At 64.5% G+C, this 42,091-nt stretch carries 36 protein-coding genes and 1 pseudogene (1 of these 37 running past the window's edge); 22 read left to right on the top strand and 15 right to left on the bottom strand.

The window, feature by feature from the left end; genetic code table 11:
* Nucleotides 1–376: 376 nt before the first annotated feature.
* Together TZ03_RS09765 and TZ03_RS09760 are read right to left on the bottom strand one after the other, a co-directional pair.
* A complete protein-coding gene (locus tag TZ03_RS09765; protein WP_023662877.1) occupies nt 377–1,870 on the bottom strand; it encodes a CoA-acylating methylmalonate-semialdehyde dehydrogenase in 1,494 nt (497 codons plus the stop codon).
* A gap of 73 nt (nt 1,871–1,943) precedes the next feature.
* The gene (locus tag TZ03_RS09760) at nt 1,944–3,290 is read right to left on the bottom strand and encodes an aspartate aminotransferase family protein (RefSeq protein ID WP_051097367.1); all 1,347 of its coding nucleotides are present in this window, start codon (nt 3,288–3,290) and stop codon (nt 1,944–1,946) included.
* 118 nt (nt 3,291–3,408) lie between these two features.
* Between TZ03_RS09760 and TZ03_RS09755 the strand changes: the two genes are divergently transcribed.
* The 5 genes from TZ03_RS09755 to TZ03_RS09735 all read left to right on the top strand — a co-directional run bounded on the left by TZ03_RS09755 (nt 3,409) and on the right by TZ03_RS09735 (nt 7,588).
* Nucleotides 3,409–4,326, top strand: a complete 918-nt coding sequence (locus TZ03_RS09755; RefSeq protein ID WP_051097365.1) for a LysR family transcriptional regulator — start codon at nt 3,409–3,411, stop codon at nt 4,324–4,326.
* Nucleotides 4,327–4,416: 90 nt separating this feature from the next.
* A complete protein-coding gene (locus tag TZ03_RS09750) occupies nt 4,417–5,079 on the top strand; it encodes a TetR/AcrR family transcriptional regulator (RefSeq protein WP_051097363.1) in 663 nt (220 codons plus the stop codon).
* A gap of 9 nt (nt 5,080–5,088) precedes the next feature.
* Nucleotides 5,089–5,673, top strand: coding sequence for an IMPACT family protein (locus tag TZ03_RS09745; RefSeq protein WP_051097361.1), 585 nt, complete (start codon nt 5,089–5,091; stop codon nt 5,671–5,673).
* A 193-nt stretch (nt 5,674–5,866) separates the two neighbouring features.
* The gene (locus tag TZ03_RS09740) at nt 5,867–6,553 is read left to right on the top strand and encodes an SDR family oxidoreductase (RefSeq protein WP_051097359.1); all 687 of its coding nucleotides are present in this window, start codon (nt 5,867–5,869) and stop codon (nt 6,551–6,553) included.
* Nucleotides 6,554–6,640: 87 nt separating this feature from the next.
* Nucleotides 6,641–7,588 (top strand): adenosine deaminase, encoded by a 948-nt coding sequence (locus tag TZ03_RS09735; protein WP_051097357.1) that lies wholly within the window; start codon nt 6,641–6,643, stop codon nt 7,586–7,588.
* A 20-nt stretch (nt 7,589–7,608) separates the two neighbouring features.
* Here TZ03_RS09735 and TZ03_RS09730 read toward each other — a convergent pair whose 3' ends face one another.
* A complete protein-coding gene (locus TZ03_RS09730; protein ID WP_051097355.1) occupies nt 7,609–8,322 on the bottom strand; it encodes an ArsR/SmtB family transcription factor in 714 nt (237 codons plus the stop codon).
* A gap of 506 nt (nt 8,323–8,828) precedes the next feature.
* On the opposite strand from TZ03_RS09730, the gene TZ03_RS31475 reads away from it, so the two are divergent.
* Nucleotides 8,829–9,026 (top strand): hypothetical protein, encoded by a 198-nt coding sequence (locus tag TZ03_RS31475; protein ID WP_082056593.1) that lies wholly within the window; start codon nt 8,829–8,831, stop codon nt 9,024–9,026.
* Here TZ03_RS31475 and TZ03_RS09725 read toward each other — a convergent pair.
* Both TZ03_RS09725 and TZ03_RS09720 read right to left on the bottom strand, forming a co-directional pair.
* Complete coding sequence (locus TZ03_RS09725) at nt 8,977–10,158, bottom strand: multidrug effflux MFS transporter (protein ID WP_051097353.1); 1,182 nt, start codon at nt 10,156–10,158, stop codon at nt 8,977–8,979. The two genes, TZ03_RS31475 and TZ03_RS09725, sit on opposite strands and share 50 nt — an antisense overlap.
* Before the next feature lie 175 nt (nt 10,159–10,333).
* Nucleotides 10,334–10,531, bottom strand: a complete 198-nt coding sequence (locus TZ03_RS09720; RefSeq protein ID WP_051097351.1) for a heavy-metal-associated domain-containing protein — start codon at nt 10,529–10,531, stop codon at nt 10,334–10,336.
* 143 nt (nt 10,532–10,674) lie between these two features.
* Here TZ03_RS09720 and TZ03_RS09715 point away from each other — a divergent pair, with 143 nt between their 5' ends.
* The 5 genes and pseudogenes from TZ03_RS09715 to TZ03_RS31930 all read left to right on the top strand — a co-directional run bounded on the left by TZ03_RS09715 (nt 10,675) and on the right by TZ03_RS31930 (nt 16,032).
* Nucleotides 10,675–11,061, top strand: coding sequence for a hypothetical protein (locus tag TZ03_RS09715; RefSeq protein ID WP_051097349.1), 387 nt, complete (start codon nt 10,675–10,677; stop codon nt 11,059–11,061).
* A 52-nt stretch (nt 11,062–11,113) separates the two neighbouring features.
* Nucleotides 11,114–13,513: a heavy metal translocating P-type ATPase gene (locus TZ03_RS09710; protein WP_051097347.1), complete on the top strand. Its 2,400-nt coding sequence runs from the start codon at nt 11,114–11,116 to the stop codon at nt 13,511–13,513.
* The gene (gene cueR / locus TZ03_RS09705) at nt 13,510–13,920 is read left to right on the top strand and encodes a Cu(I)-responsive transcriptional regulator (RefSeq protein WP_051097344.1); all 411 of its coding nucleotides are present in this window, start codon (nt 13,510–13,512) and stop codon (nt 13,918–13,920) included. The genes TZ03_RS09710 and cueR overlap by 4 nt, the downstream gene beginning before the upstream one ends.
* Nucleotides 13,921–14,040: 120 nt before the next feature.
* Nucleotides 14,041–15,174, top strand: a pseudogene (locus TZ03_RS31935) (cache domain-containing protein); the annotation flags it as partial.
* A gap of 90 nt (nt 15,175–15,264) precedes the next feature.
* Entirely contained in the window at nt 15,265–16,032 is a 768-nt protein-coding gene (locus TZ03_RS31930; RefSeq protein ID WP_414860304.1) for a methyl-accepting chemotaxis protein, read from the top strand.
* 226 nt (nt 16,033–16,258) lie between these two features.
* Here the strand turns inward: TZ03_RS31930 and TZ03_RS09695 are convergent, their stop codons facing one another.
* Nucleotides 16,259–17,038, bottom strand: a complete 780-nt coding sequence (locus TZ03_RS09695; protein ID WP_051097341.1) for an AraC family transcriptional regulator — start codon at nt 17,036–17,038, stop codon at nt 16,259–16,261.
* Nucleotides 17,039–17,219: 181 nt separating this feature from the next.
* On the bottom strand, nt 17,220–18,497 hold the full coding sequence (locus TZ03_RS09690) for an acetyl-CoA C-acetyltransferase (RefSeq protein ID WP_051097340.1): 1,278 nt from the start codon (nt 18,495–18,497) through the stop codon (nt 17,220–17,222).
* 119 nt (nt 18,498–18,616) lie between these two features.
* On the opposite strand from TZ03_RS09690, the gene TZ03_RS09685 reads away from it, so the two are divergent.
* The 8 genes from TZ03_RS09685 to TZ03_RS09650 all read left to right on the top strand — a co-directional run bounded on the left by TZ03_RS09685 (nt 18,617) and on the right by TZ03_RS09650 (nt 24,904).
* The gene (locus tag TZ03_RS09685) at nt 18,617–19,969 is read left to right on the top strand and encodes a 3-oxoacyl-ACP reductase (protein ID WP_051097339.1); all 1,353 of its coding nucleotides are present in this window, start codon (nt 18,617–18,619) and stop codon (nt 19,967–19,969) included.
* 2 nt (nt 19,970–19,971) lie between these two features.
* On the top strand, nt 19,972–20,823 hold the full coding sequence (locus TZ03_RS09680) for a MaoC family dehydratase (protein WP_051097337.1): 852 nt from the start codon (nt 19,972–19,974) through the stop codon (nt 20,821–20,823).
* A 176-nt stretch (nt 20,824–20,999) separates the two neighbouring features.
* A complete protein-coding gene (locus TZ03_RS09675; protein ID WP_051097335.1) occupies nt 21,000–21,305 on the top strand; it encodes a MazG-like family protein in 306 nt (101 codons plus the stop codon).
* Nucleotides 21,302–22,051, top strand: coding sequence for a methyltransferase domain-containing protein (locus TZ03_RS09670; protein ID WP_051097332.1), 750 nt, complete (start codon nt 21,302–21,304; stop codon nt 22,049–22,051). Before TZ03_RS09675 ends, TZ03_RS09670 begins: the two co-directional genes overlap by 4 nt.
* A gap of 21 nt (nt 22,052–22,072) precedes the next feature.
* A complete protein-coding gene (locus tag TZ03_RS09665; protein WP_051097330.1) occupies nt 22,073–22,708 on the top strand; it encodes a DUF4136 domain-containing protein in 636 nt (211 codons plus the stop codon).
* A 19-nt stretch (nt 22,709–22,727) separates the two neighbouring features.
* On the top strand, nt 22,728–23,297 hold the full coding sequence (locus tag TZ03_RS09660; protein WP_051097329.1) for a DUF4136 domain-containing protein: 570 nt from the start codon (nt 22,728–22,730) through the stop codon (nt 23,295–23,297).
* Between the two features lie 255 nt (nt 23,298–23,552).
* On the top strand, nt 23,553–24,023 hold the full coding sequence (locus TZ03_RS09655) for a prepilin peptidase (RefSeq protein ID WP_051097327.1): 471 nt from the start codon (nt 23,553–23,555) through the stop codon (nt 24,021–24,023).
* A gap of 107 nt (nt 24,024–24,130) precedes the next feature.
* Nucleotides 24,131–24,904, top strand: coding sequence for a response regulator transcription factor (locus TZ03_RS09650; RefSeq protein WP_051097376.1), 774 nt, complete (start codon nt 24,131–24,133; stop codon nt 24,902–24,904).
* 310 nt (nt 24,905–25,214) lie between these two features.
* On the opposite strand, the gene TZ03_RS09645 is transcribed toward TZ03_RS09650, so the two are convergent.
* Nucleotides 25,215–26,879 carry a ShlB/FhaC/HecB family hemolysin secretion/activation protein gene (locus TZ03_RS09645; RefSeq protein ID WP_051097325.1) on the bottom strand — a complete coding sequence of 555 codons (1,665 nt, stop codon included), beginning with the start codon at nt 26,877–26,879 and terminating at the stop codon, nt 25,215–25,217.
* Between the two features lie 92 nt (nt 26,880–26,971).
* Nucleotides 26,972–29,326, bottom strand: a complete 2,355-nt coding sequence (pbpC, locus tag TZ03_RS09640) for a peptidoglycan glycosyltransferase PbpC (RefSeq protein ID WP_051097324.1) — start codon at nt 29,324–29,326, stop codon at nt 26,972–26,974.
* Nucleotides 29,327–29,403: 77 nt separating this feature from the next.
* Between pbpC and TZ03_RS09635 the strand changes: the two genes are divergently transcribed.
* Nucleotides 29,404–29,697: a hypothetical protein gene (locus tag TZ03_RS09635; RefSeq protein ID WP_009685776.1), complete on the top strand. Its 294-nt coding sequence runs from the start codon at nt 29,404–29,406 to the stop codon at nt 29,695–29,697.
* 160 nt (nt 29,698–29,857) lie between these two features.
* Here the strand turns inward: TZ03_RS09635 and TZ03_RS09630 are convergent, their stop codons facing one another.
* Complete coding sequence (locus TZ03_RS09630; protein ID WP_051097322.1) at nt 29,858–34,759, bottom strand: alpha-2-macroglobulin family protein; 4,902 nt, start codon at nt 34,757–34,759, stop codon at nt 29,858–29,860.
* A 243-nt stretch (nt 34,760–35,002) separates the two neighbouring features.
* Here TZ03_RS09630 and TZ03_RS09625 point away from each other — a divergent pair, with 243 nt between their 5' ends.
* Nucleotides 35,003–36,340, top strand: coding sequence for an MATE family efflux transporter (locus TZ03_RS09625; RefSeq protein ID WP_051097320.1), 1,338 nt, complete (start codon nt 35,003–35,005; stop codon nt 36,338–36,340).
* A gap of 156 nt (nt 36,341–36,496) precedes the next feature.
* Here TZ03_RS09625 and TZ03_RS28600 read toward each other — a convergent pair whose 3' ends face one another.
* The 5 genes from TZ03_RS28600 to TZ03_RS09605 form a co-directional block, all read right to left on the bottom strand.
* Nucleotides 36,497–36,952 (bottom strand): REP-associated tyrosine transposase, encoded by a 456-nt coding sequence (locus TZ03_RS28600; protein ID WP_082056592.1) that lies wholly within the window; start codon nt 36,950–36,952, stop codon nt 36,497–36,499.
* A 153-nt stretch (nt 36,953–37,105) separates the two neighbouring features.
* Complete coding sequence (gene speA, locus TZ03_RS09620) at nt 37,106–39,019, bottom strand: arginine decarboxylase (protein ID WP_051097317.1); 1,914 nt, start codon at nt 39,017–39,019, stop codon at nt 37,106–37,108.
* A 152-nt stretch (nt 39,020–39,171) separates the two neighbouring features.
* Complete coding sequence (locus TZ03_RS09615) at nt 39,172–39,543, bottom strand: translation initiation factor Sui1 (protein WP_051097315.1); 372 nt, start codon at nt 39,541–39,543, stop codon at nt 39,172–39,174.
* Between the two features lie 239 nt (nt 39,544–39,782).
* On the bottom strand, nt 39,783–40,316 hold the full coding sequence (locus tag TZ03_RS09610; RefSeq protein ID WP_051097313.1) for an NUDIX hydrolase: 534 nt from the start codon (nt 40,314–40,316) through the stop codon (nt 39,783–39,785).
* A 2-nt stretch (nt 40,317–40,318) separates the two neighbouring features.
* Nucleotides 40,319–41,386 carry a DUF2333 family protein gene (locus tag TZ03_RS09605; protein WP_051097311.1) on the bottom strand — a complete coding sequence of 356 codons (1,068 nt, stop codon included), beginning with the start codon at nt 41,384–41,386 and terminating at the stop codon, nt 40,319–40,321.
* Between the two features lie 247 nt (nt 41,387–41,633).
* Between TZ03_RS09605 and TZ03_RS09600 the strand changes: the two genes are divergently transcribed.
* Nucleotides 41,634–42,091, top strand: the start of a protein-coding gene (locus tag TZ03_RS09600; RefSeq protein ID WP_051097309.1) for a diguanylate cyclase. The gene runs 898 nt beyond the window's last position; 458 of the gene's 1,356 nt are visible here — the first part of the coding sequence; it begins with the start codon at nt 41,634–41,636; its stop codon lies beyond the right edge, outside the window.

The raw sequence follows: 42,091 nt of genomic DNA, 5'->3' as shown, positions 1-42,091 counted from the left end.
CCGCCCGCGCGGCGCATCGCCGGCAAGCCGGCTCCCACATCTGTTTCGGGCCAGTTACTCCTGGGGCCGAGGCACTCGGCCCCTTGGTGCCCGCCTTCTATAGCGAGTTGGAACGACGAGGGGGCGCGCGCCGGCGACACAGGACACATTGGCCCGAAACAAATGTGGGAGCCGGCTTGCCGGCGATGCGCCGCGCGGGCGGCGCTCGATCTTGTAGGCGCCAGAGAACCCAAGGCAGGCACCTCTCAGAGCCAATGCCATCTCAAGGCAGGCCTATGGCCGCCCTGATGCCCACTACAGCAACAGCAACCACCAAACCCAAACCCCAAAAACAAAACGGGGAGGCCTACCGGCCTCCCCGCTTCTTCCTCACCCCTTACAAGCTAGGGAAAGCAAACTGCGATGCCTCATGGCTGGCCCGCTGCGGCCAGCGCTGGGTAATCGCCTTGCGACGGGTATAGAAACGCACCCCGTCCGGCCCATAAGCATGCAGGTCACCAAACAGCGAACGCTTCCAGCCACCAAAGCTGTGGTAAGCCACCGGCACCGGCAGCGGCACGTTAACGCCAACCATGCCCACTTCGATCTCATCGCAGAACAGCCGCGCTGCTTCACCGTCACGAGTGAAGATGCAGGTACCGTTGCCATACTCGTGATCGTTGATCAGCTGCATGGCCTGCTCCAGGCTGTTCACCCGCACCACGCACAGCACCGGGCCGAAGATCTCTTCCTTATAGATGCGCATCTCCGGGGTCACCTTGTCGAACAGGGTGCCACCAACGAAGTAGCCATCTTCATTACCCGCCACACGGAAGCCACGGCCATCCACCACCAGCTTGGCGCCAGCAGCAACACCGTCATCGATGTAACCCACTACCTTGTCGCGGGCAGCAGCAGTCACCAGCGGGCCCATGTCCAGGCCACACGAGGTACCAGCACCAATCTTCAGCGCCTTGATCTGCGGCTCCAGCTTGGCGATCAGGGCATCGGCTACCTGGTCGCCGACGCACACTGCCACCGAAATGGCCATGCAACGTTCGCCGCACGAACCGTAGGCCGCCCCCATCAGTGCACTGACCGCGTTGTCCAGGTCGGCATCCGGCATCAGCACCGCGTGGTTCTTCGCTCCACCCAGCGCTTGCACGCGCTTGCCGCGCTTGGTGCCTTCGGCATAAATGTACTCGGCGATCGGGGTCGAACCGACGAAGCTCAGCGCCTTCACTTCCGGTGCTTCGATCAGCGCATCCACCGCTTCCTTGTCACCGTGCACCACGTTGAGGATGCCCTTCGGCAGGCCGGCCTCCAGCAGCAACTGGGCAATGAACAAAGTCGAGCTCGGATCGCGCTCGGAAGGCTTGAGGATGAAGGCGTTACCGCAGGCGATGGCCAGCGGGTACATCCACAGCGGCACCATGGCCGGGAAGTTGAACGGGGTAATGCCAGCAACCACGCCCAGCGGCTGGAAGTCGGACCAGGCATCGATGTTCGGGCCGACGTTGCGGCTGTACTCGCCTTTCAGTACTTCCGGCGCGGCACAGGCAAACTCCACGTTCTCGATACCACGCTTCAGCTCACCAGCGGCGTCTTCCAAGGTCTTGCCGTGCTCTTCGCTGATCATTTGCGAAATGCGCGCTTCGTTCTGCTCCAGCAACTGCTTGAAGCGGAACATCACCTGGGCGCGCTTGGCCGGTGGGGTATTGCGCCAGGCCGGGAAGGCCGCCTTGGCCGAATCGATCGCTTCCTGCACAGTCGCGCGGCTGGCCAGCTCGACCTTGCGCACGGCCTGGCCGGTGGACGGATTGAAGACATCGGCGGTGCGCTCACCCTTGGTAACCAGTTCGCCGTGGATCAGGTGCTGAACAATGCTCATGCAAAACTCCAGATAAAGAAGGTTGAGGCCGGCGCGCGATCTACTCACGCGCCGTGCGTCAGAAGCGGAAAGATCAGTCGATCAGGTTCAGGGTTTCGCCCACTGCATCGAACAGGCGGTCCAGTTCCTGCGGCTTGGTGTTGAAGGTTGGGCCGAACTGCAGGGTGTCGCCACCGAAGCGCACATAGAAGCCCGCCTTCCACAGTTTCATCGCCGCTTCGTACGGACGGACGATGGCATCGCCGTCACGGGCGGCGATCTGGATGGCGCCGGCCAGGCCGTAGTTGCGGATATCGACGATGTTCTTGGTGCCCTTCACGCCATGCAGCAGCTTCTCGAAGTGCGGCGCCAGCTCGGCGGCGGCCTGCACCAGGCTTTCCTTCTGCAGCAGGTCCAGCGCGGCGATACCGGCGGCACAGGCCACCGGGTGGGCCGAGTAGGTATAGCCGTGCGGGAATTCCACGGCGTATTCCGGGGTCGGCTGGTTCATGAAGGTCTGGTAGATCTCGCTGCTGGCGATCACCGCACCCATCGGGATGGCACCGTTGGTCACCTGCTTGGCGATGCACATCAGGTCCGGGGTAACGCCGAAGGCTTCGGAGCCAGTCATCGCGCCCATGCGGCCGAAGCCGGTGATCACTTCGTCGAAGATCAGCAGGATGTTGTGCTGGGTGCAGATTTCACGCAGGCGCTTCAGGTAACCCTTCGGCGGCGGCAGTACGCCGGCCGAACCCGCCAGCGGCTCGACGATCACCGCGGCGATGTTGGAGGCATCGTGCAGTTCGATCAGCTTGAGCATTTCATCGGCCAGGGCGATACCACCCTCTTCCGGCATGCCCTTGGAGAAGGCGTTCACCGGCAGCACGGTGTGCGGCAGGTGGTCGACATCCAGCAACTGACCGAACATCTTGCGGTTACCATTGACGCCGCCCAGGCTGGTGCCGGCAATGTTCACACCGTGGTAACCACGGGCACGGCCAATGATCTTGGTCTTGGTCGCCTGGCCTTTCAGGCGCCAGTAAGCACGCACCATCTTCAGCGCGGTGTCGGCACACTCGGAACCGGAGTTGGTATAGAACACGTGGTTCAGGTCGCCCGGGGTCAGCTCGGCGATCTTCTCGGCCAGCTGGAACGACAGCGGGTGGCCGAACTGGAAGGCCGGGGAATAGTCCAGGGTGCCGACCTGGCGGGCCACCGCTTCGGTGATTTCCTTGCGGGTGTGCCCGGCGCCGCAAGTCCACAAGCCGGACAGGGCATCGAAGATCTTGCGCCCCTGGTCGTCGACCAGGTAGCTGCCTTCGGCCGCCACGATCAGGCGCGGGTCGCGCTGGAAATTGCGGTTGGCGGTGTAGGGCATCCAGTGGGCATCCAGCTTGAGCTGGCTGGCGATACCGGCGGTAGCGGTTTCGGGCAGGTTCATCGGCGGTTCCTCGAAAGACGATTAGGCAACGATGGATGTTGTTGCAGCTAAATTGGCACGGCGATAAAGTCTGAAAAAGCCTACATTTCTAATCTTCAGACAGGCCACGACTAAACTAATGAGCCGACGCCCCGATCCACTCGCCCAAGTCAGCGATTTCGACATCCGCCTGCTGAAGATCTACCGCAGCGTAGTCGAGTGCGGCGGCTTCTCGGCCGCCGAAAACGTGCTGGGCATTGGCCGTTCGGCCATCAGCCAGCAGATGAACGACCTCGAGCAACGCCTTGGCCTGCGCCTTTGCCAACGCGGCCGTGCGGGTTTTTCGCTGACCGAAGAAGGCCGCGAGGTCTACCATTCGGCGCTGCAACTGCTCAGCGCCCTGGAAAGCTTCCGCACCGAGGTCAATGGCCTGCACCAGCATTTGCGTGGCGAGCTGAACATTGGCCTGACCGACAACCTGGTTACCCTGCCCCACATGCGCATCACCCATGCCCTGGCCGAGCTCAAGGACCGCGGCCCCGACGTGCGCATCCAGATCCGCATGATCGCGCCCAGCCAGGTCGAGCATGGCGTGCTCGACGGCAGCCTGCATGTCGGCGTGGTGCCACAGACCAGCCCGCTGTCAGGCTTGGAATACCAGCCGTTGTACAGCGAACGTTCGCTGCTGTACTGCGCGGTCGGCCACCCACTGTTCTATGCCGATGACCAGCAGATCGACGACGAACGCCTCAACAGCCAGGAAGCCATCACCCCGACCTTCCGCCTGCCGGCCGACATACAGGCGCATTACCAGGCGCTGAACTGCACGGCCAGTGCCTCGGACCGCGAGGGCATGGCGTTTCTCATCCTCACCGGGCGCTACATCGGCTACCTGCCAGACCACTACGCCACGTTCTGGGTGCAGCAAGGCCGCTTGCGTGCCCTCAAACCCCAGCAGCGCTTCTATGACTTGAGCCTCAGCTGGGTAACGCGCAAGGGCCGGCGGCCAAACCTGGTGCTGGAAAGCTTCCTCGAGAGCCTGGCTGCGACACGCTGATGCCAGTCTCTGCCGCAAATGCTTGTCACTTCGGCACAGGCAGGTAATCTTGTCCGACAGCCGCAGCCACTGACCCGTACGGAATCGTCCATGACCCTAGAAGTCCCTGCGCATCGCCTCTCTGCCTCGGGCAAGCCCGCAGGCCGCATCCGCCAGAAGAACGAACAGGCCATCATCCAGGCCGCCGAAGACGAGTTCGCCCGCCATGGTTTCAAGGGCACCAGCATGAATACCATCGCCCTCAAGGCGGGGTTGCCCAAGGCCAACCTGCATTACTACTTCACCAACAAGCTGGGCCTATACATTGCCGTGCTCAGCAACATCATCGAGTTGTGGGACAGCACCTTCAATGCCTTGAGCGTCGAGGACGACCCGGGGGAAGCCCTGAGCCAGTATATCCGCACCAAGATGGAGTTCTCCCGGCGCAACCCCCAAGCCTCGCGGATTTTCGCCATGGAAGTGATCAGTGGCGGCACCTGCCTGACCGAATACTTCAGTGCCGACTACCGTGAATGGTTCCGCGGCCGGGCCGCGGTGTTCCAGGCCTGGATCGAAGCCGGCAAGATGGACCCAGTCGACCCGGTGCACCTGATCTTCCTGCTCTGGGGCAGCACCCAGCATTACGCCGACTTCGCCACCCAGATCTGCCAGGTCACCGGCCGCAGCCGCCTGACCAAACAGGACATGGAAGACGCGAGCAACAACCTTATCCACATCATTCTCAAGGGCTGCGGCGTCAAGCCGACTGCCTGACCGTCATTTATGCCTTCTACCTTGCTCGACCTCTGCGAATACCGCGAGGAAATCCGCAAAAGCCGCTTCATCACCCTCGCCGGGCCGATCAGCAGTGGTGCTGAAGCGATGAGTTTCATCGAACGCCACAGCGACCTGGCCGCAACCCACAACTGCTGGGCCTGGAAGCTCGGCGCCCAGTACCGCAGCAGCGATGACGGCGAACCCGGCGGCACCGCGGGGCGACCGATCCTGGCGGCCATCGAAGCCCAGGACTGCGACCAGGTGGTGGTGCTGGTGATCCGCTGGTACGGGGGCATCCAGCTGGGCACCGGCGGCTTGGCCAGGGCCTATGGCGGCGGCGCCAACAAGTGCCTGCAACAGGCGCCCAAGCGGGAGCTGGTACAGCGCAGCGAATTCACCTGCAGTTGCAGTTTCAGCGAACTGGCGCTGGTAAAGCTGCGCCTGGCAGAGGTTGATGGCCTGGTACTGGATGAACAGTTCACCGCCAATGGCGTGGACCTGCTGATTGCGCTCGGTGACGCCCACCTGGCGCCACTGCAGCGGCAACTGGCCGACCTGAGCCGCGGGCGCATTCTGCTCGAGGCGCGCTGAACGTTGCCCACAACAACTGTGGACCAGCCTGTGGATAACCCGTGCGCCAACAGGCGAGGCGCCCGGCCCCACACGGGCAAGACACAACTGATTATTTTTTAACCAAACACCGGGCAAGGCTTGAGATTGCCGCAAAGCTGCCCCAGTGCATTATCCTAAATTCCTTTTCCTGCACCGATAAAGGAATGTTCATATGGCTAATTCAAGAACCGCCCTCGTCATCGGCGCATCGCGCGGCCTGGGCCTGGGCTTGGTGCAACGCCTGCACGAAGATGGCTGGAACATCACCGCCACCGTGCGCAACCCGCAGCAGCCCGGCGCCCTGGCGGATGTGCCCGGCGTGCGTATCGAACAGCTGGAAATGAACGACACCGCCCAGCTCGACGGCCTGAAGCAACGCCTGCAAGGCCAGGTGTTCGACCTGGTGTTCGTCAACGCTGGTGTCATGGGCCCACTGCCTCAAGACTTGGAAGCTGTGCACAACAACGACATCGGCGAGCTGTTCATGACCAATGCCGTGGCGCCGATCCGCGTGGCCCGTCGCCTGGTCGGCCAAGTCCGCCAGGGCAGCGGCGTGCTGGCCTTCATGAGCTCGATCCTGGGTAGCGTGACCATCCCGGACGGCGGCGAAATCTGCCTGTACAAGGCCAGCAAGGCGGCGCTGAACTCGATGATCAACAGCTTCGTCGTCGAACAACAGCGCCCTGACCTGTGCGTGCTGGCCATGCACCCGGGCTGGGTGAAGACCGACATGGGCGGGGAGAACGCCGAAATCGACGTACTGACCAGCACCCGCGGTATGCTCGAACAGATCAAGGCACAAAGCGGCAACGGCGGCTTGCGTTTCATCAACTACAAGGGCGAACCCCTGGTCTGGTGATTCACTGGGTCGCAGCCCGGCCCGGGCGCATTGCCTGGCCGGGCCCTGTAGAATGGCGGCAACCGTACCTGATCGAGATATCCCACTATGTATGACTGGCTGAACGCCCTGCCCAAGGCCGAACTGCACCTGCACCTGGAGGGCTCGCTGGAACCCGAACTGCTGTTCGCCCTGGCGGAGCGCAACAAGATCGCCCTGCCCTGGGCCGATGTGGAGAGCTTGCGCGGTGCCTACGCCTTCAACAACCTGCAGGAGTTCCTCGACCTGTATTACCAGGGCGCCGACGTGCTGCGCACCGAGCAGGACTTCTACGACCTGACCTGGGCCTACCTGCAGCGCTGCAAGGCGCAGAACGTGATCCACACCGAACCGTTCTTCGATCCGCAGACCCACACCGACCGCGGCATCCCCTTCGAAGTGGTACTCAATGGCATCAACCAGGCGCTCAAGGACGGCCGCGAACAACTGGGTATCAGCAGTGGCCTGATCCTGAGCTTCCTGCGCCATCTCAGTGAAGAGGAAGCGCACAAGACCCTCGACCAGGCCCTGCCGTACCGCGATGCGTTCATCGCCGTTGGCCTGGACAGCTCGGAAATGGGCCACCCACCAAGCAAGTTCCAGCGTGTCTTCGACCGCGCCCGCAGCGAAGGCTTCGTCGCCGTTGCCCATGCCGGCGAGGAAGGCCCGCCCGAATACATCTGGGAAGCCCTGGACCTGCTGAAGATCAAGCGTATCGACCACGGCGTTCGCGCCATCGAGGACGAACGCCTGATGCAGCGCATCATCGATGAGCAGATCCCGCTCACGGTATGCCCGCTGTCGAACACCAAGCTCTGCGTGTTCGATCACATGAGCCAGCACAACATCCTCGACATGCTCGAGCGCGGCGTCAAAGTCACGGTCAACTCGGACGACCCAGCCTACTTCGGCGGCTATGTCACAGAAAACTTCCACGCCCTGCACACCCACCTGGGCATGACCGAAGAGCAGGCCCGTCGCCTGGCCCAGAACAGCCTGGATGCCCGGCTGGTCTGACGCGCATGACGGCGTTGCGATCAACCAACCTGCAACGTCGGCACGCGGGCAATGCGATTGATCTGCTGGATACCCAGCGCCGAAATATGCAATGCCCGCGTGTCCTCGGCCTCACGCATCCAGCCAGATTGCAGGAACAGCCTGAACAAGGCCTGGCCCAGCACCCCGCCCAGGTGCGGCCCCTGGTCGCCCCACTCGGTACAGCGGCAAATCACGCAGCCGCGGTGCTGGTGCGGCGCCAGGGCATCGATGTAGACCCCAACCCGCGCCAGCTGCGCTCGCCCCTCCTCGCTCACCATCAGCTGGCGGCCGCTGCCCTCCAGCCAGCCGGCTACCACCAGGCGGTGATACAGCTCACCGGCCAGCTCCCCGCCCAGATGATCACCGCAGCGGCGAGCCCGGCGTATCGACATGGGCAGCGCTGATACCGGCGCCTTGGCCCGCTCCCCCCTGGCGCTTTCCAGTTGTACGCTGGCCAAGGCCTCGACTGCCGCCCCGACCTGCGGCGTTGCCAGGCGGAAATAGCGCTTGCGGCCCCGCGCTTCATGCCTGAGCAAACCGGCCGACGACAGCAACGAGAGGTGAGCGCACGCCGACGACGAGGTCAGGCCGGTCATTACCGCAAGCTCATTGGCCTGCCGTGGCGTGCCATCGATCAGTGCCCACAACATGGCACTGCGCTTGGGGTCGGCCATCAGGCTGGCGATCTGGCTGATACTGCTGACTGCATTCATGTCCCTGTAACTCCCTGCAAGTTCACTGTGTGGCTGCAATGGCCAACCCTGGCAATACGAATCGCCTGCCCGCCCATGGCCGGCACCGACAGGGAAGCACCTATCGCTGGCACTGCCCTGGCTCGCCAGTATAAGCCGCAGAAAACCCCATCCACGCTGCGCCGCGTCAGCGAACCTGTGCCGAAAAGCCACTGGGTATGCCTACCCATGGCAAGCAGTGAAACGGCTCAGCCAGCCTCCCGGAACCACGTGAATAAACACCCCGACACACGTTGCCAGGGGCACAGCAACGTCATGAGGAAAAAACACCTGCTGCAACTTCGGACACGGCCGACAGCCAACTTCCACAAATAGCGCGAGCCAAAGCGAAGGATCTACATGCTTGCAGGCATTGCGCCCAAAGCAGGGAACTGACGACCGTCAGTCAGGACAGCGATGCCGTGTCATGGCAAGCACGGAAGCCAGCGCTACACTTCATCCGCTCCCCCTTTTGGAGGTATGCCGCGATGAAAATTGTCGTCAGTGCATCGAGCCGGAATCCCGCCTGCCCCTGGCAGGTCCAGCTCGATCAACACGTGGTCAGTTTCCGCAGCGAGGCCGAGGCACGAGCCTTCGTCGCCACGCTGGAAACCCGCCTGCAGGCACCTCACCCGCTCATGCGGGACGCCTGGCCTGCAAGCCACGAGTCAACAGCGCGACACTGACCGCCAGTGCCCCACACAGGCTGATCACCAGCGCCATCGGCACCGCACTGCCATCATGCAGCAGCCCGACCAGCGCCGCAGCGCCTGCGGCGACGCTGAACTGCAGGCAGCCCATCAAGGCCGAGGCGCTGCCGGCCCGCGCGCCCTGCCCACTCATGGCGCAAGCAGAGGCGTTGGGGATGATGCAGCCCAGGCTGGCAATGCACACGAACAGTGGCACCAGCAGCGGCCACAGCTGGGCCGGCCGCATTGCCGCCACGCCCAACAGTACCAGGCCTGCCGCCAGGTACAGCCATACCGCCCGCGCCAACAGGAATGCCGGCCCATGTTTGGCCAGCAAACGTGCATTCACCTGCGCCACCAGGATAAAACCCGCGGCATTGGTGCCGAACAACCAGCCGTAATGCTCGGCCGGTACGTCGTAGAGCTGGATGAACACGAAAGGCGAACCGGCGATGTAGGCAAACATGCCGGCAATGGCGATACCGCCGGTCAAGGCATGGCCGAGGAAAACCCGGTCAGCGAGCAGGCGCCGGTACTGGCGCAAGGCACCAGACAGTGGCTGGCGCGGTATGTGCGCAGGCAGGCTTTCTGGCAGGCCCAGGCTAACCGCCAGCAAGCAGCCTGCACTGAACAAGCTCAGGGCAAGGAAGATCGACTGCCAGCCGGCCAGGTTCACCAGCACCCCACCCAGCATCGGTGCCAGGATCGGTGCCAGGCCCATGACCAGCATCAGCTGCGAGAACACCTTGGCCGAGGCCACCGGGTCGCACTTGTCACTGACGATGGCCCGCGACAGCACCATCCCGGCGCAGCCGCCCAGGGCCTGGACGAAACGCGCCAACACCAGGGTATCGAGGTTGGGGGCATAGGCACAGGCCAACGACGCCAGGGTGAACAAGGTCACCCCGAACATCAGCGGTTTGCGTCGGCCAAAGCGGTCGGCCACCGGGCCGTAGGCCAGTTGGCCAATGGACAGGCCGAGGAAGTAGGCGGCCAAGGTGGCCTGGACGTGTTTTTCATCGGTGGCGAACGCCTTCGCCATGGCCGGGAAGGCGGGCAGGTAGAAGTCGATCGCCAAGGGCCCGAACGCACTGAGTGCGCCCAGGATGAGCACCATTCGCAGGTTCATCAGGAATCCATAGCAGGCTAAGCAAGTAGCTCATTCTACCTACAGTGGACCCCGACGGGATGAAAACATTTGCAACAAACCCAAGGGCCGACGCGGCCCCTGTGGGAGCGGGCGTGCCCGCGAATCAGGCGACGCGGTGGACGGCACCGGCTGGCCCGCTCCCACAGGTAAGTGCTCAGGCAAGTTCGGCCTGATACCCTTCATCCCGAATGGCTGTAAGAATCTGCTCCTGCGCCAACTCACTCTGCACACGTACCTGCTTGCCCGCCAGGTCGACTTCCACCTTGGCCGCGGCATCCTGCTCCTGCACCGCACGGGTCACGGCTTTCGCGCAATGGCCACAGGTCATGCCTTGTACATTGAACACTTGCATGGGATACCTCCTTCAGGTTTTCAACGAGTCTCAAGCTTGCCATCGGGGCAAGGTCAAGGCCTGCCTGCAACAGCCGGGGTGGAAATCCGCGCCCGCGTCGGCCAAGCTGCGCCTTTGATGATCAGGCAAGCAGGAGATTTTTCATGTTCAGGGCAGCATTGGGCGTCGTCGGGCTATTGAGCGCGCTGGCTGCGGCGCCACCAGCCAGCGCCGAGGGCAACTCGGACTACAGCGTACTGATCATTTCCCGGGAACGCCTGGAAGTGGCTACCCATTGCGAGATCGGCGTCTACCTCAACGATCAGCTGTCGGGGCGCGTGTTCCAGGAGCAGTCCACTTCGTTCAACCTGCCACCCGGGCCCGTGGACGTGCGCCTGCGCGTGCTGCCCGGGCAAATGCCTGGCTGTGCGGCAGGTATCGAGGACCAGCGCAGCACGCGATTGAACCTGCAGGCGGGCCAGATCAACAAATACCGCATTGCCATGGGGCAATATGGGCTGGAGTTGAAGCGAGCCGGCCTGGGCTATTGACCTTACCTGCATGGCAAGGTTGATGCTGGAGGCCTGTCCAAGGAGGAGAGCCATGCCCGCATCCACCACATTCGACCTGCCGATCTCCGGCATGACCTGCGCCAGCTGTGCTGGCCGGGTCGAGCGCGCCCTGCGCAAGGTCACCGGCGCTGAACAGGTCAGCGTCAACCTCGCCACCGAACAGGCCCGGGTCCAGGCCCCGGCCAACAGCCTGCCCGCCCTGGTCGATGCCGTACGCGAAGCCGGCTATGGCGTGCCCACCCGCACCGTCGAACTGCAGATCGGCGACATGACCTGCGCCAGTTGCGTCGGCCGCGTAGAGCGCGCCCTCGGCAAACTGCCCGGGGTCGAACAGGTCAGCGTCAACCTGGCCAGCGAGCGCGCGCACCTCGAAGTGCTCGCTGCCCTGGACGACAACCTGCTGATCGAGGCGGTAGAAAAGGCCGGTTACAGCGCCAGCCTGCCGCAAACCACCAAGGATGACCAAAGCGCTGCCCAACGCCGCCTGCGCAATGAGCGCCTGGCGGTCGGCGCGGCCCTGTTGCTGGCCCTGCCGCTGGTGTTGCCAATGCTGCTGCAGCCGTTCGGCCTGCACTGGATGTTGCCGGCATGGGCGCAGTTCATGCTGGCGACACCGGTGCAGTTCATGCTCGGCGCGCGGTTCTACGTGGCCGCCTGGAAGGCCGTTCGTGCCGGTGTCGGCAACATGGACCTGCTGGTAGCCCTGGGCACCAGCGCCGGTTACGGCCTGAGCCTGTACCAATGGGCGCAGGCGCCCGCCGGCATGGCCCCGCACCTGTACTTCGAGGCCTCGGCCGTGGTGATCGCCCTGGTACTGCTGGGCAAGTATCTGGAAAGCCGCGCCAAGCGCCAGACCGCCAGCGCCATCCGTGCCCTTGAGGCGCTGCGCCCGGAACGCGCCGTACGTGTGGTCGACGGCCGGGAAGAAGACGTGGCCATTGCTCAGTTGCGCCTCGGCGACCTGGTGCTGGTCAAGCCCGGCGAGCGCTTCCCGGTCGATGGCACAGTCGAGGATGGCAGCAGCCATGCCGATGAAGCGTTGATCAGCGGCGAGAGCCTGCCGGTGCCCAAGCAACCGGGCGACAGCGTCACCGGCGGTGCCATCAATGGCGAAGGCCGCCTGCTGGTGCGCACCCAGGCGCTGGGCACCGAGACCGTGCTGGCCCGCATCATCCGCCTGGTGGAAGACGCCCAGGCCGCCAAGGCCCCGATCCAGAAGCTGGTCGACCGGGTCAGTCAGGTATTCGTCCCGGCCGTGCTGGTACTGGCACTGCTCACCCTGGGCGGCTGGTGGCTGGCCGGCGCACCGCTGGAAACCGCGCTGATCAATGCCGTCGCCGTGCTGGTGATCGCCTGTCCCTGTGCCCTCGGCCTGGCCACCCCAGCGGCGATCATGGCCGGCACCGGGGTCGCCGCCCGCCACGGCATCCTGATCAAGGACGCCGAGGCCCTGGAACGCGCCCATGCAGTCAACCGCGTGGTCTTCGACAAGACCGGCACCCTCACCTCCGGCAGCCCCCGGGTTGTCCACAGCCAGGCGCAGGCTTGTAGCGACGCCGACCTGCATCGCCTGGCCGGTGCCCTGCAACGCGGCAGCGAACACCCGTTGGCCAAGGCGGTGCTGGATGCCTGTGCCGAACAGGGGCTGGACGTGCCTGCCGTCGCCGACAGCCAGTCGCTGACCGGGCGTGGCATCGCCGGGCGCGTGGAAGGCCGTGAGCTGGCCCTGGGTAACCGCCGCCTGCTCGACGAAAGCGCCCTGCAGCCCGGTGAGCTGGCCGCCAAGGCCCAGGCCTGGGAAGCCGAGGGGCGTACCCTGTCGTGGCTGATCGAGCGCGGCACGCAACCCCGTGTGCTGGGCCTGTTCGCCTTTGGTGACAGCCTCAAGCCCGGCGCCGCGCAGGCGATCGACACCCTGCACGCGCAACGCATCAGCAGCCACCTGCTGACCGGCGACAACCGTGGCAGCGCCAAAGTGGTTGCCGACGCCCTGGGCATCGACGATGTGCATGCCGAAGTGCTGCCAGCCGACAAGGCCGCGACCGTGGCCGCGCTCAAGCGCGATGGCGTGGTCGCCATGGTCGGCGATGGCATCAACGATGCACCGGCGCTAGCCGCCGCCGATATCGGCATTGCCATGGGTGGCGGCACCGACGTGGCCATGCAGGCCGCAGGCATCACCCTGATGCGCGGCGACCCAGGCCTGGTGCCGGCCGCCCTGGAGATCAGCCGCAAGACCTACGCCAAGATCCGCCAGAACCTGTTCTGGGCGTTCATCTACAACCTGATCGGCATCCCGTTGGCCGCGCTGGGTTACCTCAACCCGGTACTGGCCGGCGCCGCGATGGCCCTGTCCAGCGTCAGCGTGGTGAGCAACGCGCTGTGGCTCAAGGCCTGGAAACCCACCAGCACCACCCAGGAGGCCCCATGAACATCGGCCAGGCCGCCCGCCGCAGCGGGCTCAGCACCAAGATGATCCGTTACTACGAGTCCATCGGCCTGCTCAAGCCTGCTACCCGCAGCGACAGCGGCTACCGCCTGTACCAGGCGGAAGACTTGCACAGCCTGGCCTTCATCAAGCGCTCTCGCGACCTGGGCTTTTCCCTGGAAGAGGTCGGCAAGCTGCTGACCCTGTGGCAAGACCGCCAACGCGCCAGCGCCGATGTGAAGGCCCTGGCCATGCAGCATATCGATGAACTGAACCGGCGCATCGAGGAGCTGGTGAACCTGCGCGACACCCTCGGCGAGCTGGTCTCGCACTGCCAGGGGGATGATCGCCCGGACTGCCCGATCCTCAAGGACCTGGCCAATGGCGCTGCGGGTAGTTGCTGTCACTGAGCGCTTTCAGCGATTTGGTATGCCATATACGTCCAAACACGACCGAATAGTCGCCAACCACGACTTCATCCAATAAATACAGGGGTTTGGGCTTCATAAAACCCGGATGCTGCCGATGCAATGGCTACCTGCCTCGCGTGTCGACAACAAAAAATTCCGGGAGCGTCGATGAACATCAAACAGAAACTGACCTGGGCATTCGCGGTCATCGCCGGCTTGCCCATCGTCCTCGTGGCCACCCTGGTGGTCCTCAACCTGCGTGGCGAAGCCCGCGACGAATTCCTCGACGGCAGCAGCCGGGAAATCCGCCAGGTCGGCAACGCGATGAACATCTTCTTCCAGGGCATCAACCAGAACGTCGAGTACCTGGCTGCACAACCCATGGTCGCCGCCACCGGCAGCAACCTCAACAAGTTCATGAGCGCCACCCCGTCCTACGAGCTGGGCGACCAGGACAAGCAACTGCTGGATTTCTTCACCCGTCTGGCAGACTCCCACCCTAGCTATGCCTACGTTTCCTACGGGGTCAGTGACGGCGGTTACGTCGGCTGGCCAGCCGGGCAGAAGTTCGTCAACTACGACCCTCGCCCACGCCCGTGGTACCAGCTGGCCATGGCCAACCCGGGCAAGACCGTGCGTACCGGCGCCTACTACTGGGCCGCCGACGACGCCGTGCTGATCAGCACCGTGCGGGCCGTGGCCAACCAGCTTGGCAACCCCGGCGGCGTGGTCAACATCGATGTGTCGCTCAAGGGCCTGACCGAGATCGTCAAGCAGATCAAGCTGGGCGAAAGCGGCTACCTGATGCTGGTTGAAAGCAACGGCAACGTGATGGTCGACCCACGCGACGCCAGCCACAACTTCAAGCAGCTGGCCAGTTTTGGTGACGGTTATGCCGAACTGGCCAAGGCCGGCAAAGGCCTGGTCGAGGTCGAGCTCAATGGCGTGCGCTACATGGCCAACGTCTTCCCCGACGAGCAACTGGGCTGGACCTTCATCGGCCTGATCGAGCAAAGCGAAGTGATGCAGACCACCACCCAGCTGACCTGGCTGATCGGGGCCATCGCCGTGGTGCTGGCCGCGCTGTTCGCCGTGGTTGGTGCAGCCTTCGCCAAGCTGATCGTGCGCCCGATCAACAGCGTTACCAACGGTCTGGAAGATATCGCCCAGGGCGAGGGTGACCTGACCCGCAACCTGGAAATCCGCGGCCGCGACGAAACCGCGCAACTGGCCAGCTGGTTCAACCAGTTCCTCGGTGCCATTCGCAGCCTGATCCAGCACATCGGCGCTGCCGCCAGCAAGATCCTCAGCACCTCCAGCAGCTCGACCCGGGTTTCCAGCGACATGGCCGAAGCCGCAGGCCGCCAGCGCGAAGCAGTGGATATGGTCTCCACCGCCTTCCACGAAATGGTCGCCACCGCCAACGAAGTGGCGCGCTCCTGCAGCCAGGCGGCGCAGTCGGCCGACAGTGGCCAGCAACAGGCCCGCGAAGGCCAGCAGCAGATCGATGCCGCCGTGCACAGCGTTGATCGCCTGAGCCAGGAGATCGAACAATCGGCGCAGTCGATCCAGCAGCTGGAGCGTGACAGCAACGCCATCCAGTCGATCCTCGGCACCATCCGCTCGATTGCCGAACAGACCAACCTGCTGGCCCTCAACGCCGCCATCGAAGCGGCCCGCGCCGGCGAACAGGGCCGTGGCTTTGCCGTGGTGGCCGACGAAGTGCGGGCGCTGGCCAAGCGCACGGCCGACTCCACCGCCGAAATCGACGGCCTGCTGGGCAACCTGGCCAGCCGCACCGCCGAAGTGGCCACGCAGATGCACGCCAGCCTGGAGGTTTCGCAGCAATCGGTGAGCCGCATCGGCCTGGCCCGCGACAGCTTCGGGCAGATTCGTGAGTCGGTGGACGTGATCCGCGACATGAACACGCAGATCGCCACAGCAGCCGAGGAACAGCACCAGGTGGCCGAGGACATCAACCGGCACATCAGCCAGATTCACGGGGATGCACAACTGGTGGCCGAACTGGCCCAGGCGGCGCGCGTGGACTCGGAGAGCCTGGCCGGGTTGTCCAATGAACTGGATGCGCTGGTGCGCAGGTTCCGTACCTGATTGCCACTTTGCCTGTACCGGCCCTATCGCCGGCAAGCCAGCTCCCACCTCGATCGCATAGGCCTCAAGCCCTGTGCAGTACCTGTGGGGGCTGGCTTGCTGGCGATGAGGCCAGTCCAGGCAATACAAGACTGTTGCTCCCACTAGACTCTGCAGCCCTCAGGGTCTGTGCAATACCTGTGGGAGCTGGCTTGCCGGCGATAGGGCCGGTACAGGCAACCAATCACTAAAGCTTCAACTCCCCCGGAGTAGCCCCGAACAACTGCTTGAACGCCGCAATGTAGGCCGAAGTGGAATCATATCCACAGCCCAGCGCCGCCTCGGTCACATTCTCCCCCGCCTCCAGCAACGCCAGCGACGACAACAGCCGCATGCGCTGGCGCCAGTTACGGAAACTCAAACCGGTCTCCCGCTGGAACAGCCGCATCAGCGTCTTCTCCGAGCAGCCCAGCTGCCGCGCCCATTGCTGCAAGGTCTGCGGCTGGTCTGGTGCGGCGATCAAGCCATTGCACAGCGCCAACAAGCCTGGGTGGCGCGGCAACGGCAGCGAAAACCCGACCTCGGGCAAGGTGCGCAACTGGTCGAGCAGCACTGCCACCAGGCGCGCCTCGGCGCTGTCACCCTCCGGGTAATCCGCAGGGAACAGGCAAAACTGCTTGATCAGCTCGCGCGCCAGTGGGGTCACCTCCAGCACCCGGCATTGCTCCGGCGCCCACGGGCAGGCATCCCGGCGCACGTACAGGCTGCGCATCTCGGCCTGCATCGAGGTCACCACTTCGTGTTCGGCATCGGCAGGGATCCACACCCCCCATTGCGGTGGCGCGAAGTAGCTGCCGTCGCGGGTATACACGCCGAGTACGCCGCTGATGGCGTAGGAGAACTGCACCCAGTCGTGCTGGTGGCGAGTGGTCCAGGAGCCGGCACCGAGGCTTTCGGCACGGGCATAGAGGGGCCTGGGCAAGTGGTCCAGCGCCGGGATGGCACGGGGATGTCCGATGATCGGCATGACGGTTTCTTGTAGTTCTGACCAGACAAGCCTAACAGCTGAGGGCGATGACCGTGACATCTGTGCTGCCTTCTTCGCGGGCCCGCCCGCTCCCACAGGTAAATTACCGCATCCGAAAGCTGCGCTTTGCCTGTGGGAGCGGGCAAGCCCGCGAAGAAGCCAATGCAATTTTTACAAGTACCTATCGCTCGACGATCACGGTCACCCCCTGCCCACCCGCCGCACAGATCGAAATCAGTCCCCGCCCCTTCCCCGCCGTTGCCAGCAACTTCGCCAGGTTGGCCAATATCCGCCCCCCGGTGGCCGCGAAGGGATGCCCGGCCGCCAGCGAGCTGCCCTTGACGTTGAGCTTGCTGCGGTCGATCGCCCCCAGCGGCGCATCCAGCCCCAACCGCTCGCGGCAGTAATCAGCATCCTCCCAGGCCTTGAGCGTGCATAACACCTGGGCGGCAAAGGCTTCGTGGATTTCGTAATAGTCAAAGTCCTGCAATGTCAGGCCATTGCGCGCCAGCAAACGCGGCACCGCATACACCGGCGCCATCAACAGCCCTTCGCGGCCAGTGACGAAATCCACCGCAGCGGTCTCGCCATCGACCAGGTAGGCCAGCACCGGCAGCCCCTGCTGCGCGGCCCACTCTTCACTGCCCAGCAACACCAGCGAAGCGCCGTCGGTCAGCGGCGTGGAATTGCCCGCCGTCAACGTGCCCTGGCCGCTGCGATCGAAGGCCGGTTTGAGCTTGGCCAACTGCTCGAGGGTCAGGTCGGGGCGCAGGTTGTTGTCGCGGGTCAACGACAAGAACGGTGTCAGTAGGTCATCCTGCCAAGCCTCGGCATACGCGGCAGCCAGCTTCTGGTGGCTGAGCAACGCCAACTCGTCCTGCTCGACCCGGCCAATGTGCCAGGCCTGGGCCATGCGCTCGCAATGCTCGCCCATCGATAGCCCTGTGCGCGGTTCGCCGTTGCGTGGCAACTCGGGTTTCAAGTGGTGCGGGCGCAGCTTGAGGAACGGCTTGAGCCGCTCGCCCAGGCTTTTGCCACGGTTGGCCTGTAGCAGGATGTGGCGCAAGCCTTCGTTGACCGCTATCGGCGCATCGGAGGTAGTGTCCACGCCCCCGGCGATGCCGCAGTCGATCTGCCCCAGGGCAATCTTGTTGGCCACCAGCAGCGCCGCCTCCAGGCCCGTGCCACAGGCTTGCTGGATGTCATAGGCCGGGGTCTGCGGCGCCAGGCGCGAACCCAGCACGCATTCACGGGTCAGGTTCATGTCGCGCGAGTGCTTGAGCACTGCACCGGCCACCACCTCACCCAAGCGCAGCCCATGCAGGCGATAGCGTTCAACCAACCCTTCGAGGGCGGCGGTGAGCATCGCCTGGTTGCTGGCCGTGGCGTAGGCACCATTGGAACGGGCGAAAGGGATTCGGTTGCCGCCCAGGATCGCGACCCGGCAAGGTGAACGCATGCGCTGGTTCCTCCTGTAACAAATTTGATTGGTACAGCCTAGGTGTTTTTACCGCGTTCGAACGACCTTGCCACAAAGTTGGTCCACACTTTCAAGCTTGCCTTTCGGGAGACCCACTCATGAGCGATCGCTACCTCGGTTTTGCCAACTCCAACCTCGGCCGCCGCCTTGTGGACGCCCTTGGCCTGCCACGCCCGGCGCCGCTGGAGCGCTGGCAGGCCGGCCGCCTGCGCCCGGTGGAAGGGGCCCTGGTACTGGGTGGCGGGCCACTGGCCAGCCAGGTCGAAGCCATCGCCCCGCGTCTGACCGACGAGGTTTACAGCTTCAATGCCGACAACCTGCAGGCCGAAGCCTGGGTGGCAGGCCTGGGGCCGAAAATCAAAGCCGTGGTATTCGATGCCAGTCATCTGTCCGACAGCGATGCACTGAAGCAGTTGCGCGAATTTTTCCAGCCACTGCTACGCAGCCTGGCGCCGTGCGCTCATGTACTGCTGCTGGGCCGCGCACCAGAAAGCCTCGACAACCCATTGGCCAGCATTGCCCAGCGCGCCCTCGAAGGCTTCAGCCGCTCGCTGGCCAAGGAATTGCGCAATGGCGCCACCGCACAGTTGCTGTATGTCGGCCCCGGTGCGGAAGACCAGCTGGAAGGTGCCCTGCGCTTCTTCCTCTCGCCTAAAAGTGCCTTCATCTCCGGCCAGGTACTGCGCCTGGAAGCCTGCGCCAGCCAGGTCGAGGACTGGACCCGCCCGCTGGCTGGCCGTCGCGCCCTGGTCACCGGCGCCGCGCGCGGCATCGGCGCAGCCATCGCCGAAACCCTGGCGCGGGACGGCGCCGACGTGCTGCTGCTCGACGTGCCGCAGGCCAGCCAGGACCTCGACGCCCTCGCCGAGCGCCTCGGCGGCAAGGCATTGCCACTGGATATCTGCGCCAGCGACGCGCCAGCGCAACTGCTCGCAGCCCTGCCGGACGGCATCGACATCGTGGTGCACAATGCCGGCATCACCCGCGACAAGACCCTGGCCAACATGACCCCGGAATACTGGGACGCGGTACTGGCGGTCAACCTCAAGGCGCCCCAGGTGCTGACCCAGGCGCTGTATGACAACGGTGCGCTGGGGGAAGACGCGCGCATCACCCTGCTGGCTTCGGTCAGCGGCATCGCCGGCAACCGCGGGCAGGCCAACTATGCTGCGAGCAAGGCCGGGTTGATCGGCCTGGCCCAGGCCTGGGCGCCACGGCTTGCCGAACGGGGCGGCAGCATCAATGCCGTGGCCCCCGGCTTCATCGAAACGCACATGACCGCCGCCATGCCCATGGGCCTGCGCGAGGCCGGGCGGCGCTTGAGTTCGCTGGGCCAGGGCGGTCGCCCGCAGGACGTCGCCGAGGCCATCGCCTGGCTCAGCCAACCCGGTTCCGGGGCGGTCAACGGCCAGGTGCTGCGGGTGTGCGGCCAAGCATTGATGGGGGCTTGAGCATGAACCGACCCTGGCACGACCTGCACAGCCCAGCTTCCCGCGCCAGCCTGTACCTGCGTGCGGCGAGCAAGCGCTCGATCAGCGGCGACCGGCTGCCGGAGGACGGCCTGCGCTGCTTTATCCAGGTGCAACCGGATAACCTGGGCGCCTATCGACGGCTTTGCCACTTCCCCGACGATGGCCGCCTGCCGGGCACATATCCCCATGTCATGGCATTTACCCTGCAGCTGCAGTTGATGACTGCCCACGATTTCCCCTTCCCGCTGCTCGGCCTGGTACACCTGCACAACCGCATCGAAGTGCTGCGCCCGCTCGGCGCTATCGAAGGGCTGCGCTTTGCGGTGTATGCGCACAACCTGCAGCCGCATGCCAAGGGCGGCACCTTCGACCTGGTCACCGAGGCCGAAGACGGCATCGGCCTGCTCTGGCGCGAAACCAGCCGCATGTTGGTGAGGGGGCTGAAGCTGGAAGGCGCGCCAGAGCTGCCTGGCGAAGTTGAGCCGGACTCATTGCCGGAAGCGACCCGCTGGTACGCCGACAGTGATATCGGCCGGCGTTATGCCAAGGTTTGCGGGGATTACAACCCGATCCACCTCAGCGCGGTCAGTGCACGGTTGTTCGGCTTCCCTACGGCCATTGCCCATGGCATGTGGACCAAGGCCATGGCTTTGGCCGCATTGCGCGGGCACCTGCCGCACAGTGGCTATGCCTTCGAGGTGGACTTCCGCAAGCCGGTGCGGTTGCCGTCGGAGGTGGTGCTCAGCGCCAGTGCGGCGGGGCCCGAGGGTGAACTGAGGCTGGATGGGCATGGTGGGGTGCTGCATATGGTCGGGCGCTGGGGTCCCCTGTAGATCGTGAGGCTGCTGCGCAGCCTTTTCGCGACACAAGGCCGCTCCCACAGGTACCGCGCCAGGCTTGATGCTGGTGCCACCCTGTGGGAGCGGCCTTGCGTCGCGATGGGCCGCAAAGCGGCCCCCTTGCTTTGCATCGGCCCTGCGCAGAAGCTATGCAGCATTAGGAGACCCCGATGAACCTGCAAGAACTCACCCAACGCCTGCACCAGATCCGCGACAACAACGACTGGCGCGGCTTCCACAGCCCGAAGAACCTGACCATGGCCGCCAGCGTCGAAATGGCCGAACTGGTGGAAATCTTCCAGTGGCTGAGCGAAGACGAATCGCGCCAACTGCCCGCCGACAAGCTAGCCCACGCAGGCCAGGAAATCGGCGATGTGGTGCTTTATCTGTTGCTGCTGTGCAGCGAGCTGGGCCTGGACATGGACCAGGTGGTGCGGGCCAAGCTGGCCGACAGCGAGAGGCGCTTCGCTCGATGAACGACCGTCATTTCGATGAGCTGGCCACCCGCTTTGCCGAGAAGATCTACGGCGGTGCCAAGGGCGCTATCCGCCTGGCCGTGCTGCAGGCCGACCTGGCCGAGGCCCTGCCCGACCGCCCGCTGCGCATCCTCGACATCGGTGCCGGACTGGGCCACATGGCTTTGTGGCTGGCCCAGCGCGGCCATCAGCTGACCCTGGCCGAACCCGCCGCACCGATGCTCGACGGCGCGCGGGCGCGCTTTGCCGAAGCCGGCCAAACCGCCACTTTCATCCAGGCGCCCTGGCAAGACCTGCTCGGCCAGCTGACCGAACCCTACGACCTGGTGCTGTGCCACGCCGTACTCGAATGGCTGGCCGAACCCGAAAGCATCCTGCCAGTGCTGCACCAACTCACGGCCCCCTCCGGGTGGTTGTCGCTGGCCTTCTACAACCGCGACGCACTGGTCTATCGCAACCTGCTCAAGGGCCATTTCCGCAAGTTGCGCAGCAACCGGCTGGAAGGTGAAAAGCAGAGCCTGACCCCGCAGAAACCGCTTGATCCACGCGAGCTCAAGGCGCAACTTGGTCCTATGTGGCAGGTCGAAAGTGAAAGTGGCGTCAGGGTGTTCCACGACTATATGCCCAAGGAATTCCAGGGCAAGGCCGAGCTGCTCGACCTGCTGGAAATGGAACTGGCCTACCGTCGCCACCCCAGCTTCGCCGGGCTCGGCCGCTACCTGCACTGGGTCTGCCGCCCCCGCTGACCCGCCCGCCGGGAGGAATACATGCCGTACCGTCTATTGTGCCTGGCCCTGTTGCCGCTGGCCCTGGCCGCCTGCCAGGGCAGCAACCCGTATGTGGCCAGCAGCCGCCCGTTACCACCGGCCCCTGCCCAGGCGGCCAGCACCTTCGATGCCAGTGCCTATCCGGCACCTGCCCGTGATTACGGGCACTACCGCAGCTGGAGCTGGCGCAACGGCCAGTTGCCCAGTGGCTCGGCCAATGCCGACCCAATGCAATTGGCCGATGCCGTCAGCAGCGCGCTCGACCAGCATGGCCTGCGCCCCGCCCGGGGTGGCCCCGGCGACTTGCTGGTCAGCGCCGACATGCGCCTGGAAAAGCGCTTGCGCCAGGTGCGTGACTACGACAGCTACGACCCCTACTACGGCCCGTACCCCTACGGCGGTGTCGGCTATGGCGGCTACCGCCATGGCTATGGGGGCTATGCCAGCGTGCCCATCGTGCGCACCTACGAAGTGGAGGTGATGGTGGTGCGCATCGACCTGTACGACGCCCGCGACGGCCAACCGGTATGGAGCGCCAGCGCCGAAAGCGGCAGCGACAAGGACTCGCCGCGCGAACGCGAAAGCGCCCTGCGCGACTCTGTGCACAAAGCACTCAGCGGCTATCCTCCTAGTTAACGTCTAACGGAGAACCACCATGTTGCGCCGTCTCGTTCTACTGTCATTCGCGCTATTGCTCGCCGCCTGCTCCAGCAGCAACGTCCAGCAGGATTTCGATGCCAGCCGCGACTTTGCCGCCTACCGTAGCTGGGCGTGGCAGGAGCCGGGCTTGCAGTACCGTCCGGACGACCCACGGATCAAGAGCGACCTCACCGAGCAGCGTATTCGCCAGGCGGTCGCCGACCAGCTCGACCAGCGCGGCCTGCGCCCGGTACAAGGTGGTGCACGGCCTGACCTGGGCGTGCGCGCCTACCTGATCGTCGAGCAGCGCCAGCAACAGATCACCACCAACTACGGCGGTGGCTGGGGAGGCTACTGGGGCGGCTATTGGGGTGGGCCGATGTACAACGAAACCCGCAGTGTCGACTACAAGGTCGCCACCATTCAGGTCGACATGTTCGATGGGCGTGACGGCAAGCTGGTGTGGCGCGGCAGTGCCGAGCAGATCATGAACAACTACCCGCCAAGCCCGGAAGAACGCAACAGCGCCATCCGCAATACCGTGGCCAAGGTGTTGGCCAACTACCCGCCAGGCAGCAGGCAATAACCACTCAGCTCCCATCGCCGGCAAGCCGGCTCCCACAGGTACTGCACAGGGCTTGAGGCCTATGCGGTCGAGGTGGGAGCTGGCTTGCCGGCGATAGGGCCCTGATAGGCTGATGCCAGCTGCGACAAATCCCGTTCCAAGCACGCCTTTTTGCCCTTCCCAGCCCACTTGCCCGCACGTTCCCGTCTATCTTCACTTAAGGAAACCTGACTGACCGGGTAGAAGTGTTCAACATTTGGGAAGGGTGACCTGCCAATGCAAAGCATTGTTCTCCTGCTGTGGCTTGCCTTGTGCTCCGAACAGGATGTGCGTCAACGCCAGATATCCAACATGCTCACCCTGGGCATGGCCACCTGCGCCCTGGTCTGGCTGTTCGTCACCGGCCACAGCTGGATCGGCGCCGATGCCAGCGATGCCGGCTGGGCGCTGGCCATCGTCATGCTGCTAACCCTGCCCGGCTACATGCTCGGCCGTTTCGGCGCCGACGACGTCAAGCTGATGGGCGCCCTGGCGCTGGCCACCAGCCCACAATACGTGCTTGGCACCTTCATCGGCGCGGGTGTCACTGTACTGGTGTGGCTGCTCACCCGCCGGCGCCTGTGGACCCTGCTCAACCCCAAGGTGAAGAAGCGTCTGCAGGCCCTGACCGAAGAGATGGGTGACAAGCAGGCTTTCGTCCCCTATGTACTCACCGGTTTTCTTCTCACCGCTGTATGGATCCAATGAACACCCCTGTGGTCCGATACTTTGTACATGTTCCCGAGTGCGACTATTTTTAACCTGCCAGAGCGTCTCGCCCGGGAGCAGGGCCGCATACGAACAGGGAGTTGATCGTGTCCAGACCATTCAGTGAAGTAAAGGTATTGGTGGTCGATGACCAACCATTGATCGTCGAACAGCTGTGTGAATTTCTCGAAACCCAGGGTTACCACTGCCTGCCCGCCCATTCCGCCGACGCAGCCATCGAACGCTTCCTGGCCGACGAGGCCATTGGCCTGATCATCTGCGACCTGCATATGCCCGGGCGCGATGGCATCGAGCTGGTCCGCGCCCTCAAGGAAATCGCCGGGCAACGCATGTTCGAAGCGATCATGCTGACCGGCCGTGCCGAAAAACAGGACGTGATCCGGGCACTGCGCGAGGGCTTTGCCGATTATTACCAAAAACCCATGGACCTCGATGAACTGCTCGAGGGCGTGCGCCGCCAGGAAGAAGCCTTGCAAGAGCGCCAACGCAACTTCCGCGCCCTGGGCGGATTGAACCAGCGTTTGCACGAGCTGGCCGAGTCGGTGGACGAGCTTTACCAGGAGCTGGAAAAAGCCCGTGGCCAGGGTACCCACCGGCGTGCCAGCGATGTGGAAGAGAGTGAAAGCGAGCTGCCTGCAGCCTTCGAGAAACTGTCGCCACGCCAACTGGAAGTGGCGCGCCTGGTGGGCAAGGGCAAGACCAATTACCAGATCGCCTGTGAACTGGGCATTACCGAAAACACCGTGAAGCTGTATGTGTCACAGGTACTGCGCCTGACCCACATGCACAACCGCACCCAGCTGGCACTGGCGCTGACGCCCAGCTCGTCGCCGGTGCATCAGCGGTTCACTACCCATTGAGCGAGTGGTTCCAAGATTCTGGGGCTGCTTCGCAGCCCATCGCGACACAAGGCCGCTCCCACAGAGATCGCACAAGCCCGGCATTATGCGGTCCCTGTGGGAGCGGGCAAGCCCGCGAAGCAGACGACGCGGTATATGGCACCGGCTGCGCCGGTGATCGCCGGCAAGCCAGCTCCCACCTCGACCGCATAGGCCTCAAGCCCTGTGCAGTACCTGTGGGAGCTGCGGTGCGGCGATCCGACTTGCTGGCGATGAGGCCAGTCCAGGCAATACAAGACAGTTGCTCCCACAGGGATCTGGGCTGCGCCCCCTACATTTGAACGCCAACAGTCAACGTCAACCGTGGGCCACGGTCCCGGCTATCCAACGCCACATCCGCCAGCGGCTTGGCCACCTCCAGCGCCACATTGAACAAGCGCCCGTCCCCCAACCGCAGCCCTAGCGCCACCGAGGCCAAATGGGCGTCCTCCACCGGCCCCCGGTTGTGCCAGGCCTGTGCCGTGTCCACTACTGCATAGGGCTGCACCAGCGCCAGCCAGCTATCCCGCATGCTGTAGCTCAACTCGTAAGCCACGCCCCACCCCTTGTCCCCGTCCGCCTGGTCACGCGGATAGCCACGCCCGAAACTCTGCCCGCCAAACCCCGCCCGCTCGCTGTCAGGCAGCCGGTCATCGCTCCAGTACAACGCGCCAGACACCATCCCCTGCCAGTTGCCCGACAGCCTGTCGCTCTGCAACCCGGAAAGCCGCAGCCGCAGAAAATCCAGATCGTAGTCCGCATCGCTACGTGCCCCCAGGTAATCCAGGCCCTGATAGACCCCGGCACTGACAATACGCAGACGACGACCGTCCACCTTGCGCCAGTCGCCTTCGAATGACAGCGCGCGCACGTAAGTATCGTCATCCCGCAACGATGGTTGCCCGTCCAGCTGGACATCGGAGTGCTCGCTGACCGAATACAAGTGCCCCTGTACCGCCATCCATTCATCCGGCCTGACGATCACCGGCCGGCGCAGGCCGATGGCATAGCGCTGGCTGTCGCGCTTGCGGGTGATGTCACTGCCATCGTCCAGGCGAATACGCGTGCCGGGCTCGCTGCGATAACGTGAAGCCGACAGCAGCAGTTGGCTGCCGGCAGCGTCCAGGTATTGGCTGTAGTCAAACCGCTGGTAATGGACCTGGTCATCCCCTGGGGGCAGCAGCAGGCTGGCCTTGAGCTGTTCGGCAAAGCGGGTCTGGGCGTTGCTGGTTACCGTGAACAGCCCCTGCGCGTCGTCATGGTTGCCATCGGCCACGGTAACAGCGGCGCTGAGCGGCTTGCGGCGCGCATGCACGGTCAGCCGGGCGGCACCATCAGCGGCCTGCGCCATACCCAGCTCGGCAGCGATTGCCACACCAGGCATGCGCTCGGCGAGCCCCAGGTAGCGCTCCAGCGTTGCCCGGGTCAGCGGCCGCTCGGCTTCAAGGCGCGCCAACAACTGCTGCAGATAGGAACTGGCCGAGCCGATGTCGCCGTCCAACCGGTAATCATGGATATAGCCCTCGACCAGTACCACATCGACCCAACCATCGGCCAAATCCTGAGGTGGCAGGTAGGCATACGACAGCAGGTACCCTTCCTGCCGATAGCGCTGGGTCAAGCGCTGGGTGTACCGCTGCAGCTCGCCTAGGGTGATCTCGCGCCCAATCAGCGGCTGGTAGTGTTCACGCAGGTCGCTCAAGGGGAATACCGTGCCGCCTTCGAAGCGCACTTTATGCAGTACCAGGCGGGTATCCGCAGGCTCCCAGCCAATGCTGTCGGCAGTCGGCGCGGCCAGGCGCAGGGCTGGGCTGACGGGGCGGTAGGCGTCTATCGGCAGGTTGGCGCTGAGCAGGCGCCGTTCGTACTCATGGCTGTCGAGAAAGCCCGGCAATGGCTCGGCATGGGCCGCAAGCGCCCAAGGCAGCAACAACAGGGGCACGGCCAGAGGACGCATAGGGCGCTCCATGTTCCCTTGGTTCGCGGGGCACCAGCCGGTCACACCCGTCACTTGCAAGCGTAGGTGCTGGCCCGGCCGCCGTCGAACCGCTACTCACTGACCTGGAACGCCACCCGCGCCGTCTCGCCACTTTCATCCAGCGCGCTGAGCTCGGCCTGCCCAACCTGCTGGAAGCGCACCAGCAGGCTGTCCTGCCCCTGGGTTTCACCCAATGGCTGGCCATTGAGGAACCACCAGCGCCGCCCACCACCGCCCAAGGCCGACACATGCAGCTGCAGCGGCTCGCTGCTGGTGGCCGGACGGCGCAGGTGGTCACCCGGACGCACGCCCACGATCGACAGCGGTGGCGCACTGGCTGGCACCTGCGGCGGGCAGGCCGGGTCGATGGCCGGCAGGCGCGCTGCACGCCGCTCGACGCGGGGCAGCCAAGGCTCCAGCGGCGCCGGCCACAGGGCAATGTCGCGGGCCTTGGCGCCCGGGCAAGCGCCATCCACTCGCAGCCCCTGGTCATTGACCCACACGCTTTCGCGCAAACCCAGGCCCAGCGGCTGATCGGCGGCCTGCAGGGTCGGCGGCGTGGTGCCGTCCAGGGTCCAGGCGAAGCGCTGGCGCCGGCAGTTGGGGTCCTGCTTGTTCATCGGCTGGCCCAGCGGCCAACAGATCGCTGCCACCCCGACATTCCCCGGCACCCGCTCCACCGGCACGCTGATGCCACGCTGGCTGTCACGGTTACTCAGCAGGTCGTGTACCTGCAGCATCAGCGGCGCTGCCGAGGCCAGGCCGAACTGGCCGGGCACCGGCGTGCCATCGGGGCGACCGATCCATACGCCGATCAGGTACCGCGGGCCCACGCCGATCGACCAGGCATCACGAAAGCCATAGCTGGTGCCAGTCTTCCAGGCCAGTTGCGGGCGCTGCACCAACTCGGCATGCGGGTCGCGGTCGGGCCGCGCCTGACCGCTGAGGATGCGCCGGATGATCCACGCGGCCCCCGGCGACAGCAGACGACGTTCGACCAGCGGGTCCTGCGGTTGCAGGCGCATCCGCGCACTGTTGCCACCCCGCGCCAGCGCCGCGTAGCCGCCCACCAGGTCCTCCAGGCGGCTGCCAGCACCACCGAGGATCAACGACAGGTTGGGCTCGGCCAGGGGCGGCAGTATCAGTGGCATGCCCGCCATACGCAGCTGCGCGGCGAAGCGCTTCGGGCCATAGGCCTCGAGCAACTGCACCGCCGGCAGGTTGAGCGACAGGGCCAGTGCCGAACTGGCCGACACTGGCCCGCTGAAGCCCATGGAGAAGTTGCCGGGGCGATAGTCGCCATAGCGGCGTGGCACATCTTGCAGCAACGATTCGGAATGAATCAGGCCATCGTCCAGCGCCATGCCGTAGAGGAACGGTTTGAGGGTGGAGCCGGGCGAGCGCAGCGAGCGCACCATGTCCACATGCCCGAAGCGGCGCTCGTCAGCCAGGTCGATCGAACCCAGGTAGGCACGCACCGCCATGCTCTGCGCCTCAACCACCAGAATGGCTGCGGAGGTGCGTTCTGGCAGCCGCGCACGCCAGCCCAGCAGCAAGTCTTCGAGGCGCCGCTGCAGCGCAGCATCGAGCGTGGTAAGGATCAGCGGCGGGCTGTTGGCACTGTTCAGGCGCCGGGCCAGCAGGGGTGCCAGGGCCGGCTCCTGGCGTGGTGCCAGCAGCAGCGGTTCCTCGGCAGCCTCGCGGATTTGCCGGGCAGGCCATACCTGGTATTCGGCCAGGCGTTGCAGCACCTTGTCGCGGGCACGCTGGGCGCGCGCGGGATGGCGGTCCGGGCGCAGCCGGCTGGGTGCCTGAGGCAGCACCGCCAGCAACGCCGCTTCGGCCGGCGTCAGATGCATGGGCGACTTGCCCAGGTACGCCCAACTTGCGGCTGCTACGCCCTGCAGGGTGCCGCCGAACGGTGCACGGTCCAGGTAGATCTGCAGGATTTCGCGCTTGGACAGATGCCATTCCAGCTGCGCCGTGCGCCAGAGCTGGCGCAGTTTGCCGGCTAGGGTGCGGTCATGCGGGTCGAGCAGGCGGGCCACCTGCATCGACAGCGTGCTGCCGCCCGACACCACCCGCCCATCCCGCAGGTTCAGCCAGGCAGCGCGGGCCAGGGCCAGTGGATTGACCCCTGGGTGGCTGTAGAACCAGCGGTCCTCGTAGGTCAGCAGGGCCTGCAGGTACAGCGGCGAAACCTCGTCGGGGCTGACTGGATAGCGCCATACCCCGTCGCTATCGGCAAAGCGCCACAATGGCGTGCCGTCCTCGGCCAGCACCACCCGGGCCAGGTCGTCACCGGGCATGGGCAACGGCCACAGGCGGTCGGCCAGCCATAGCAGGCCGAACAGCACCAGCATGCCGGCCACGGTGGCACGCAACAGCTTGCCTGCACGCGTGCGTGGCCGCGCTAAGCTTGGCATCGGGAACCGATCTGGCCAATCGATGGCCAAAGGCTTGGGAACGGCAAGCGCGCCGATTCGTTCATCAGGAAGCAACTATGCATGTAGAAGGTTTTTTCGAGTGGCTGGGCCAGGCACTGGGGTCGTTGATCCGCTTCATCGTCGACGCATTGAGCGGGTTGTTCAACCTGCTGGCCAATGCCGGTGGCAATTTCATCGACGGCCTGGCGCGCACCTTGGGCATGGACACCTCGCTGGTCAGCATCCTGGCCTTGATCATCGGTCTGATGCTGCTGTACTCGGCGATCCGCGCGTTCATGCGCGCCTCGATCATTCTCGGGATCATCTGGCTGGTGCTGGGGTTGTGGGTGATGAGTTGGGTGATTCATTGACATTGAACGGCCAGCGCGGACCTGTGGGAGCGGCCTTGTGTCGCGAAAGGGCTGCGCAGCAGCCCCAGATTTTCAGCTCCGCTGCTTGAATCGCTGGGGCCGCTTTGCGGCCCTTTCGCGACACAAGGCCGCTCCCACATAGTCCGCGCACAGCAGGGATTTAGCGGGCCTTTACAGTCATCTCCCCCTGCCCATCCCCCACGGCCTGCAGGTTCGGCCGGTACATCGACTCGACCTGTGGCGGTGGCACACGGTAAGTGCCTGGGGTCACCGCCCGCGCCAGGTACAGCAGGTGGGTGGTGCCGTAGCCGTCGAGCTTGAGCGCAGCGACATACCGGTCATCGCGGTACTCCTGATGCACCACGCTGGCGTTCTGCATCGACTCGCGCCATTCCTTCACCGCGCTGCTGGCGTTGTCCAGGCTGGCGGCACTTTGCGCCAGGTTCTGGTTTTCCAGCTCCAGGCCTGCCGGCAGCAAGTCCACCACCAGCGCATCCGGTACGCGGTTCTCGGCCTTGAGCGCCAGATGCACCAGCACCAGGTCACCACTGCGCAAGTTGTGCAGGTCCAGCGGCTGGCCATTCATGCCCAGATACTCGCGACGGATCTGCATGCCGTTGCCACTGGCCACAGGCGCCTGGCGTGGGTACCCCGACAAGGTCAGTTGCTGGTACAGCGTTTCGCTGCCCTCATTCTGCACAGTCAGCGGCGAGACCAGCAACGGGCCTTCCAGCTTCATGCCAGACTCGGCGTTGTTGAATTCGCGCACCTCGCCGGCACTGTCCAGGCGTGCCTGCCACTTGCCTTCCGGCTTGCCCAGCAGGCCACGGCCGGCGAGGAACAGGGCATTGCGCTCCTGGGTCGACAGCCAGCGGTTGGCCGCCAGCTCATCCGACAAGGCGAACAGGCGCTGGTCGACCTGGCTGCTGGCCAGGTTGCTCTCCTGCAGCAGCGCCAGGATCAGCGCCTGGTCGCGCAAGGCGCTGCCGTAGTCGGCCAGCCAGCCTTTGCCGCGGCTGATGCCCAAGCCTGCCTGCAAGGCCTGCTCGGCACGCGGTTTGTCACCCATCTTGTCCAGCGCCACTGCCAGTTGTACCAGCGGCAGGCCAGAGCGGGCATCGGCGCGGCGCTCGAACAAGCCACGCAAGGCACCCAACGGCGCCTGCTGGCTGCGCGACAGCACCAGCGCCGCATAAGCCTGCACGGCGAAACGGGTGTGGTCGGCGTTCTCGCTGTAGTCGACTTCGATCAGGTTGCGCTCCTGCAGGTAGCGCAGCAGGCGCTCGCTGGCCTTCTTCACTGCCTCGGCCGGCACGCCATAACCCTGGTCACGGGCACGCAAGAGGAAGTCGGTGACATAGGCCGTCAGCCAGTACTCTTCTTCGCTGTCCGAACTCCACAGGCCAAAACTGCCGTTGTAGCGCTGCATGCCCAGCAGGTGCTCGATACCCATTTCGATCTTGCGCTTGCGCACATCCGCCGGCTCACCCTTGATGCCCAGGCGCTTGAGGCTGTCGGCATCGGCGTACAGCGACGGGTAGAGGCCGCTGGTGGTCTGCTCCAGGCAACCGTAGGGGTAGGCTTCCAGGGCGCGGATCTGCTCGGCCAGGTTCAGCGGCGGCCGGCTCGACAAGGCCAGGCTGGCTTCCAGGCCGGCAGGTTCGAAGGCGGCCAGGTCTGCTTCGGGCAGGGTCCATGGCTGGTCCTTCAAGGCCACGCGGTAGTGCTTGAGCATTGCCGGGTAGGCCGGGCGCACACCCAGCGTCCACTCACGCTCGAACGCAGTGGTCGGCTCGTTCGGCAATTGCAAGCCCGTGACCCGCACATGCACCTTGCCCTGCCCCAAGCCGCCCTGGGCCTGCACCGGAATCATCAGCGTCGAGCGCTGGCCTTCGACCAAAGCAACGTTGTGCATGGCATTGGCCGCCAGGCTAACTTGCCCTTCGGTACTGATCTCGACATTCAGTTGCTGGGCACGGTCCGACAGGTTGGCCAGGTCCAGCGCCAGGCTGGTGCGGTCGCCACCGGCCAGGAAGCGTGGCGCCGACAGCTCGGCGATCAACGGCGCGGCGACCACGGTCTTGCCTTCGGCCATGCCGAAGTGCTCTTCGGTCCAGGCCTGGGCCATCAGCCGCAGCTCGCCATTGAAGTCGGGGATATCGACCGTGGCCTGGCCCTCACCCTTGTCGTCCAGGGTCACCGGCAGGCTCTGCTGGGCGACGATGGTCACCGAGGTGTTGGGGCGCTTGCCGCCCTTGGCCATGGCCGCATCGCCGCCGAACGCCAGGCTGGCCAGGCGGCCCTGGCCGGCTTCGATCAGCTGGCCGTAAATGTCCAGCTGGTCGGCACCGTAGGCCTTGCGTCCGAACAGGCTGGCGAACGGGTCGGGGGTTTTGAAATCGGTAATGTTGAGGATGCCCACGTCCACCGCCGACAACAGCACATGCACCTGTTTGGGCACACTGCCATCGGCATTGGCTGCCTTGACCTTCACGGTCAACGGTTGTTTCGGGCGCATCTTCTCCGGTGCCTGCAGGCTCAGCGCCAGCTTGCGCTCGGCGCGGTCCAGCGGCAGGTGCAGCACGCCTACTGCACGCTTGGGCGTGGCGTTGGCCTTGCGTTCACCGGGGCGGATCACCAGCGCACTGAGGTACAGGTCGTGGCGGGCCCAGGCCTTGTCCAATTGCACATCGAAGGTCTTGCCCTCGGCGGGTACGTCGATCTCCTGCCACCACAGCGGGCCATCGCTGGACTCGATCATCAAGTAGCCGCTGCCGCCGGCGGGCGGGGTGACGGTGACCCTGGCAGTCGCGCCGTCGGCGTAGGACGGTTTGTCCAGCGCCAACTTGACCTGGTCCGGGCGCACCGCGCCGCCTTCGGCGTTGTCCTGGGCGCGGTAGCCGGCCCAGAAGCGCTCGCTGGACACCAGGCCGGTCTGCGGGTCTTCCAACTCGACGCGGTACGGGCCCCATTCCACCTGGAAGCTCAGCTTGGCAGTGGCGCCAGCCTTGACGCTGACGGTCTCTTCGCTCTGGGTGAGGAATTTCTCGTTGTAGGCGTAGCTCCAGCCATCGCTCTGCGAGTAGTTCCAGTAATAGTCGCGGCGCTCGCGGATCAGCCGCACCTTGAGGTCGTTGGCCGCCAGCTTGTTGCCGTCACGGTCGGCCACCAGCAACTCGAATTCCACCGGCCCATCGCTGTCGGTTTCCTCGCCATCGAACAAGCCACGCAGGCCTGGCAGTCGCTCGGCTGGCCAGATCGGTTGCTCCAGGCGCCGAGTGATCGGCCGGCCACCGGACTCCTGCAGGCTGGCCTGCACGGTCAGTTGCAACGGGGAGCGGGCTTCGGCCCAGCGGCTTTCGATATCGATCACCGCCTTGCCGGCCTGGTCGAGGGTGACTTCGTCCAGTTCCAGGTCCTGGTTCAGCTCGGTTTCGGTGACCGAGCCGAACTGGTAGCCAGGCAGCGCCGGCACTGCCTCGCGCAACGGGCGCACATAGGCCTGGCCGCTCAAGCGGTTGCCGGCGGCCGGGGCGCCGTAGAGGTAACGGCCATTGACCTGGATTCGCGCATCCTCGTCAGGTGAAAGCGGCTTGCTGCTGCCCTTGAGTTCCAGCGCCAGGCGCTCGGGCAGGAAGTCTTCGACGAGGAATTCGTATACCTGTTTGCGCCCGCCACCCAGGTCGAGCAGCAGTTGCCAGCGGCCGGTCGGCGCCTCGCCTGCCAACTGCAACTGGTATTGGTACAGGCCATTGGTATCGGCTTCCCAGACGAACTTGCGGCTGACCTGCTCGTCTGGGCGGCGCACTTCCACACTCACTGGCAGAGCCTTGACCGGTTTGCCATCCTGGTCGCGCAGCAAGCCGTTGAGCAGCACCGTCTCGCCGGGGCGATACAAGTCACGAGGACCGAAGATGAAGAACTGCAGCGGGTTGGCCTGGGGCCCGGTGATGTCGAATTCGGCCAGGTCCAGCGCTGCCGTGTTCAGGCGCAGCAGCGTGGTGTGCACGCCCTGGGTGGCGATCAGGGTATCGGCCTTGGGCGTGATCGGCAGTTGGGCATGGCCCTTGCCATCGGTAGTGGCCTGGGCCAGCAGCTTGCCCTTGTCGTCATGGATTTCCAGGTTGACGCCGTTCATTGCCTTGCCGCCTTCCAGGGCCTGGGCAAACACATCGAGGCGATCACGGTAGCGGTGCGCAGACACACCGATGTCGCTGAGGGTGAACAGGGTTGCTGGTTGCGAGTAGTCGTAGGTGCCCGAGGCACGCATCACCGCCAGGTACACACCGGGCTCCTGCAACGGCTTGATACCGGCGATCGGCAGCAGCACAGTCTCGCGGGTGTTGCGCGCCGGGTTGAGGTCGAAACGGCCGCTGTAGACCAGCTCGGCCATGTCCAGCGTTTCCTTGGACTGGTAGTAGTACAGGCTGCTGTTGCGCCCCCAGTTGACCAGGAAGGTCGAGAGCATGTCCGGCTTGACGCGGAAGAATTCGACATCGACCTTGTCGACGTTCAGGGCGATTACCGGCAGGCCCTCGGCCAGGCGCGTGGGCAGCAGCGAGCCGCGGCTGGCGAAGCCGATGGTCGGCTGCATGTCGCGGGTTTTCAGGCGGGTGATCGACTCGCTATCCAACTGCTTGCCGTTGACCGCCAGCAGGCCCTTGTCGACGGTCAGCACCAGCTTGCGCTGCGGCTCCAGGTGACGCAGGCGCAGCTCCATCTGGTTGTCGGAGAGCTCCCAGGCGCCGTCGAGCTTGCCTTTGACGGTATCGACCAGGTGGACCTTGTTGGTGAAGTCCTGCTTGGCATCCAGCGGCGCGGAGAAGCTGATCGACAGCGTGGCAGCGCCGTCGAGCTGCACTTCGGAAACATCCAGCACCGTGAGCTCTCGGCCCTCGTAGCGCTTGGCCAGTACGGCCGGGTCTTCGCGTTTGGCGGCGGGGGCTTCGGCGGGCGCGGTGGCCACCGGTTTCTCGGCCGGTGCCGGTTTGTCCGGCGTGGAAGAGTCACAGGCACTGAGCAAAGCCAGCGCGCAGGCCAGCAACAATCCTTTGTTGAACATGGAGTAGGAACTCTTTGGCAGCGTGTACGTGAGGGCAGCAACTATAGCTGGCTGAGACCATGTTCGCGCGATTTGGTTGCCTGGCCGTTACACTGTGCCCATTCAGAACAGCCGGGGGCGCTTTGCGCCCCTATCGCGACGCAAGGCCGCTCCCACAAAAGGCCTGCGTACGCCGATCAATGTGGGAGCGGCCTTGTGTCGCGAAAGGGCTGCAAAGCAGCCCCAGATTCTCCAGGACACCCGATGACCTCACTGACCACCGACTGGCGCCACCGCCCCACCCACCACAAGGTCTGGGCCCTGGCGGCGCCGATGATCCTGTCCAACATCTCCGTCCCCCTGGTAGCCCTGGTTGACAGCACCGTCATCGGCCACCTCCCCCATGCCCACCAACTCGGCGCCGTGGCCGTGGGCGCTACGCTTTTCACCTTCATGGTCGGCCTGATGGGTTTCCTGCGCATGGGCTCCACCGGCTTCGCCGCCCAGGCCGCCGGCCGTGGCGACGGCGCGGCGTTGCGCCAGGTGCTGGTGCAAGGGTTGCTGCTGGCGGTCGGCTTCGCCCTGCTGATCGGCCTGCTGGCCCTGCCCTTCAGCCAATTGGCGCTGCACGCGATGCAACCGAGCGCGGCCCTGCAGCAATCCACCGAAGACTTCTTCCATACCCGCCTGCTCGGCCTGCCTGCGGCACTGGCCAGCTATGCACTGGTCGGCTGGTTCCTCGGCACGCAAAACGCCAGGGCACCGCTGGCCATCCTGCTGACCACCAACCTACTGAACATCGCCTTGAACCTGTGGTTCGTGCTGGGTCTGAACTGGGGCGTGCTGGGTTCGGCACGAGCGTCGGTGATCGCCGAATGGAGCGCTGCCTTGCTCGGCCTGGCCCTGACCCGCCCGGCCCTGCGCGCTTACCCGGGGCAGATCGCCTGGGTGGCGCTCAAGCGCTGGCAGGCCTGGCGGCCACTGCTGGCGGTGAACCGCGATATTTTCCTGCGCAGCCTGGCGCTGCAACTGGTGTTCCTGCTGATTGCCGTCCAAGGCGCCCGCCTGGGCGAAGCCACCGTGGCGGCCAACGCCCTGTTGCTCAACGGCCTGCTGCTGACTGCCTACGCCCTCGACGGGCTGGCGCATGCGGTAGAGGCCCTGTGCGGCCACGCCATCGGCGCCCGTGACCGCGACACCTTGCGCCGCTCGCTGGTGGTGGCCTGTGGCTGGTCGTTGATCACCAGCCTTGGATTTGCCGGGTTGTTCCTGCTGGGCGGACACCTGTTCATCAACTTGCAGACCGACATCGAGAGTGTGCGGGCAGCGGCTTATCCGTACTTGCCGTACCTGGCCTTGCTGCCGTTGATTGCGGTGTGGAGTTACTTGCTGGACGGGTTGTTCATTGGTGCGACGCGGGCACGGGAAATGCGTAATGCGATGTTGGTTTCGGTGGTGATTGCGCTGCCATTGGGCGTGCTCATGAGTGGGCTTGGCAACCATGGATTGTGGTTGGCCTTTCTCGGGTTCATGGGGCTGCGGGCGGTGACGTTGGGGTGGATGGGGTGGCGGTTGCAGCAGAAAAATCTCTGGGTAGGCTGATTGGGGCCGCTTTGCGGCCCATCGCGACGCAAGGCCGCTCCCACAAGGCCCTGTGAATGCCGATCAAATTGGATATTTCCCGAGGTCCTGTGTACGCCGATCAATGTGGGAGCGGCCTTGTGTCGCGAAATGAGGGCGAAGCCCTCACCTGCGGACTCACAGCCAAACACAATCCCAATGTGGATACGCGCCAGCCCGTCGTACCAGGCCAGCCCTAATCGGGTTGGCGATGATGTAACGGGCAACCGCCTTCATATCCTCCTCACGACGCAAAGCCCGGTCATGAAAGCTGGTCTGCCAGATATGCCGCCTTTCAGCACCCACCTTGTACAACGCACAACTGCTTCTGGACTTGAATCCACACATCAGCTCGCCCAGGCTCGACGGCCCAAGCTCGATAAGCCAATGAAGATGATCCGGCATCAAGACCCACGCCAAAGATCGACAAACCTTGCACTCTTCACAGAATCGCAATTGCTGTATCACGGTTCTGGCAAAGCGAAAGTCTTTGAACAATGGCGTTCGGTTTCGGGTGGTGGTGGTGAGCAGGTAGAGGCGTCCTGGCTCGGACACTCGACCGCTACGTAAACGATGGGAACCTGGACTTTCCATGTCATCCTCCTTTGAACATTGCATTCAAAGGTAGCGGCGCTGTTCCGACGGATGAGGACAGGTTTTTTACCGGGTGTGACGTCGGTGAGGGCTGCGCCCTCATATCGCGACGCAAGGCCGCTCCCACAAAAAAGCGGGAGCGGCCCCCGGCAATCACGACGACAGGTACGAAGACCGGGTCAACCCAAGGCGCAAGGCATCCAGGTACTGCGTGCGCTCACGCGCAGTGATCTTGGCGCTGGCCACCTTGTCGCGGTAATGAGTCATCAACTCCTCCGGCGACAGGTGCACGTAGCGCAGCATGTCCTCGATGGTGTCGTGGGTCTCGATACCGGCGTGGTATACGCTGCCATCGGCGTTCTGGTAGATGTTCACCGAGTCGGTATCACCGAACAGGTTGTGCATGTCACCGAGGATTTCCTGATAGGCACCGACCAGGAACACGCCCAGCAGGTAGTCCTCGCCCTCCTTCAGCGCATGCACCGGCATGCTGGTCTCGATGCTCTGCTCGTCGACGTACTGGTTGATCTTGCCGTCGGAGTCGCAGGTCAGGTCCTGCAGCACCGCTCGACGCATCGGTTCTTCGTCCAGGCGGTGCAGCGGGATGATCGGCAGTACCTGGCCAATGGCCCAGGTGTCCGGCAGGCTCTGGAACACCGAGAAGTTGCAGATGTACTTGTCGGCCAGCTTGTCGTTCAGCTCGTCCAGCACCTGGCGGTGCGAGCGCTGGCGGGCTTTCAGCGAGTTGTGCAGGCGGCGGCACACGGCGAAGTAGCACTGCTCGGCCAGGGCTTTCTCGGCCAGGCTGATCTTGCCATCGGCATACTGCGCCGCCACGTCACCCATGTAGTGGGTGGCGCGCCAGTAAGTCTCGGTCACCATCTCGATATCGGTCGGGCCGAGCAGGTCGGCCAGCCACTGCACGGTCTCGGGCAGAGCTTGCTTGTTCTCGATGGTCGGCACGTCGTCGTTGTGCTTCTCGACGTCGGTCACCTGGATCACCAGCATGGCGTGGTGCGCCGTCAGCGAACGGCCGCTCTCGGAGAAGATGTGCGGGTGCGGCAGGCCCTGTGCGTCGCAGAACTCCTTGAGCATGCCCACCACCACGCCGGCGTAGTCGTCCATGTCGTAGTTGATCGAACTGGCATTGCGCGAGTGGGTACCGTCGTAGTCCACGCCCAGGCCACCGCCAACGTCGATGTGGTCGACTGGCAGGCCCAGTGCACGCAGTTCGCCGTAATAACGAATGGCTTCCTTGAAACCGTGCTGGTAGTCGGCCAGGTTGGCGATCTGCGACCCCATGTGGAAGTGCAGCAGGCGGATACCCTGGTCCAGGCCGGCATCGCGGAAGCGCTGCACCACCGAAATCAGCTGGGCAGCAGACAACCCGAACTTGGACTTCTCGCCGCCGGTGTCGGCCCACTTGCTCGAAGCCAGCGACGACAGGCGCACGCGCAGGCCAACCTGCGGCTTGACCTTGAGCTCGGCGGCCTCGTCGATCACCAGGGCCACTTCCGACTCTTTCTCGATGACGATGAACACGTTGTGGCCAAGCTTCTGACCCATCAGCGCCAGGCGGATGAACTCACGGTCCTTGTAACCGTTGCAGACGATGGTGCCACCTTTCGGCGCCAGCGCCAGCACCGCCAGCAGCTCGGGCTTGGAGCCGGCTTCCAGGCCGATGGAGACGTTTTGCGTGGCGATGATGTTTTCCACCACCGCTTCCTGCTGGTTGACCTTGATCGGGTACAGCGCGGTGTACGTGCTCTGGTATTCCAGGCGCGCGATGTTGGCGTCGAACGCGCCGGTCAGTTGGCGCACGCGGTCCTGCAGAATGTCGGGGAAGCGCACCAGCAAGGGCAGCGAAAGGCCGCTCTGGCGCAGTTCGTCGACCTGCTCGAACAGGTCGATCGGCGCGCTGCCGGGGCCGTTGGGGCGCACTTCGACGCGCCCGGCTTCATTGATGGCGAAATAACCAGCGCCCCAATGGCGGATGCCATAAACACTGCGGCTGTCGGCCACGGTCCATTGGCTACCATCGTCTTTGCGTGTGCGTCGTACGGACATTCAAGTCCCCTATAGATAAGTCGAAGACACTGCCCCGCAAGGAGGCGGGCGCAGTGTAAAAGCCAAAAATGACGATTCGTCCATGCCCAGGGGTAGACCCTGGTCACGGCAACGAGTTTAGAAAGCACTGGGCAAAAAAGCGCGCGGGCGTATCAACCGCCGGACTTTTTCGCCTTGAAACCCTGTTTGCTCAGCTCACCGATCAGCAGCTCGACATGGTCGCCCTGGATCTCGATGACCCCATCCTTCAGCGCGCCACCGGTACCGCAGCGGCGCTTGAGGGTAGAGGCCAGCTCCTTGAGCTGCTCGAGCGGCAGCGGCACGCCGGTAACGGTAGTCACGGTCTTGCCGCCACGGCCTTTGCTTTCGCGGCGCACACGGGCAATACCGTCGCCTTCGGGGATGACATTTTGCTTGCAGGTACAGGCATCCACCGGCTGGCCACAGTCGGGGCAGTGCCGACCGGCGTCGGTGGAGTAAACGAGACCGCCAAGGGCGGCGAAGGAAGAAGCTTTCTTGGCCACTTTTGTTCCTCTGTGCTGAGGACAAAAACTGGTCGGGCCCAGGGGTTGAGGCCGACCGCGAAGCCCCACTCTGGCAGGGGCGGCGCTACTGCTGCAAGAATTGCGGCAGCCCGAAAAGGGCGCGCAGTGTAACGATAAATCCGGCTGTTGTGTAGGAGCGGGTTTACCCGCGAACAAGGGCACAGCCCTTGCCATGCGACGCGGGTGTCTGGGCCAGTATTTCGCGGGCAAGCCCGCTTCTACAAAGTAGCTCTATATCGCTGCAATGCCGCCAACGAGTCCGGACAATACGGCATGCTCAGGCTCTCCTGCTCAGCCTGCTCCAGCCCAATGAACCGCGCCTCGCTCACCTCTTCCGGCTGCAAGCGCAACGGCGCATCCGACACCGCCGAATACACCGCACACCACAAGCGGTTGTCCGGCTGGTCAAAATAGAACCGCTCATGAAAGCGCAGCGCGGCGCCCTCGATGCCCAGTTCCTCGGCCAGCTCACGCGCCGCCGAATCGGCATACGCCTCGCCCGCCGTGACCATGCCACCCGCTGCCACATCCCAGTACCCCGGGTACAGCGCCTTGCTCAAGGTACGCCGGTGCACGCACAACTCACCGGCGCTGTTGAACAGCAGAATGAACGTACAACGGCCGATCAGGCCACGCTCGCGCAGTTCGGCGCGGGGCAACGCGCCCAGCACCTGGTCGGCTTCGTCCACCCAGGCGACCAGTTCGCGGTCGGAAGCCGCTCGATGAGCGGCTTCGTTCGGGCTGATGGCCATCATCAACCCTGCGACAGCAGCTGACGCAGGTCGATGACCGCGGCGTTGGCCCGGGAAATGTAGTTGGCCATGACCAGCGAGTGGTTGGCCCACATGCCAAAGCCACTGCCGTTGAGCACCATCGGGCTCCACAGCGCTTCTTGCGAGGCTTCCAGCTCACGGATGATCTGGCGCACGCTGACCGTGGCGTTCTTCTTCGCCAGCACGTCGGCAAAGTCCACCTCGATGGCGCGCAGCAGGTGCGACAGTGCCCAGGCCTGGCCACGGGCTTCGTAGAACACGTTGTCGATCTGCAGCCATGGGGTTTCCACCAGTTCCTCGTCCACCTGCGGCGCCTCGCCAGCCACCACCGACTCGGTCTTCAGCGTGGAATTGAGCTTGACCCGGCCAACGCTGGCCGACAGGCGCTGCGACAGTGAACCCAGGCGGGTAGCCACGTCACCCAGCCAGTTGTTCAGGTTGTCGGCACGGGTATAGAAGATCGCGCCCTTGTCGCCAGCAGTCAGACGGCTCTGGTAACGGGTCAACGACTTGATGCCCTCTTCGAACTCCGACTCGCTCGATGGCAGGATCCAGCTCTTGTTGTCGAAGTTGAAGCGCGGTTCGGCCTTGGCCAGGTCGGCGTCTTCGGTGGACTGCGACTGCGAACGGGCGAAGTCCTTGCGCAGGGCGCGGGACAGGTCGCGTACCTGGACCAGCACGCCATATTCCCAGCTCGGCATGTTGTCCATCCACAGCCCTGGCGGGAAGCGGTCGTTGGAAATGTAGCCGCCTGGCTTGTTCAGCAAGGTGTCGGCCACGGTCTTGAGGGTTTCGATGGTGGTATAGCCCACCACCATCTGCTGGCCGGTGCGCTCGGCGGCAGCCTGAGCGTTCTGCTGCACCGGGAACAAGTCCGGCTCCTGGCTCCAGTACCAGCCCAGGCCGATACACACCAGCAGGTACAACCCGATCAGGGTCCCCAGGGCACGGCTCCAGAGGCCGCCAAGGTAGCTACGGGCGGCGGCGGCGCGGCCGTCGACACGCTCACGAGGCTCGGCTTTGGCCTCGCGGTTTTTCCAGTCCAGCATGGCTTTGTCCTTAATCAGTCACGACGGTTCAGGGGCTTGGACCACAGGCCTGCGCCAGGGTGCCACGGCAAGCCCGTGTGGCAGCACTATAAAGCAGACACTGCCTTACGCATAAGCGACCAAGCAGTCAGCAACTGAATATTCGTTCGGAACGCATTGTTGATACAGCGCACTTATGCATGGGAAAAGAACTGCTAGCATAGAGCCATCATTGCCCCTGCATATCCCAACCTATAAGTAGCCGGACATGAGCCAAGCAGTCGAGCCAAGCCCGCAGTGCCCCGACCCGCATCTGTCGCGTAGCGGCCTGCGCAAGGACGACCCACTTGACCAGGTACTGCTACCCGTGCGCAAGCCGGTGTACATCCTGCTGCAGGACCACGAGCGTGCCCAGCGCCTGGCTCAGCAACTGGAATTCTTTGGCCTGGTGGTGCAGGCGCTGCCCAGTGCGGCGGCGTTTTACGCCTCGATCAGCGAATACCCGCCCTCGGCCATCATCATGGATGTCGATTTCACCGGTGCCGGCCAGGGCCTGCTGCTGGCCGCCCGGGTGCAGCAGGGCTTGGCGCAACCTATTCCGCTGCTGTTCTTCAGCCATCACGAAGCCGATACCCCGACCCGCCTGGCCGCCGTGCGCGCCGGGGGCCAGGACTTCCTCACCGGCAGCTTGGAGGCTTCCAGCCTGCTGGAAAAGGTCGAACTGCT

Origin of the sequence: Pseudomonas sp. 10-1B (assembly GCF_000935045.1) — a bacterium.
In the GTDB taxonomy this organism is placed as follows: domain Bacteria; phylum Pseudomonadota; class Gammaproteobacteria; order Pseudomonadales; family Pseudomonadaceae; genus Aquipseudomonas.
This window is presented reverse-complemented; position numbering and strand designations above follow the sequence as displayed.

What these genes read in the sequence shown, in the direction of transcription:
- TZ03_RS09765 (WP_023662877.1), bottom strand. Translation starts at nt 1,870, where the DNA reads ATGAGCATTGTTCAGCACCTGATCCACGGCGAACTGGTTACCAAGGGT.
- TZ03_RS09760 (WP_051097367.1), bottom strand. Translation starts at nt 3,290, where the DNA reads ATGAACCTGCCCGAAACCGCTACCGCCGGTATCGCCAGCCAGCTCAAG.
- TZ03_RS09755 (WP_051097365.1), top strand. Translation starts at nt 3,409, where the DNA reads ATGAGCCGACGCCCCGATCCACTCGCCCAAGTCAGCGATTTCGACATC.
- TZ03_RS09750 (WP_051097363.1), top strand. Translation starts at nt 4,417, where the DNA reads ATGACCCTAGAAGTCCCTGCGCATCGCCTCTCTGCCTCGGGCAAGCCC.
- TZ03_RS09745 (WP_051097361.1), top strand. Translation starts at nt 5,089, where the DNA reads ATGCCTTCTACCTTGCTCGACCTCTGCGAATACCGCGAGGAAATCCGC.
- TZ03_RS09740 (WP_051097359.1), top strand. Translation starts at nt 5,867, where the DNA reads ATGGCTAATTCAAGAACCGCCCTCGTCATCGGCGCATCGCGCGGCCTG.
- TZ03_RS09735 (WP_051097357.1), top strand. Translation starts at nt 6,641, where the DNA reads ATGTATGACTGGCTGAACGCCCTGCCCAAGGCCGAACTGCACCTGCAC.
- TZ03_RS09730 (WP_051097355.1), bottom strand. Translation starts at nt 8,322, where the DNA reads ATGAATGCAGTCAGCAGTATCAGCCAGATCGCCAGCCTGATGGCCGAC.
- TZ03_RS31475 (WP_082056593.1), top strand. Translation starts at nt 8,829, where the DNA reads ATGAAAATTGTCGTCAGTGCATCGAGCCGGAATCCCGCCTGCCCCTGG.
- TZ03_RS09725 (WP_051097353.1), bottom strand. Translation starts at nt 10,158, where the DNA reads ATGAACCTGCGAATGGTGCTCATCCTGGGCGCACTCAGTGCGTTCGGG.
- TZ03_RS09720 (WP_051097351.1), bottom strand. Translation starts at nt 10,531, where the DNA reads ATGCAAGTGTTCAATGTACAAGGCATGACCTGTGGCCATTGCGCGAAA.
- TZ03_RS09715 (WP_051097349.1), top strand. Translation starts at nt 10,675, where the DNA reads ATGTTCAGGGCAGCATTGGGCGTCGTCGGGCTATTGAGCGCGCTGGCT.
- TZ03_RS09710 (WP_051097347.1), top strand. Translation starts at nt 11,114, where the DNA reads ATGCCCGCATCCACCACATTCGACCTGCCGATCTCCGGCATGACCTGC.
- cueR (WP_051097344.1), top strand. Translation starts at nt 13,510, where the DNA reads ATGAACATCGGCCAGGCCGCCCGCCGCAGCGGGCTCAGCACCAAGATG.
- TZ03_RS31930 (WP_414860304.1), top strand. Translation starts at nt 15,265, where the DNA reads ATGGCCGAAGCCGCAGGCCGCCAGCGCGAAGCAGTGGATATGGTCTCC.
- TZ03_RS09695 (WP_051097341.1), bottom strand. Translation starts at nt 17,038, where the DNA reads ATGCCGATCATCGGACATCCCCGTGCCATCCCGGCGCTGGACCACTTG.
- TZ03_RS09690 (WP_051097340.1), bottom strand. Translation starts at nt 18,497, where the DNA reads ATGCGTTCACCTTGCCGGGTCGCGATCCTGGGCGGCAACCGAATCCCT.
- TZ03_RS09685 (WP_051097339.1), top strand. Translation starts at nt 18,617, where the DNA reads ATGAGCGATCGCTACCTCGGTTTTGCCAACTCCAACCTCGGCCGCCGC.
- TZ03_RS09680 (WP_051097337.1), top strand. Translation starts at nt 19,972, where the DNA reads ATGAACCGACCCTGGCACGACCTGCACAGCCCAGCTTCCCGCGCCAGC.
- TZ03_RS09675 (WP_051097335.1), top strand. Translation starts at nt 21,000, where the DNA reads ATGAACCTGCAAGAACTCACCCAACGCCTGCACCAGATCCGCGACAAC.
- TZ03_RS09670 (WP_051097332.1), top strand. Translation starts at nt 21,302, where the DNA reads ATGAACGACCGTCATTTCGATGAGCTGGCCACCCGCTTTGCCGAGAAG.
- TZ03_RS09665 (WP_051097330.1), top strand. Translation starts at nt 22,073, where the DNA reads ATGCCGTACCGTCTATTGTGCCTGGCCCTGTTGCCGCTGGCCCTGGCC.
- TZ03_RS09660 (WP_051097329.1), top strand. Translation starts at nt 22,728, where the DNA reads ATGTTGCGCCGTCTCGTTCTACTGTCATTCGCGCTATTGCTCGCCGCC.
- TZ03_RS09655 (WP_051097327.1), top strand. Translation starts at nt 23,553, where the DNA reads ATGCAAAGCATTGTTCTCCTGCTGTGGCTTGCCTTGTGCTCCGAACAG.
- TZ03_RS09645 (WP_051097325.1), bottom strand. Translation starts at nt 26,879, where the DNA reads ATGCGTCCTCTGGCCGTGCCCCTGTTGTTGCTGCCTTGGGCGCTTGCG.
- pbpC (WP_051097324.1), bottom strand. Translation starts at nt 29,326, where the DNA reads ATGCCAAGCTTAGCGCGGCCACGCACGCGTGCAGGCAAGCTGTTGCGT.
- TZ03_RS09635 (WP_009685776.1), top strand. Translation starts at nt 29,404, where the DNA reads ATGCATGTAGAAGGTTTTTTCGAGTGGCTGGGCCAGGCACTGGGGTCG.
- TZ03_RS09630 (WP_051097322.1), bottom strand. Translation starts at nt 34,759, where the DNA reads ATGTTCAACAAAGGATTGTTGCTGGCCTGCGCGCTGGCTTTGCTCAGT.
- TZ03_RS09625 (WP_051097320.1), top strand. Translation starts at nt 35,003, where the DNA reads ATGACCTCACTGACCACCGACTGGCGCCACCGCCCCACCCACCACAAG.
- TZ03_RS28600 (WP_082056592.1), bottom strand. Translation starts at nt 36,952, where the DNA reads ATGGAAAGTCCAGGTTCCCATCGTTTACGTAGCGGTCGAGTGTCCGAG.
- speA (WP_051097317.1), bottom strand. Translation starts at nt 39,019, where the DNA reads ATGTCCGTACGACGCACACGCAAAGACGATGGTAGCCAATGGACCGTG.
- TZ03_RS09610 (WP_051097313.1), bottom strand. Translation starts at nt 40,316, where the DNA reads ATGGCCATCAGCCCGAACGAAGCCGCTCATCGAGCGGCTTCCGACCGC.
- TZ03_RS09605 (WP_051097311.1), bottom strand. Translation starts at nt 41,386, where the DNA reads ATGCTGGACTGGAAAAACCGCGAGGCCAAAGCCGAGCCTCGTGAGCGT.